This window comes from Ornithinibacillus californiensis (assembly GCF_001038485.1).
GTDB lineage: Bacteria > Bacillota > Bacilli > Bacillales > Amphibacillaceae > Ornithinibacillus > Ornithinibacillus californiensis.
Window position 1 is genome coordinate 1 of the sequence record NZ_LDUE01000020.1, and the last position, 57,671, is coordinate 57,671.

Below are 57,671 nucleotides of genomic sequence, written 5' to 3' on the forward strand. Positions count from 1 at the left end.
AGGAAAGTTCTTAGCAAAGAAGCTGCTAGCTTCTGTATTTCATAATTCAAGAAAAAACAGGGTATGTTTCTTCTTGGCATTCGATCAACAAATGCTCTCGCATTAGTTGACTGCATAAGAATAACTAAGACTTCGTCAAGTTATTCTAAACATACTGGTTGTTTTGTTCAGTTTTCAAGGAGCAAAAATGATTGTCGTCTTTTAGCGACAACTTTTATATCATATCACTTCATATAAATTATGTCAACTACTTTTTTTCAACAGATTTGAATGTTTTTTTTAGCAGCTAACATCTTAGCGACAAGTAATACTATATCAAACACACTAGATTATGTCAACTAGGTAATATGAAATTGTACTGTTAAAAATCAAATTTGATTCAATATCGATCAATAACAATAGAATACATATTACACTCCTTTGGAATACTAGTCAATGGTAAAAGCTAAAGTTGTATATCCCATTTTTTCCCATACCTCACGACACTCAATTATAGTATTCAGCCTACCGTAGAAAAGTTCCATTGTATTGCACATTCTGATAATCACACACTATAAAATACTACAACATGAAACTGAGGAGATACCATGAAAAAGATAGCTTGTTCAGCTTATATAATACTATTACTAATACTGGATAATTATTCTATCACAGCAGAAGAAACTGATGTTAATTCTGAACTAGAAGTAATACAAACTTATGAGGAAGATGTAACGGGAAATGGACTAAAGGAGATTATTGAATTGAAGGGGGTATTATTCTCTCCTGAATCGAACTACTATCGAGATATTATCGCAGTGATTACTTCTTCAGAGAATCAGGTTTGGGAAATTCCATACATGGGTGGCTACAACCCCACATTAAAATTTCTCGATTTGAATCATGATAAAGTGAATGATATTTTCTTCCAAAGTGCTACTGGTGGTAGTGGAGGTTTATACCAATATCACCTTCATACATTAATACAAAACAAACTTTCTGAAATACCATTGCCTGAACAGCCCTTTGTAAAAGGAAAGTTTTTAGATGATTTTCAAGTTGAAGTTACAATCTCACCAAATATGGAACCTTCTATTATAAATGTTCAAGATCGCAGGAGTGACTATATACGTTTAGGTATTTACAGTGAAGATGGTAAGTTAACGAAGAATATTTCAGCAATGGTTGATCCAATAGCTTTCCTCGAGCCTAAGTTTATCAGCAAAACTAAAGGCTATGGATTGAAAAGTTTCCAACAAGTAAGTGGTGCCTATCATGCAGATCAATTGGGTACGGTTGAGTCTCTTTGGTATTTCGATCGAGATAAATGGATTCTCCTCCAAACAAAGTGGATGCCTAGTAAATAATAATAAACAAGAGAAGGCTCCTGATATGGTAAAACTATCAGGAGCCTTCTTATGTTAATTTGCTACTATATTAACTAACTTCCCAGGTACTACAACAACTTTTCTAACCGTCTTACCTTCTATCCACTCTTGAATACCTTCGTCAGCAAGAGCTATCTTTTCAAGCTCATCTTTAGAGATATCCTTAGCGACATTTAGTTTAGCTCGTACTTTACCCATAACTTGGATGACGATTTCTACTTCGTCTTCAACTAGTTTGGATTCATCATACGTTGGCCAAGCTTCGTAACTAATTGTTCCTGTATGACCTAGTCGGCTCCAAAGTTCTTCAGAAAGGTGTGGAGCGACTGGTGATAGTAGTTTTACAAAGCCTTCAACATATTCCTTAGGAAGCTTTTCAGACTTGTATCCTTCATTAATGAATACCATCATTTGAGAGATACCGGTATTGAAATGTAGATTTTCAAAGTCCTCAGAAACTTTCTTCACTGTTTCATGATACACCTTTTCCAATTCTGGACCGGTTCCATCAACAATTTTATTCGATAGTGATCCATCTTCATTTATGAATAGACGCCATATTCTATCTAGGAAACGTCTTGCTCCATCCAGTCCATTCGTTGACCAAGCAACAGATGAATCAAGTGGCCCCATAAACATTTCATATAGACGAAGTGTATCCGCTCCGTGTGATGCAATGATATCGTCAGGGTTAACAACATTCCCCTTCGATTTACTCATCTTCTCATTTCCTTCACCCAGTATCATGCCTTGGTTGAATAGTTTCATAAATGGTTCTTTTGTTGGAACTACGCCAATATCATATAGGAATTTATGCCAGAAACGAGCATAAAGCAAGTGAAGTACTGCATGCTCGGCACCTCCAATATAAATATCAATCGGAAGCCATTTTTCCAGCAACTTAGGATCAGCTAGTTTTTCGCTATTATCTGGATCAATATAACGCAAGAAATACCAACAGCTACCTGCCCATTGCGGCATTGTATTTGTTTCACGGCGACCTTTTTTACCTGTAATTGGGTCTACTACATGTACCCATTCACTATTTGCAAGAGGTGATTCCCCCGTACCAGATGGTTTTATATCGGTCATTACTGGAAGTTCCAGTGGCAAATCCTCTTCTGGAACAGTTGTCATCGTACCATCTTCCCAATGAATAACTGGAATTGGCTCACCCCAGTAACGTTGTCTTGAGAATAGCCAATCACGAAGACGGTATGTTACTTTCTTCGTACCTACACTATTCTCCTCTAGCCAAGCGATCATTTTTGAAATTGCTTCTTCTTTACCCAAACCATTTAGGAAATCAGAGTTAATATGTTCCCCATCACCAGTATAGGCTTGCTTAGAAACATCTCCACCAGCAACTACTTCTACAATTGGTAGATCAAACTTCGTAGCAAATTCATAATCTCGTTCATCATGTGCTGGAACAGCCATGATTGCTCCAGTACCATAAGTCATGAGTACATAATCTGCAATCCAAATTGGCATTTTTGCTTTTGTTACCGGATTAATGGCATATGCACCACTAAATACCCCAGTCTTATCTTTTGCCAGATCTGTTCTTTCTAGGTCAGATTTAGTCTGTACCGCATCCAAATACTTAGTAACAGCTTCCTTTTGCTCCGGTGTAGTAATCTTTTGGACAAATGGATGTTCCGGCGCAAGTACGGCGTATGTTGCTCCAAACAATGTATCAGGACGAGTTGTGAATACCGTAAACGTTTCTTCATGTCCATCAATGTTAAAGGTAACCTCTGCACCTTCCGAACGCCCAATCCAGTTACGCTGCATATCTTTAATACTTTCTGGCCAGTCTAGTTCTTCTAAATCATCAAGAAGTCTATCGGCATAAGCAGTAATCTTAAGCATCCATTGTTTCATCGGTTTTCGAACAACTGGATGTCCCCCACGCTCACTTTTACCATCGATTACTTCTTCATTCGCAAGAACCGTACCTAGTGCTGGACACCAGTTAACAGCAACTTCATCCACGTAAGCAAGACCTTTTTCATATAGCTTTGTAAAGATCCATTGTGTCCACTTGTAATAGTTAGGATCCGTTGTATTAACTTCACGATCCCAATCATAAGAAAATCCTAGTTCCTGAATTTGTCGTTTAAATGTATTGATATTTTTCTGTGTAAATTCTGCTGGGCTGTTACCTGTGTCTAGCGCATATTGTTCTGCTGGTAGTCCAAAAGCATCCCACCCCATCGGATGAAGCACTTCAAAACCTTGCATGCGTTTCATTCTAGAAAGAATATCTGTAGCTGTATAACCTTCAGGGTGACCTACGTGAAGCCCAGCACCTGATGGATATGGAAACATATCTAACGCGTAAAATTTTTCTTTATCAGATGATGTGTCTGTCTTAAAAGTTTTATTTTCAAGCCAATGTTTTTGCCATTTTTTTTCAATTTCTTGATGACTAAAGCTCATGTTATTTCCTCCTTTTTATATAAAAATAAAAAAAGCCTCTCATCCCAATAAAGGGACGAGAAGCTGTATTTCCCGCGGTACCACCCAAATTAACGAATTAATCGTTCACTTGTATCCTTAACGCGGATTAACGGCAGAAACTACTAACGTTCACCTCTGCAGCATAAAAGGCGAGTTCATAATTACTCGGGGACAATTTCCACCAACCATTGTCTCTCTTAACCTCGAGTTGAATTACTACTATTCCTTCTCAACGCTTTTCATTATTAAATTGAATTGTAATGAATACTACTAGCTTTGTCAAGATATTCCTTTTTTATAATAGTACTTTATGAAATCCTTACAAGAATGTACATGACATTTGATTTTATTAAAATGTTTTTACATGATATTCTAATATCAGACTGAATTTTGAGGGGTACTAAGATGAAAAGTATTTTAAATTTTTCCCATCACTTATTGGAGGAAATTATTACTCCTGGTGAGACGGTTATAGATGCTACGAGTGGTAATGGAAATGATACATTATTCTTAAGTAAATTAGTAGGTGAAACTGGAGAAGTAATTGCATTTGATATTCAAGAACAAGCAATTGATAATACGGATCAATTATTAATGGAAAATAACTGTTCTAACGTTTCATTAATATTAGACAGTCATGAGAATATTGGTGATTATTTATTTGAGGATATAGAGATTGGTGGAGCTATCTTCAATCTAGGGTATTTGCCGAAAAGTGATAAATCAATTATTACTAAAGGAAAATCTACTATTAAAGCTATTGATACGTTACTAGAACATCTAAAGAAAAATGGAAGAATTATTCTTGTCGTTTATTATGGTCATGAAGGTGGCGAAGAAGAGAAAAATAGTATTCTCAAACATGTAATGTCACTCGACCAGAAAAAATATAGTGCATTGCAATATGGATTCATAAACCAGAAGAACAACCCACCATTTATTATAGCGATTCAGAAAAAGTAGATGAGGAGGAGTTACTATGATTCATCATTACAAAGGTATATCACCTACCATTCATCCATCGGTTTTCGTTTCTAAGGATGCAGTAATAGTTGGGGATGTTACGATAGATGAAGATTCTAGTATTTGGTTTAAAACCGTTATTAGAGGTGATGTTGCACCTACTAGAATCGGGAAAAGAGTTAGCATTCAGGACTTATCTATGCTTCATCAAAGTCCAAACAATACTCTTATTATTGAAGACGATGTTACTGTTGGACACCAAGTCACTTTACACTCTGCCATCGTAAGGAAAAATGCGTTAATAGGTATGGGATCAATCATTTTAGATGGTGCAGAAATTGGAGAAAGCGCCTTTGTAGGTGCGGGAAGTTTAGTCCCACCTGGCAAAAAAATACCGCCCCATACGCTAGTAATGGGACGTCCAGCGAAAGTAGTACGTGAACTGACCGAAGCTGATTATAAAGAAATGGAACGAGTACGTAACTCGTACGTTGAAAAGGGTCAATATTATAAGCAACAAACAGAATTAGGATTAGAATTTTAAGTTATCAAAAAAGCTTAGAGCATCACGTCAAGTTACGGGTGTTCTAAGCTTTCTTTCATTATTTGCAATTATTTAGTTTGTTCTCTTAATGCTTCTACTTTATCAGTCTTCTCCCATGGAAACTCCACATCAGTTCTACCAAAGTGGCCATAGGCAGCAGTTTGCTTATAAATTGGTTGTTGTAAATTTAACATGCGAATGATACCTGCTGGACGTAGATCAAAAATGTTACGTACCGCGTTTACAAGTTCTTCCTCACTAACGACACCAGTACCGAATGTGTTTATTGCAATCGAGACAGGTTCCGCTACTCCAATTGCATAGGCTAGTTGAACTTCACAGGAATCAGCTAGTTTAGCTGCAACAATATTTTTGGCTACATAACGTGCCGCATAAGCAGCTGAACGGTCCACTTTCGTTGAATCCTTGCCACTGAATGCTCCACCGCCATGACGAGCATAGCCACCGTACGTATCAACAATAATTTTTCTTCCAGTTAACCCTGCATCACCTTGTGGTCCACCAATTACAAATCGCCCAGTCGGGTTAATGAAGTATTTCGTTTGTTCATCTAATAATTCAGATGGAACAACAGGTTTAATAACATGTTCAAGCAAATCTTTCTCAATTTGTTCCAATGTTGCACTTTGAGAGTGTTGTGTAGAAATGACAATCGTATCTACTCGTACTGGTTGATCATTTTCATCATACTCAATTGTAACTTGTGTTTTTCCATCTGGACGAAGGTATGGTAATGTTTGATCTTTACGTACATCACTTAGACGTTTAGATAGCTTATGAGCAAGAGAAATTGGTAAAGGCATTAATTCTTCTGTTTCGTTACATGCATAACCAAACATCAAACCTTGATCTCCAGCTCCGATTGCATCGATTTCACTCTCTGTCATTTTCCCTTGGCGAGCTTCTAAAGCTTTGTTTACTCCCCCCGCAATATCAGGTGATTGCTCATCAATTGCAGTAAGCACTGCGCATGTATCAGCATCAAATCCGTATTTTGCACGGGTATAGCCAATATCTTTAATTGTTTGTCTTACGACTGCAGGAATATCAACATACGTTGACGTAGTAATTTCACCTGCAACTAGAACTAGGCCCGTTGTAACGGTTGTTTCACATGCAACCCTAGCTACAGGGTCCTTTTTTAATATTTCATCTAAAATAGCGTCAGAAATTTGATCACAAATTTTATCTGGATGTCCTTCTGTTACTGACTCAGAAGTAAATAATCGACGATTTTTAGCCATTAGGCTAAATCCTCCCTCTATATTCTTGGTACGGAACTCACATAGTTATCAGATAGTATATCCTTAATCAATAAAAAAAGCCCTTCCTTCTTACATGAGGAAAGGGATTACTGGCCTTTCGCTCTTATTGTTCAAGGAATTTTTCCTTGCCTCAGGTTAGCACCTTTTCACCGCAGTGATGGTTGCCGGGTTTCATCGGGTCTGTCCCTCCACCAACTCTGAATAAGAGAGTATCCGCTCATTTTAAGATTAACTGAATCAATTGTCCTATGTCAACCGTATAATCCAGTGTCACTAAATTTTAATAAAATAATACAATAAAAAATAATAAATAGTATGGACTATTAGTTTGAATGTGTTATACTAATAATTAATTTCAGGAAATATATGTATTGGATGATTAATCTTCAATTAAACTCTCAAAATAAAGGTAGGTAATTTTAATGAATACAGTAATGAAAACCTCATTATTGGAAGAACTTCTCACACAGAAAAATGTTAGGCAAAATTTATCTGTTGCAAGTTTAGTTGAAAAGGTGCTTTCACGAAATGAAGGGATATTATCAAATACAGGTGCTGTACTTGCTACTACCGGTAAATATACTGGACGTTCCCCAGAGGATAAATTCATTGTAAAGGATTCCATATCAGAAAGTAAAGTAGATTGGGGTAAAGTTAACCAACCAATTGAAGAAGAAATTTTTGAAAAACTATACGCAAAAGTGATTGGACACCTTAAGGAAAAAGATGAGGTTTTTGTTTTTGACGGATTTGCTGGAGCAGATCAGAACTACCAATTACCAATTCAAGTAATCAATGAATTTGCTTGGCATAACTTATTTGCAAAACAATTATTCATTCGTCCTACTGAAGAACAATACGCTTCTCACGATCCATCTTTCACAGTTATTTCTGCCCCAACTTTCAAAGCAGATCCTAGTGTTGATGGTACTAATTCAGAGGCATTTATTCTAGTTTCCTTTAAACATAAAGTGATTCTAATCGGTGGTACGGAATATGCTGGAGAAATTAAAAAATCAATCTTCTCTATCATGAATTTCTTACTACCTGAACAAAATATTTTATCAATGCACTGTTCTGCTAACGTTGGCAACGAAGGTGATGTAGCATTATTCTTCGGATTATCTGGTACAGGGAAAACGACATTATCTGCAGACCCCTACCGTAAGCTAATCGGTGATGATGAGCATGCGTGGAGTTCAAGTGGTGTCTTCAATATTGAAGGTGGTTGCTATGCAAAATGCATTAACCTTTCAGAAGAAAAAGAACCACAAATCTTTAATGCAATCCGTTTTGGTTCCGTATTAGAAAACGTAGTACTTGAAGAAGACTCTCGCACACCAGATTATGATAATACAACATTAACGGAGAATACGAGAGCTGCTTACCCATTAGAGCATATTGAAAATATCGTTGATCCAAGTATTGCAGGACATCCAAATACAATTATATTCTTAACAGCTGACGCTTCTGGTACATTACCACCAATTAGTAAATTAACGAAAGAACAAGCGATGTACCATTTCCTTAGTGGGTACACAAGTAAACTAGCTGGAACAGAACGTGGAGTAACGGAACCACAAGCAACTTTCTCTGCTTGTTTTGGTGCCCCATTCCTTCCACTTCCACCTGCTACTTATGCAAAGATGTTAGGAGAAAAGATAGATCAATATAATACAAATGTCTTTTTAATTAACACCGGATGGACAGGTGGTTCTTATGGTGTTGGAAACCGCATTAAGCTCTCTTATACTAGAGCAATGGTTCATGCAGCACTAGAAGGTGAGCTAAATAAAGTGGAAACAATAAAAGACGAGATTTTCGGACTTGAAATACCTGCACATGTTGCTGGTGTACCTGATGAAGTATTAACACCAAAAAACACATGGGCAGATAAAGAAGCTTATGAATCTGCTGCAAAAGAACTTGCTAGTAAGTTCCATGAAAACTTTACGAAGTTCTCTCATGTCAGCCCAGAAATCGCTTCAGCAGGTCCTAGCTACAAATAATGTGAGCTTGTCCTCATCCCAAGAGGGTTTATATATGAAAAGCGTAACTTATGTTACATTCCTTACCGACCTTTACCAAGGTCGGTTTTTTCTTTTACTATGATTAGATTGCACTAATCCTTATCATCATATCGTCACTGTAACAATGATGAAATGATTTTAAGAACCTCTATTAACTTTACTTTACTTCCAATTAGAAGTCGAAATGATGTTTAGAACCCTCCTTAGCTTTACTTCAGTCCATATGCATGTCCGAATTGATGTTAAGAGCCCCTATTAACATCACTACATCATTAATACAATACTGAAATGATGTTAACAAAATTCTTAGATACTGCACCAAGAACCCCCTCATCACTATAATTTTCCAAAAATTATATAGGCATTCACACATTTTTTTCACCAAGCATACACTGTGGTTAGAAAACTTGGTGTTCTCATGTAGCCTGAGAATCCTGTTCTTGATCACTTTACACAAAAGGAAAGTAAGTACTTTCCATTTTGCATAAAAATTCTCGATGTTGAAAGGGTCGAATGAAATGAGAAAAATTAAATTGTTGGCGTTCGTATCTATAATTTTACTTTTATTCCTTTCCGCATGTGGTTCCAGTAGTGAAAATGCAACCATTAAGCTTGGAGAGGTTACACGCTCTTTATTCTATGCGCCTCAATATGTGGCAATAGAAAAAGGATTTTTCGAAGAGGAAGGTTTAGATGTAGAACTGCAAACTACCTGGGGTGGGGACAAAACAATGACAGCCCTATTATCAGACGGCATTGATGTTGCCCTAGTTGGTTCAGAAACATCTATTTACGTTTATGCACAGGATTCTAAAGATTTTGCCGTTAACTTTGCACAACTAACACAAACTGATGGTACATTTCTAGTGGCAAAAGAGGAACACCCAGATTTTGAATGGGAAGATTTAAATGACTCTAACTTTCTTGGCCAACGTAAAGGCGGAATGCCTCAAATGGTTGGAGAATTTGTTTTAAAGCAGCACGGTATTGATCCACATAATGATTTGAATCTATCGCAAAATATAGAGTTTGCAAATATTCCTGGTGCATTCCTATCCGGAGATTATGAATATGTTCAATTATTCGAGCCAACAGCAAGTGTCTTTGAAAAAGAAGGAAATGGTCATGTAATAGCTTCCTTCGGTGAAGAATCAGGTCATGTGCCATACACTGTATTTATGTCAAAACAAAGTTATATCAGAGACAATAAAGAAAATGTTGAGAAATTTACTAGAGCCATCTATAAGGCTCAACAGTGGGTACAAGAAACGGATTCTGCTGAGATAGCAGAGACCATTCAAGGTTATTTTGAAGATGTTGATTTAGATATATTAACTTCTTCCATTGAACGTTATAAGAGCCAAGGTTCTTTTGCTACAGATCCGATTTTAGATGAAGAGGAATGGAACAACTTAAAAAACATTATGGAAGAAGCAGGGGAATTACCTGATGGCGAGATTTCTTACGAAGAGTTAGTAAATACAGAAATAGCAGAGGACGTCATCAAGAACTAAGGAGGGAAACCATGTCCTTTCTAACCTTAGAAAATGTAACGCATCATTACTTTACAAAGAATGATTATACCAAAGCATTGGATGACATCTCTTTCTCTGTTAAAGAGGGAGAGTTTGTTTCCTTACTAGGTCCCAGTGGATGCGGTAAATCAACGATACTATCGATAGTATCAGGTATTATGAAGCAAACATCAGGGAAAGTACTATTGGATAATAAATCAATTGATGAATCAGAACTTGCAATTGGCTATATGTTGCAGCAAGATTACCTTTTCCCTTGGAAAACAATATTAGATAATGTTTTACTTGGGCCAACCATCCAAAATAATGTGAATGAGGAATTAAAAGAAAAAGCGAGGGAGTTACTTCGAGAGGTTGGACTAAAGAATGTAGAAAATCAATATCCTTCCTCATTATCAGGTGGTATGCGTCAACGTGTTGCACTAGTTAGAACCTTGATTACAGACCCTAAAGTACTGTTATTAGATGAACCTTTTTCCGCTCTTGATTTCCAGACAAAGTTGAAACTTGAAGATCTAGTTTTTAAATTGCTACATGCGTATCACAAAACAGCTATTTTAGTAACGCACGATATAGGTGAAGCAATAGCTATGAGTGATCGAATTATTGTCATGAGTGCAAACCCTGGCAGTATATCTAAAACATTTGAAGTTCCGATTGAACTAAGGAATGAACTACCCTTCCTTGTTCGTAGACACCCTAAATACCAATCAATTTTTGATAAAGTTTGGGAGGAGTTAAACAAAAATGAAGCACAAACTGTTTAACCCCTCTCAAGAAAGGGGATGTCGTCATGTCTAATAACGAAGACCGCCTTTTATTTGAAAAGCATAAGCAAAGTTTAAAACAGGAGAAAAGAATTGTATTCATATGGCAAGCATTGATATTGGTGTGTTTCTTTGGACTATGGGAACTTGCTAGTAGATTGAATTGGATTGATCCATTACTCTTTAGCTCACCTAGTAAAGTTATTAATCTATTGATTAGTAAGTTTTCAGATGGATCCATGATAACCCATACGTATGTGACGCTATTTGAAACACTTCTTGGTTTCGTAATCGGTACCTTACTAGGAATTTTACTCGCTTCACTACTATGGTCATCCACTAGATTTTCCAAAATAGCAGATCCTTATCTTGTCATCCTGAATGCAATGCCGAAAGTTGCTTTGGGGCCGATTATCATTGTAGCTTTAGGTCCAGGATATGTTTCCATTGTTGCAATGGGAGCTATTATTTCCATCATTATCACGACAATTGTTGTCTATACCGGCTATCGTGAAGTTGACCCTAATTATGAAAAAGTATTGAGAAGCTTTGGTGCTACTCGCTGGCAATGTTTTAAATCAGCAGTTTTCCCTGCCAATCTACCCGTTATGATTTCAACCTTGAAGGTGAATGTAGGTTTGTCTTGGGTTGGTGTTATTGTTGGAGAATTCCTTGTATCGAAAGAAGGTTTAGGATACTTGATTGTGTACGGATTCCAAGTATTTGATTTCTCACTTGTCATGGCTGCGTTAATTCTAATTGCCATCTTTGCTGCGATTATGTATAAGGTCGTAGAAAGAATTGAAGGTTGGTTGATTAAGCATACAACTTAAATATATAAAATGGCGTAGTTCTACTGAGACTACGCCTTTATTTGTTATTCACTAACTCACTCATAATAACTACTAACAATTTGCAGCAATCTACCTTGATTTTCGGATGGGACAATTTCAGCAAGTCTAGCACCTGCTATTATTGGTGCCCATTCAAAAATATCCTCTCTCGATACGCCACTTTTTTCACAATAAAGATTAAGATAGAGTTCAGCTAACTCTAATGAATGCTGGGAATACAACAGATAGGTCCGATACACATCTGCTCGAATATCACCTACACTTGAATCCACCCAATCAATAATAACTATTTGTTTATCCTCTGTTAAAATTAAATTATATAAATGAAAATCCCCATGACAAAGCCTTGGTTCAAATTTCATTTGATCTAGTTTCTTTAACAAGTAAGCTTTTTGTTGTTCATTTAACCTATCTACATATTGAATTTGGCGAATTAGTTTTTTAGAAATTGGTTCTAAAGAATCTGTCGTAATTTCGTGAATCTTTCTTTGTATGTCAATTGAGATTTCTAAGTAGTAAGCTGCATTGTTCTTTTCTAACATCAGTAAATCTCCCAATGTTTTCCCCTTTATGTATTCCATGATTAAGGCTGGTTTACCATCTATTTTAGTTACATCGATAACCTTGGGTACGGGAAGCCCACTGGAATAGGCAATGTTCTGTTTTGAAGCTTCGTAAGCTGCCTCAGATTCATGAAAATTATCGCGGAATACTTTTAGGATTTGATTTTCATGAAGGTATATTTTAGCCGTATTCCCTGTAGCGATTGGCATATCTAAATTGAGTTGCTTAGCCACTTAAACACCTACCTTTTAATCTTTTCACTATAAATAATAACCTTCTTGCCTAGATTGTAAAAACTAACATAAATAGATCACCAATTTTTAATATTATAAAAATTATATCAGTAAAACACTTGGACTGGAAATTATTCTCATTTAAATAAAAACACCTCAAGCCTTGAGGTGTTTTTATTTATTTAACTTCTCTAAACAATAGGTTAAAACATCATCCTTCATAATAAAACTAAATTTATTATTGTATTTTACGTTATTAGGAATCGTTTCAAGAAGAACGGGGCCTTCCGTTTCATAGTAGGTATCTTGTACTTCTAAGGACTCTACTTCTGCATAATATACATTTTTAATAACATGTCCTGCTTTCCCTGCCACATGATACTGCCCTAAGTAATTAATTTCTTTAATCGTACCGCCAGTTTCTTCCATTACTTCTCGATGTGCTGCATCTTCAGGACTCTCACCTTCTTCCACTTTTCCACCGGGAAACTCTAGACCACGGTCCTTGTGCTTTGTTAACAACCATTTCTCTTCAAATCGGCATATTACCCAGACATGCTTTGGATTATTCGAAAATGGACGGTCACTAAAAGAAAATCGAATCTCATTTTGATAAAAATCTCTAAATGTAAACATAATTCAGCTACCTTCAACGTTATCATTGATGTGTTATATTTGTAATCTTCCATTCCTGGTCTGCAAATGTGAACTCAATTTCTAAACTGTAATCTCCGTACAGTTCAGATTGATTTTTTTGCTGAACCAAGACTTTATTATTCTCTAATTGTATCACATCATATTCATTCTGTTTATCAAACCATGGTGGTGTTTCTGTAGGAATTATATATAATGCCCCATTTTTTTCATGAAAATAATAATCAACATATGGTTTTACGACTTCTTCGCTAATAACACTCTTAAATACCTCTATTAATGATGCTTTATTGTGATGATCCTTAACTTGGTAATTTTCATCTGTTTTTTGGACCAGAATGTCCATAAAGTTATCAGTTAACTGTACAATTTGATCATGGGTAATAGCATATTGGGTATCGTTCTGTTCTTCTCCATTTCCTGGTTTAGCTGATGATGGAAGGACAATGGCAATACATAAGCTAATCACAATAAGTATTATACTTAATCTCATCAATCTACTTCCCCCTATAACTTGCTACTTCTACTATTCCCTCTAATCTACTAATATTAAACAAAGTAAAAAGGAATAAGATGTTTTATCCTATTCCCAGGTTCTCTTAAATATGATTTTCTCCTAATATTCCTATACTTTCGATATGACTTTTTGCAGTATCATCGCCTAGCTCATACAACATTTGATAGACTTCTACCATCTCCGAATCATAGTCATCATTCGCCCTATCATTGTGATATGGAACGATTGGAACGTGCGCCCTCCAAAAGCTTTGCTGCGAAGAGTCATGCATGTTGGTTAATTTTGCCCTTAGAATAGCCACTTCATCAGCCGTTGCATGAATGGTGAAGCTATCATTATTTTGGTATTTTTCTTGTGAAATCTCACCACTACCGATTTCTACATAGTATTTCTTTTTCTCCATATAACACACCTCCTAGTTTTAATTTGGCTTAAAACAGGAAAAGAATGTATGAAGTGAATGAACTCTTAACGAAGTAAGTCTAATAATTTATTTCGTAGCAGCTTGTTGGATGCATTTCTAGGTAAACTATTTATAATGTGAATCTCTTTAGGAAGCTTATACTTTGCTAACTTTTGCTGAGCAAAATTGAGTATTTCCTCCTTTGAAATAGTATTATTGTTAGGTACAATAAACGCAATTGGCACTTGGCCCCAATGATCATCTGGTTTACCAGTAACACCAACTTCTTTTATACCGTCAAATGCCAATAATACACTTTCTATTTCAGATGGATAAATATTCTCACCACCTGAAATGATTAAATCCTTTCTACGGTCCACTACAAACAAGAATCCTTCATCATCTACGTACCCTAAATCCCCAGTTGAAAGCCAACCATCATTGAAACTATTTTGATTAGCTTCTTGGTTATTATAATAACCTTTTGTAACCATTGGACCTTTAACAAGAATCTCACCAATCTCTTCTGGCTCACAATCCTTAATTTGAATTTGCGCTGGAAATAGAGCCTTTCCAGCAGAACCTATTTTTTCTAAAGCGTCACGAGGACTAAGTGTGACAACTTGAGAAGAAGTTTCCGTCATGCCGAAAGATTGAAACACTGGGATACTTTTTTCTTTTGCTTTTTCTAATAAAGGAACAGGGGCTGGACCGCCTCCCAAGAGCATGCAACGAAAATGACTAGGGAATTGGTTATCTTTTAATAATTCTAGTATGCGTTGGACCATCACTGTTACCACTGAAGCTATCGTTACACCTCGATTTTGAATGGCGTTTAGCACGACTTGTTCATCAAATCTCTCCAATAAATATACCGGCATACCATAGATAACACTCTTAAGAAAAATCGACAGTCCCCCAACATGGAAAAATGGTAACACAGCAAGCCATTTATCAGATTCCGTTAGTCCGAGGTTTAATGCAGACCCTACAGCACTCCACCAATGGTTCCCATACGAATGGATGACACCTTTTGGAAACCCAGTAGTTCCAGATGTATAAATGATAGTAAATGGATCATCCAGATTTATTTCTGTCAGAAGCTCTATTTCTAGTTGTGGTTTGCTTTCTACTTGAGAAAAGCTGTTAACCAGATCTACTTTTAGCTCTTTCGCTTGATCTATTAGATTGTCTTGTGTAATAACTGTATGTACATCGGCATCCTTAACCTGATAATTTAACTCTTCAGCCGTTAATCTTGTATTTAATAACACTGCCACCGCACCTAGATAACTTAGGGCATGCACAGCAACAATCATAGTTGGATGGTTATTTGATAATATTCCTATATGGCTTCCCTTATTAACCCCAAGGGAAGCTAATTGTTTTGCGAAGCTTTGACTTTTATTCATTAACTCGGAAAATGAAATTGTAGTACCGTCTACTAGCTCCATTGCAGGCTGATTGGGAGAAAGAAATGCTTGCTTTGTCAGCCAGTGTGGTATTACTTCTGCCATATATATCACCTCAATTTAAAAGAAAGAGGATGGGACAAACACAAGTATTTTAACTAAAGAAAATGCTATCTTGTCGCTCCAACCCCGCTCCGGAAATATACTCCGCTTTCCGCGGGCGGCTGGTGAGCCAGGCTGCTACATGAATTGACTTCTTTGCAGCCTTGCACCGAGGAAGCATTCTGCGTAGCGATACTTGCAGACGCAGGTGCATTCTCGGGGTCTCACCGATGCCTTTCCTCCCGCAGGAGTCTGCGTATATTTCCGGAGCTAAATTGTGCAAGGTTCATCTTTAGATAAAAACTTATGAGTATTGTCCCAGCCTCTTTTACGTTGGCATATTTAAGATTGATTAATCAATACCCATGAATCAAGGGAAACGTGGGAATTGACCAAAGTCTGGCTTTCTTTTCTCCTTGAATGCATCTCTACCTTCTTTTGCTTCATCGGTTGTGTAGTAAAGAAGCGTTGCATCTCCGCCCATTTGTTGCAGACCTGCTAAGCCATCAGTAGCTGCATTAAAGGATGCTTTTAAGAATCGTAGTGCAGTTGGTGATTTTTCTAAGATCTCTTCACACCATTGTAACGTTTCTTCTTCTAATTTCTCTAATGGTACTACTTTGTTTACCATGCCCATTTCATATGCTTCTTCCGCATTATATTGACGGCATAAATACCAAATTTCACGTGCACGTTTTTGACCAACCATTTCTGCTAGTAGTCCTGCACCATAACCTGCATCGAAGCTACCAACTTTTGGTCCAGTTTGTCCAAATTTTGCATTGTCTGCAGCGATTGTTAAATCACATACGACGTGAAGGACATGGCCACCACCAATTGCATAACCTGCTACCATTGCAATAACTGGTTTAGGGATGGTACGAATTAAGCGTTGTAAGTCTAATACATTAAGACGCGGAATCTGGTCTGTTCCAACATATCCTCCGTGACCTCGAACGGATTGGTCTCCCCCAGAACAAAATGCTAGATCACCTGCACCTGTAAGGATAATCACTCCTACAGATGAATCATCACGAGCATCTGCAAAAGCATCAATCATCTCATTTACAGTTCTTGGTGTGAAAGCATTGCGCTTTTCAGGTCGATTAATGGTTACTTTTGCAACACCATTATATTTTTCATAAATTATTTCTTCATAATCACGAACTTTTTCCCATTGTACAGTCATGGAAATCCTCCTTAAATTGCTATGTATTTAGCTTTCGCTATGTTTCTCTTATGCAATCTGGAAAGAATTTTACACTTTCCTATTTGCTAAAATAAACTCCTCTACTATTTTACCAAAAAATGCTGGTCTTTCCACATGAATTGCATGTCCTGCATTTTCTACTACCTTCAATTTACTGTTAGAAAGGGATTCATGCATCTTTTTATTTAATTGAATAAATTTATTATCCTTCTCCCCAACAAGTAATAAAACTGGTTTTGTTACACTTGACAGTTTCCCCCACCAATTAGGTTGACTCCCGGTACCCATACCTCGTAGTGATAAGGCTAGTCCTTCTTTTGTCTGGGAAAGCCGTTCATTTCGCACTTCAGCAACAACATCCTCCGGTAGACTTTTCTGCGTTTCAAACAGTGGAATCTTTTCCCAAAAATCAATGAAAGCTTTAACGCCATTTGCTTCAAGTTTAATTGCTAGATTTTCATCATTGGCCATTCTACCAATACGTTCCTCTTCTGTTGCAAGGCCAGGAGAGGAACTTTCTAGTATAAGCGACTTCAACTGTTCCTGAAAATACATCGCGTAGGTGAGGGCTGTTCTACCTCCCATCGAGTACCCAACTAAATGAAAACTGTTTACTCCAGCATCTGTTAAGATAGCATGAAGATCGTAACAACATTGCTCCATGGAGATAGGTGAAGGTGTGATCGTTCGTCCATGGCCTGGTAAATCGATTACTATTATTTTGAATTCTGATTGGTACTTCTCGACAAAATACTTCCACGTCTTCGTACTTCCAGTAAAACCATGTAGCAAGACTACTGCTTCACCATTACCATAGACTTCATACCAATATTGGCAATCTCTAATTACTTTTCTCACTGGAACACCGACTTTAGTATTTCTTCCTCAATACCTTTCCAAAGGTCACGATGCCAGTGAAGATTCTCCGTTCGATCCGTTTTTACTTCTACAACAGACAACCCTTTTTCACCATAACTCTTTAATAACGCTTCTTTTAATTCGTTAGGGCTCTTCGGATTATGATAAGACCCCCCATACATTTCAATCGCCTGTTTGAATTCTATATCCAACGGTGTACCAAACAATGCTTCAAAGTGTTTTTCACTTGATACTTGTGGTAAAAATGAAAAGATTCCCCCTCCATTATTATTGACAACTAATATTGTAATGTCGAGGTTATATTGTTTAGCAGCAAGCAAACCGTTCATATCATGGTAAAAGGATAAATCACCTAATAACAATGTAACAGGTTGGCCAGAAGCCGAAGCCCCAATACCACTAGAAACCATACCATCAATACCATTCGCTCCACGATTAGCAAGTAAGGTTAGTTTCTTCTCACCTGTCTGTAAAAACGTATCCACATCGCGAATAGCCATACTGTTACCAACATATAGACTGCTATTATCCGGTACGACATCAACTAACTGTCTTACCGCTTCTCCTTCTGTAAGCGAACCATCGGAAGAAGTTGCTAAATGAGATTTCACTATCTTATTCATTTCTTTCCACGTATTTAACCATTCCGTCTCATCTGCATGTACTGAGGAACCTGCTTCTAATAGGTCTGAACAAAAGGAGATTGGGTCAGCAATAATAAATTCTGTTGGATTACCAACTGGTTCCCGATACCCTTCATGCTCCTCGATGACGTACTGATTTACATCAGGATTATCCTTCAAGTAAAAAAGATAAGCCTTCGACACAGGCATTGCTCCGAAACGCAGTATGTAATCTGGCTTTAGCGCTTTCCTTATCTTTTCATTCCGTAGAAATGCATCATAGCCTTCAATAATATTAGTTGTTGAGTGTGTACCAGTTCTTAGCTGCGAAAGTGGATCTGCTAACACAGGAACGCCCAAGCTCTCAGCTAGAATGGAGACTGCTTCTGCAACATCTTCATCCACTTGTGGACCACACACGATAACGCCTTTCTTATTGGCGTATAATTTATTAGCAAAGTGCTTCAGAAATCCTTCAGAAAGCTTCTTATTTCCTTCATGCCATATCGTAAATGGTTCTCGTAGAGGCTCTCCCCACACATTTTCTAGAGAGAAATCGGGAACTAGCGGCTCTCGAAAAGGAAAATTCAAGTGAACGGGACCAGGATTCCCGGTTGAAGCTTCATTGACAGCACGGGCTGCTCTTGTTCTAGCATAACGTAACATACCTTCACTTGATTCAGGCAAAGCCATCTCATGGAAGTTCTTCACATAGTCTCCATAAAGCCTTATTTGATCGATAGCTTGAGGAGCACCAATGTCTCGTAGTTCATGTGGTCTGTCAGCTGTTAAAGCAATTAGGGGAACTCTACTCTGGTGTGCCTCTACTATCGCAGGAAAATAATTTGCCGCTGCTGTACCTGATGAACAAACTAGTGCAACAGGTCGCTTTGTTTGTTTAGCTAATCCTAAGCCAAAAAAAGCAGCCGAACGTTCATCAAGCACAATCCATTCTTTAATATCTGGATGCTCAGCAATAGTCATCGCTAATGGTGTTGAGCGTGACCCAGGAGAAATAACAACATCGGTTAATCCGCTTTTAGATAGTTCATCGACAAAGTTGGCTATGTATCTAGTTAAGTCTTCAATATGGTTCATTATCTGTTATCCCCCTAGGACGTTTAACATCGGTAAAAATTTAATTCTCGTTTCTTCAAATTCCGCTTCAGGATCTGAATCCTTCACTACACCGCAACCAGCAAACAAAGACGCTTTATCCCCTTGAAGTAATGCCGAACGAATTGCAACAGCGAACTCACCATGCTGATTACTATCAATCCATCCAATTGGGGCTCCATACCAGCCTCTATCTAATAACTCTTGTTCACGAATAAAGGTTAACGCTTCTTCTCGTGGCTCTCCCCCTAAGGCGGGAGTAGGGTGTAGTTTTTGAACGACATCAAAGATGGACTGTTCTTCTTTAAATACCCCTCGCACAGGTGTATATAAATGCTGTAGATTTCTTAATTTATAAAGTACTGGATGTTCGGGCACATTTATTTCCTTGCAAAATTCTTCTAAAGATTGTTTAATCATTTGCACAACAAATTCATGTTCTTTACGATTTTTTACATCATGGAGTAACTTGTGCCCAAGCTCGTTATCCTCGGCTTCGTTCGTACCTCTTGGAGCCGTTCCAGCCAGACAAGTAGACAACAGTTCATTTCTTTCTACTTTCACTAACCGTTCTGGTGTCGCACCAACGAAACAGTCCTTTCCTTGTTCATAAGCAAAAATATAACTAGTCGGTTGTGATTCTAATAATTGGCGAAGAACACCTGATACTTGTACTTCTTCTGTGAATTTCAATCTTAGCTCACGAGCTAATACTACCTTTTTAGCTTGTCCCGAAGATATATGCTCGGTTGCTTTTCGAACAGTCTTCTTCCAGTTCTCCGGTTCTACTTCTTCTTTTTCCACGATAGTTGGGTTGTTGCTGACCAATTTATTATCTTTGAAGAGGTATTCCTCATTTTTTGTGAGCTCCTCACTAATCGCAACTGGGTCATCATTACTAGTAACATTAACGGTTACTGTTAAATATGCTCGTTCCTCATTCACCATTAACATAAATTGCGGGACTCGCAATTCATTGGAAGAAAAGTTTTGCCAAAGTCTAGTCTTCGATTTTAAAGGGTCAAAATCCATCCCACCTATAGAAACAATACCTGTACCTGATAATTGGTAAGGATTATTAATCACAGCCTGATTTAGTAAAGCATTCCACTTATCTTTCAAAAGATAAGGATTTTCCTCTCGAATAGAAAAAGCATTGCCTATTCCTACTAGAGTAAAGTTATCTATCGTACTTTTCCAATAAGAACGATTCATATGTAAATGGTAACCTGCTTCAAAAAACTGAAGAGGATCAACTTTATCTACTCTTTTTGTGAAACTAACTAGTCTTGATTTAGAGGGTTGTAAGCCTTGAATCACTTTTCTTAAAGTGGATTCAAGCGTTTCCTCTTTAACCTCTATCATTTAATTGCCCTCCGTTAGTACATAATAGTCCAACTTTATTCTATTCTTTTTTCCATAGTTTCTCAAGAAAACTACTATCTACTCATCAGCTTTATTGATTAATCTTCCAAAATAAGTATTATTATGACCCAAAATCGCTTCTTCATTTCAAAATTTATCTCTATTGTTGCTACTTCGTTGACACTCCCATTAATTTTGCCTAAACTTATAATGATATTGAAAGATAAGGGGATTACAATCATGGCAACAGATAAAGATCATATCAAAAAAGCCTTAAATGAACGTGATGGCTTTCAGGTATGGTGGCGATTACTCAGGCCACATACATTAACAGCATCATTTGTACCTGTATTTGTTGGTACGATGGTCGCATTAAACACAGATGGAATTAATATACTAGTATTTCTAGCAATGCTTATCGCTTCCATGCTCATTCAATCAGCTACCAATATGTTTAACGAATACTATGATTATGTTCGTGGACTCGATTCCGAGGAATCTGTTGGTATTGGAGGAACAATAGTACGCGATGGTATTCCCCCAAAAACTGTACTTCGACTAGCACTAATTTTTTATGGGATTGCACTTCTGCTAGGAATATATATTTGTATCGAATCTAGTTGGTGGATTGCTGTTATCGGACTAGTTTGTATGTTATTTGGTTACCTATATACAGGTGGTCCACTTCCAATAGCTACCACACCATTTGGTGAAGTATTCTCAGGATTTTTCATGGGTACGGTTATTATTGGAATTAGTTATTATATCCAAACAGGGACACTTAACAGTATCGTTATCTTTATTTCTATACCAGTAGCTGTTCTAATTGGCTGTATTATGTTCTCTAATAATCTTCGTGATTTAGATGGAGACGAAAAAGGTGGCCGTAAAACACTTGCAATATTATTAGGAAGAAAGAATGCGGTACGTTTTCTAGGAGTACTATTCTTTATTGCATTCTACTTTACGGCTTATTTAATTATCGTAGGATTTTTACCACTATATTCTCTTATTACGTTTATAGCAGTTATACCTGCCATCAAAGTTGTAAAAGGATTTAAAGGAAAAACAGAACCTTTAGAAATGATGCCTGCAATGGTTCTAACTGGAAAGACCAATTCAATTTATGGCTTTTTATTAGGAATTTCATTATTGATTAACTATTTCATCTAAGAACGAACACAAAATCATTTTAAATTAGGGGGAGTTCTGATGGAATTAAACAATACACTTATGGAATCACTTGGTATCGAATCTGTTTCTTTAGAAAAGGATTTAGTTGTCATGACTATGCCAGTAGATAAGCGGACTCACCAGCCACTAGGCTACCTTCACGGTGGAGCTAGTGTAGCACTTGCAGAATCAGCTGCAAGTATGGGAGCTTGCTTACATGTTGAACTAGAAAAGTATCATGTATTTGGGATTGAAATCAATGCCAACCATGTGAAAAGCAAACGCGACGGTGTCGTAACCGCTAAAGCTAAACCAGCTCATGTCGGTAAATCCTTTATGGTTTGGGAAGTAAATATTGTTGATGAAGAGGATAACCTAATCTGTATTTCAAGATGTACAGTTGGTGTTGTTCCGAAGAAAAAGTAATTTAAATTATGTATAAGACGCTTGGGGGCTGATCACTTCCAAGCGTTTCTTTATTGTTTCCGCGGCTTTTCCTGCCATAAAAGTGCTTGCTTCTCCATTTCCTTAACAAAGTCTCTCTTTGCAGGACTATAATCACTCGTATTTTCAAAACGTCGGGCCAGCGATTTCTTAAATTCACTATACTTTGCGACTGCCTCTGGATGACTCTTGAGGTAGTCTCGAAAAATTAAATGTCTATTTATTTCTGAGTGATTCAATGGGTAAAAGTGTATATGATGAGTTCTGTTTTCCCCACCCTTTCGAAATAATCTCCTTCCTTTAATCCCCCATTCTCCAGCAATATCATATCCTAGTGATGCCATGAGGTTATTAAATGAATCAACCTTATCAATGTCTTGAACGATACACATCATGTCGATAACAGGTTTTGCCTTCATTCCAGGCACGGAAGTACTACCAAAATGTTCACATCTAAGAATCTCCGCACCGAATATCTCTTTAAGAACATTTACCTCAGTATGAAACATTTCTGCCCAATCTTCATTATAATCTGAAAGGCGTATTTTCATTTCGCCATACCTCCTTTAATCATATAGTGTGTTAGATCTGCGTAAAAAAGACTACTATATTGTATGAAACAAAATAGTAGTCTTCTAAAGTAAGATTTAATTATACAAATTTAGCTTGTTGCTGCTCAATCCAACGACGCATTTTTATAAAGATAGGTACAAATAAAGCACCTACTATAATCCCTTTAATAATATTAAACGGCAAGATACCTATAACAACTGTTCCCAACTTAGCTGCGTGAGTCATATCTCCCCAACCCATCATTACTGAGTAAACTGGTAAGAGAATGAAATAGTTAAACACACCCATACCAACTGCCATAATGATCGTTCCAGTAACAAGGCCAGATACAATACTCTTTACATTTTTAAACTTATGATAAAGAATACCAATCGGTAATACGAGCAGGGCACCTGCTAAGAAGTTAGCTGTTACACCAACAATATCTCCCCCACCTATTGCTAAGTAAAGGACGTTTTTTACCGCAACTACAATTACACCAGCTAATGGTGAAAAAATAAGAGAAGCCATAATGGCAGGTACATCACTAAAGTCTACCTTCAAGTAGCTTGGTAATAAAGGGAGTGGGAAATTAATAAAGAATAATAATAACGAAACAGCTCCCAGTAAAGATAAAATAATAAGTCTTGCTAAATTAGATGATTTTTGCATCATCCATTCCTCCTTCATCTAGTTATCGATTCCAATCTCGTGATGAAGGATAGCCTTTTCCTACATAAGAAGAACCCTAAAGCCAGACCTAATCGGGGCTTTAGGGTTCGTTAAATTCATAGGAAATATAGGCACATATAATCATGTACCAATGCTCGGCTCGACATCTTCTCCCATCCAGACTTTAACTGTCGGTCCTGGATTTACACCAGGTCAACTGATTGATGAAGTTCAATCAGCTCACGGACTTAGAACGAATGTTCATTACCGTCGGTCGGGAATTGCACCCTGCCCCGAAGATGGAATCGATATTTTATTGTCAATTACTATTATACACACCATGCAATATTTTGAAAAGGGGTTTGTTTGAATTCGAGATATTTTTTTTGGAACCAATAAATACAAATAAAAAAGGTACCAGGGGGAATTCCCTGTCACCTTTACCTAAAACCATTAATCTAACGGGTTCAAGCTCTCCTCCCCGGTTAATTCACTTATCATTTCCACTAGTAGCTTTATTTCTTGATCAATGTCCTCAAGACTTGCTGTTTCTACTGGTGAGTGCATATAACGTAATGGTAATGATACTAGAGAAACTGGAACACCTCGGCCAGTATAACGCATTTTATCTGCATCTGTTCCTGTATGACGTGGTGTAAGTTCATACTGGACATCCATTTGAAGCTTCTTCGCAGTTTTTTCTAACAGCTCATTAATTTTTCGATTAATAGGAGCACCCTTAGCTAGTACTGGACCTTTCTCAAGTCGGACATCACCATGCTTATTTTTGTTTACACCTGGATAATCTGTTGCGAATGTAACATCACATGCAATTGCCATTGTGGGTTCAATTCCCGCTGCAGCAAAATACGCTCCACCCATGTTAGTCTCTTCGTTCACCGTACTCGCTGCATATACTCCTACCTGGCAACCTTTCTTCTTCAATTGTCTAAGGACCTCAGCAACAATAAATGCACCAGTACGGTTATCTAAGCCTCTACCTGAAACATAGCGATCCATTAGAATTTCTGGCTCTGTCTTATAAACAACCAGGTCTCCAATTTGCACAAACTGCTCTGCTTCCCCCTTTGTCCGGAATCCACAATCAATAAATAAATCCTCTAGATCAAACTCATTTTTCAAACCACCATGATGTTGGGCATTGACACCGATAACTCCAGTGACCGTTTTCACATAGCCAAGTACAGTCGTCTTCATTCCAACGGCCGCTTTTGGATTGATGCCACCCATTTTATCAAAATGTAAATAACCATTTTCATCAATACGATTAACAACAAGTGCAATTTCGTCGCAATGTCCAGCTAATAATACTTTAAATGGAGCATCCGGATTAAGAACACCAATCACATTCCCAGCGTTATCTGTCAACACCTCATCCGCAAATTCCTTATAATAATCTCGCATTTTTCTTTGTATCGCTACCTCATCACTAGATGGGGATGGAGTTTGTAGAAGATCTAGTAAAAAATCTCTATTTATTTTTTCCATATTTTAACAACCCTTCTTATATGTATCAATTAGTTTTATCATACCAAATTATAGAGTAAACGAGCACTTTTATTTACGTAAGATAGAATTATTATTAGAATTTAAGTAACAATTATTAGGAGGGCTCCACATGACTTTAAATGACTGGTTTGAAAAAGCTATGACTCATCAAGAATACATAGAAGAAATGGAAACACATAAAGAAAACCTACTCCATATCTATAATTCCTTTACTGCCCCTGAGGATACCGATTTCTTTAACAACCTTAAGGATAAGAAGTTACGAGTAATCGTATTAACAGAGGATTGGTGTGGAGATGCCATGATGAATACACCGATTCTACTTCACTTAGCCGAAAAAACAAATATGGAAGTACGTATGTTATTGCGCGATCAAAATCTAGAGTTAATGGATCAATACCTAACAAAAGGTAAATCACGCTCCATACCAATTTTCATTTTTATTGATACAGATGGAAACGAAGTAGCAAAGTGGGGACCTCGTGCTGAATACGTACAACAATTTGTTGATGAAATTCGAGCAGACTTACCAGATAAAGAAGCCGAAAACTATAAAGAAAAATTCAATGAAATGATTCAAACAATGACAGAAAGCTTTAGACAAGAAGAAAAGCTCTGGAACGAAGTCTATACTAGTCTTAAAAACACATTAATGAATATTTAAATTATAGAACCTATACCATACTGGTGTAGGTTCTTTTCTATAGTTCTAGGAAAAATGTACATACTAAATAAACACAGCTAATTAATTAGGTGAGAAAATGACACTCGAGATTTTTAAACATATTTACTTTCGGCTTCCAATTTTAATTCGGTTATTTTTAACCATACTGGTCGTCATGGTACTCTTTGGTACAATTATACATTTTATTGAACCAGAGCAGTTTCCGACTATTTTTGATGGAGTTTGGTGGGCAGTAGTGACAGGTGCGACCGTCGGCTATGGTGATTATGTCCCATTAACCACAGTAGGACGATTAATTGGGATTGTATTAATTCTAACTGGAGGGGGATTACTCACCTTTTATATTACACAATTTGCAGCCTCAACTGTACAACATGAAAACGATTTATCCCAAGGTAAAGTTGCTTATAAAGGAGAAAACCACATTATCTTAATCGGCTGGAATGAACGTACCCGGATACTGATGGATACCATTTTAAAAAAAGATCCTAAAGCTGAAATTGTACTCATTGATCAAACCCTTTCACAAATGTCTTATCGGCATTTTCCGATCCATTTTATTCATGGCGACCCAACTGATGATTATTTTCTCCAAAAGGCCAATATTCAAAAGGCAACTAAAGTTGTCATAAGTGGGGATAACCATAAGAATGAAAAGCAATCTGACAATCAGTCCATCCTAACAGTAGTTGCTGTTAGAGGGAACAATGAATTCATTCCGATTATCGTAGAAATCATGACGATGAATCAAGTGGATAACGCTGTTCGGGCGGGTGCCAGTACGATACTTCGCCCCAATGATTTTATGAGTGCCCTCCTTTATCAGGAAGTGTTTAAAAGCAGAGAGAAACCATTTGAAACGGTTATCCACCTGTTAAAAAAGCAGCAATTTCAGCACTTTAAAACACCAGCCAAATTTATTAACCAACCTTTTATAGAGGTTCTATATGAAATGAAACAGAAGAATCACCTCTTGCTTGGAATTTTGCGTGAAGAAGAATGGATTTTTAATCCAAGTCACGATTTCGTTATCAATGAGGATGACATATTAATTACATCCATACCATGGCAAACATAATATTTTTGCCCTAAACCAAAATGTATGGTAAAATTATTTATTGTGTGAAAAGAAACGAAGGTATAGGAGATGTTCAGCATGACAGATAAAATTGAAGTAGGACAGATTATTAACGGTAAAGTAACTGGAATTCAACCATATGGTGCATTTGTTGCACTTAATGATGAAGTTCAAGGATTAGTTCATATTTCTGAAGTAACTCACGGATTCGTGAAAGATCTTAATGAACACCTTTCAGTTGGTGATGAAGTGAAAGTTAAAGTATTAAATATTGATGAAGAAAAAAATAAAGTTTCTTTATCTATCCGTGCAACTGAGGAAGCACCTAAGAAACAAGCACCAAAGCCTCAAGCTAAGCAACCAGTTAGAACTGAAGACAACACTGCAGGTTTTAACACGCTTAAAGAAAAACTTGAAGAGTGGATCGAACAGTCAGAATTTAAGAACTAAAACTTTAGGAAAGAGAGGCTTCTCCCATCAACATTACCTTCACTGATAATATTGATAGGAGAAGCCTCTTCTTCTATGTATTTTTATAAATCTTAAACGGAAACTAATCTATAATGGCTATTAAAGGAGGACAATATGTCACATATACAATTTTCCTATCAGCATGCATTAGATTTTATTAATAAAGAAGAAATTGATAATTTATCTGAGTTTGTTACTGTTGCTCACCAAGCAATACATAATAAAACTGGCCCTGGAAATGATTTTTTAGGATGGGTTGATCTCCCAAAAAATTATGACAAGGAAGAATATACTCGAATCAAAACAAGTGCAGAAAAGATTCAGAAAGACTCTGATATCCTACTTGTAATTGGTATTGGGGGCTCTTATTTAGGGGCTAAAGCAGCACTGGAAATGTTAAATCATTCTTTCCAAAACATGCTTTCCAAAGAGCAACGAAAAGTTCCACAAATTATCTTTGTTGGCCATCATATGAGCTCTACTTACATGAAGGAGCTATTTGATGTTCTGGAAGGTAAAGACTTTTCAATCAATATTATTTCAAAAAGTGGTACAACTACAGAACCTGCTATAGCTTTCCGTATCTTTAAAAAGTACTTAGAAGACAAATATGGAATGGAAGAAGCAAAAACACGAATTTTTGCAACAACGGATAAAGCAAAAGGTGCTCTTAAAGGTGTTGCAGATGAAGCTGGATATGAGACCTTTGTCATCCCAGATGATGTTGGTGGCCGTTTCTCTGTCTTAACAGCAGTAGGATTATTGCCAATTGCTGTTAGTGGTATTAATATTGATGAAATGATGCAAGGTGCAGCAGATGCATTGGTTGATTTCAGTGAACCTTCTATGGAAAAAAATATTGCTTACCAATACGCAGCAGTTAGAAACGTTTTATACAACAAAGGAAAAACCATTGAAATGCTTGTGAACTACGAGCCGGCTTTACAGTACTTCTCCGAATGGTGGAAACAACTTTATGGCGAAAGTGAAGGAAAGGACCAAAAAGGTATCTATCCGACATCTGCTAATTTTTCAACAGATCTACATTCATTAGGTCAGTATATTCAAGATGGACGACGTGACTTGTTTGAAACTGTACTTCATGTGAACCAGTCTAAATTAGACTTGACGCTTGAAGAAGAAGAAAATAATTCGGATGGACTGAATTATCTTGCTGGTAAAACGATTCATGAAATTAACGATAAAGCCTACCAGGGTACATTGCTTGCTCATACGGATGGTGGCGTGCCTAACCTTATCATTAACGTACCGGCACTTGATGCCTATACATTCGGATATTTAGTTTACTTCTTTGAAAAAGCCTGTGCGTTAAGTGGATATTTATTAGGAGTAAATCCATTTGATCAACCTGGTGTAGAAGCATATAAGAAAAATATGTTTGCCTTGCTTGGCAAGCCAGGTTTTGAAGTAGAGAAGGAAGAACTAGAAAAACGGTTGAAATAATAAAAGAACGGGCTGGGACATAACGAATATATCTAATTAAAAGTCCGAATAATCCACTATACTAGCACCGGAAATATACGGAGACTCCTGCGGGGGGAAAGGCATCGGTGAGACCCCGCAAGAGCGTTAGCTCTGAGGAGGCTCACCAGCCGCCCGCGGAAAGCGGAGTATATTTCCGGTGCGGGTTATATGCACTATACAAGAATTATTCGGATAGTGTTTATTAGGAAACTTTTGTCCCAACCCCTTTTTTACTGTATTATTTTCCAAACACCAGCTTCTTTTACTAATTCTACAGAGATAATAATTTCTCGTTCCCAATTAACGAAGGATACCACTGCTGAATTATCAGACGTAAAGTCCGTCAACGCAATACCACCAACATTTCTAATCTCAAACCAATCATCAAATAGCTCTTCTTTTGGGCTTCTTGTTGAAAGCAAAGACGTAGAAGTATTGTTATCTTCTTTTTCATAGGAATATGCGTATAATGAAACGATTTCTAGAGGCTTAAGGTTAGTCAACAAATTAGAATCTAAACTACTACTGTAATCCCGATATGTTGCACCGGTATTACTTGTATAAGGCCAAGTACTAATCCTAATAATATCTTCATATTTCACGTTTTGGAATCTTTCATCGAAAAGAAATCTAAGATTGTCAGTAAAGATATAATCCCCATGTCTTCTCCACTCATTTTCTTCCCATTCAATTATAATGCTGTTTATAAATCCCCAATAAACGGAGTCAGGATGATTTTTAAGGAATTGCTGATATTCTTCTTTTTCCTGTTCAGTTACTGTCTCCAATCCATCCCAAGTCCTTAAATACTGATCAAGATAATTATCCATATACATGAATAATTCTCTTAATAAACCTTCATCATATTCCTCATAATGATTATCAATAAGTGATTCTAACTCTAATAAATAGTCATCCATTTCATGCCATTCCGACCAGTTTATGTTATTTTGCTTAGCGAAAAAATCCACAACACTAAGGTGAGCCTCACTAAATCCTTTTGATTTGAGCTTATGCATAAGTTCTTCATAGTCTGCTTTCACAGTAATATAGCCATACTCAGGTTCGCTAGCCAAATAATAACCTTGTTTATTTAGAATTTCTAAAAACTTCTTTAGTTCATCTGGACCATCATATTGTTCGGTATTGTCTAGCATTTCAACAAGTTTATCATACTCATTAGTAGGGATACCGCTAATGGTTCGTATTAGATAATCTTGGAATTCACCTTCATACATAGAATAGACGTGTAATAACGATATAAATGATTGAGCACTGATATCTTCAGGTTGGTCCAATTTTTCAATTGCAGACGACGGAAGAGTTAACATCGTATCAATATACCTCTTCGTTTCATCAAAATCAGTTACCTATATAAGAATCAGGATGTCGGCTTAACTCATTAATGGTTGATTCTACATTTGTAACAACCGGAAAACTACTAACATCCCCCAAGCCAATATCCGTTGCAAACACTTCAATGGCATGTTCTAAATATTCTTCTATTTCCTGGTCTAATTTATCATTAGTATCTTCAGGTTCTGTATTTACCTCTTTATCTACAACTGCTTCTTTCGCAGTTTGTTCTTGCTCCTGTGCCGCCTGATGTTTCAACTGCTTTTGTTCTTCTATATAATTGATAGAGAAAAGACTAAATAGAAATAATCCTATACCCCCTGCAATTGTAGGCAAAAGCTTCTTCCATCGTTGCGTTTTATCACCAACTTTAATGCTTATCATAATGTCTTGAGCGCTGATAAATTCTGGTAATCTATCGTATTCATATTTCAATTCTTGTAAGATATCAGACATAGATTTATCCAGATTGGGATTAAGAGCCTTCCTATACTTCTCATCAAGTTCCTTTTCCCCACGCTGTATCAGCTTGTTAATATTACCTTTAAGAATATTAGAAATCTCTTCCTTTGTCTCTCCATGTAAATGATGTAGGATAAGGGGAAATTTAACCTTCCAATCCATTTCACCTAATAGGTTCTGTATAGTGATATGTGTTTGTTTTTCTAGATAATAGCCATACTGGGTATCGGCATTAAGTACTTCACCTGTTCTTCTAGCTTTTTCTATCCTTTTGTCATAGGCCCTTAAAGACTGAACGGTAGTTTGATAGATAAATGTTTTTATCTCTTTATTCTCAAACTGCTGGATTTTCTGATAGGCATTTATAAAAGTTTGACGTACAACTTCTGGAATATCACTTGGAACGACCCCATATTGGAATACAAATGCTTCCACTAATGGCTTATACATGGTTACTATTTCCTTAATGTCATCCTGTTCTTTTTTATCTCTTTGCATTGATTCCCCCCCTTTGTATCGGTTGCTAGTTCTGAATAATTTTCCAAATCCCATTTTCTTTTTGTAAATGTATACTAGTTACGTTTATCAACTCCCAATTCGTTAAATGAACAATGGCTGTAGAATCGGATAGATATTCTGTTAAAGCGAAATTAGGAGCACTCTCCACTAAATCTAAATTATCTGCAAGAAATTCATTAGATAGTAAAGATAAATAGACATCCTCATCTTTCGAATAAGAATAATCATATAAAGAGACAATTTCAAATGGACTTAGTTCTTCTAATAAACTAGCATCTAAATTCTCTTTATATTTATCATATATCGGTATGGATCTAGTCTCTAATGGGTATGTATTAATCTCTTCAATATCTTCTGGCTTAACATACCCAATACGTTCATCAAAAAGAATTCTCACCATAATAGGATCGACAGCATTGACACTTTGCATCCATTCGCTAGCTTCCCAATGCTTAACCGCTTCGTTTACCATATCCCAATAGACTGAATCTGCATGCTCCTCTAGAAAGGTGTAGTAGACTTCTTGATCTTGTTCTTTTAGTGGTCTTGCAACTTCTGGACCTGCTAAAAATGCATAAAGCGCTTGATAAACATTGTATATTAACGAATCATAAAATGTCTCATCATATACATCTTTATAGTTTGTCAGTAATGACTCCAATTTTAAAAGAATGTCTATAGATTCTCTCCAACTATCACTTTCTAATCGACTATTTAGATAATAGCTGTTAATCTTTGGCGCTATTTCTACATATTCTATATACCCGTCATGATATCCTATTTGTGTGAGGTAATTTTTTAAGCGCTCATAGGAAAACTCAACTCTTAACCGGCTACTATCAGGATCTACCCATAACCCATAACCTTGTTGATTTAGAAGCACAATAAATTCCATTATTTCTTCTGGACCATCATAGTTTCCCGGATTGCCTTGCGACAACACAATAGCATCGTAATCATCCATTGGAATCTGATACTCCGTAAGAAGATCAAGTAAGTATTCTTGAAAGTCATATTCGTACATAGAGACAACATTAAGATATTCAGAAAAGGACTGTTCTGTATCCACATTATCTGGATGTAGTCTTTTCTCTATAACAGATGGTGGGGTTAACATCATATCGATATAATATTTGGAATCATCGTTTATGTAGTTAGAAGGACTATGTGTTTTGATATCTTCTAGTACTTGCTCCACTCTTTTCACCATTGGGAAATCATCTACATTTTCGACCCCAAAATCCATGGCAAGTCTTTCTTTTGCTTCTTCTAAATAATTCAGAATTTCCGGTTCTAAATCGCCAACTATTCCAACCTCTATAGATTCATCTGTTTCATTTTCTTGAGACTTAACTTGTTCTTCTATAGCGATGCGCTCTTTCTCTCCCTGTATGTAGGAAATTGAAAAAAAGGAAAATACAGCAAGTCCAATAATGCCACCAATAATAGGAAATGTTTTTCTCCATTTATGCTTTTGACCTAAAGTCTCCACATAACTCATAATTTCCTGTACATTACTAAATTCAGGTAATCGATCATATTCATATCTCATTTCACCCAATAAAATAGCCATATCTTTGTCATTAAATGACAGTGGGAAAGTAGTATCTACTTTTTTACATTTTTCATATAGAGTATCGGTACCCTGCTCTATTCTCATTTGTAAAGTTTCTGACTTCACGTTAAGTATTAATGAAATGTCTTCTACTGTACAAGCATGAAAGTAATAGTAAATAATTGGGAGTTTGTATTTATTAGATAACTCTCTTAAATAACCCTGGATAATCATATGTTCATGTTTTTCAAAGTAATAACTATAACGTTTGTATGATTCATTTTCACTTATTATATTTTTTTGTTTCCTCTGAAAATCCCTAATAGCTTTCTGTGTTTGTTGAAGAACAAGGAAAGTAAGTTGGCTAGGAACAAATTGGTCCATACTTCGGAGCAGATTATGAAAGGTCACCTTTACTATCTCTGGAATCCCCTCTCGTGCTATTCCAAATTGAAAAGCGAATTGTTCTACCATTGGCTTATATTTCGTTATGAATTGTCTTAATCCCTCTGCTTGATTTTGCCTAAATAATTGAATCATTTGCTCCTCATGCATTGCCATCCCCCTCGTTTCTCCTCTATATATGTAAACGTTTGTTTAGATAAAAAGTTTCATGATATCAAAAAAATTTAAGAAAATATGTTTAACTTTATGAAATCGGGGTAAACTTATAACGTAAGACTTTCTCGTATTCCCCCTGTAGGCAAGGCGTATTAAACGCTTTGCTCTTTTTTTTGCCCTTTTTGCGTTATAATAATAGTAATAACAAAATGGAGGTATTGATGGTGGAATATTTTGAGACGGTACATAATCGTAAAAACACCCGTTCTGTCAAATGGGATATGGTGAAAGACTTATTTCATTCTGAAGACGTACTACCAATGTGGGTTGCTGACATGGACTTTAAAGCGCCTGACGCTGTTAATAAGGCTTTGATTGAACGAGCAGAGCATGGAATTTACGGATATACGATAATTGATGAAAGTGTAAAAGGATCTATTGTTAATTGGTTATCCAAACGTCATGATTGGAATATCCACTCGGAATGGTTATCCTTTAGTCCAGGCGTTGTAACCACGCTTCATATGGCTGTTCAGGCTTTAACTAATCCCGGTGATAAAATAGTAATACAAACCCCGGTTTATACACCGTTCTATAATGTTATTGAAGCACATAATCGAAATATTGTAAAAAATACTCTTCATTATAATGGAAATAGTTATGAAATAGATTTTCTAGATTTGGAAGAAAAACTTAAGCAGGGTGTTAAAGCAATCATTCTTTGTAATCCACATAATCCGGTTGGAAGAGTCTGGACACGAGATGAACTAGAAAAAATTGCTAAGCTTAGTCTTCACTACGATGTGCTTATTTTATCAGATGAGATTCATGGTGATTTGACATTCCCTAACAAACAGCATATTCCCATTGCTTCCTTATCAGAGGAAATAGCTAATCGAACAATCACAATGATGGCGCCATCCAAGACATTTAACTTAGCTGGACTACAAGCATCCTATGCTGTAACTTCTAATAACGAAATACGGAAGAAGTTAGATGAACAGTTTACGATTCAAGGATTTCACGGATTAAATACAATGGGGAATACTGCTTTAGAGGCAGCCTATAACAATGGAGAAGAATGGCTTGATGGATTAAGAGAAATTCTCTATAGTCATTACCAATATGTAAAAAAAGAATTAGAAACACATACAGACCTTGTGGTAGCACATGCTGAAGGAACTTATTTAGTATGGATTGATTGTAGTTCCTTAAATATGAACGCAAAAGAAATACAGAAGTTCTTTAACGAACAAGCAAAAGTTGGTCTGAATGCTGGTGCGGGCTACGGTGAAGAAGGCGAGAAATTTATGCGTATGAATATTGCTTGCCCACGTGAAACATTAGAAGACGGTGTAAACAGAATAATTTCAGCTATTAATACGAAATAAAGGAAGCGCCCTATGCGCTTCCTTTATTCTTGTTTCTCATTAAATTCTGTCGGGTCAGTTGGTGATTCTGTAGCCTCTTGCTCTTTTCCAGATTTAATCTCACCACAGATAAGTCTAGCACCTGCATTACCACTAGGCTGTGATACACCATCATCCTGTAATTCCATGACAATTAATGATGTCCCTTCTCCTCTTAATAGAGACATTTTCCCGTCTTTCAACGTTGCTGCTGGAAGTAAAAGTTCTTCATCAACTAGTCCCCCTGCATCCGCTTCAATATTAGGTAAATCACCTAAATGAGGTCCCTTAGGATGCATTAAGCCATGCTCTTTCCCCTCTGGGTCTAAGTGGTTACCTGCGCTTTTGAAATCTGGAGCCTCGCACTTTGCATATTCATGGACTGCGAGACCATGAAATCCGGGAGTAAGACCTTCTAACTTTAATTTGACTTGAACACCATCTGGAGACTCCAATAACTGTGCCGTTCCAACCATATCACCTGATGTATTATACATTTCAACTGTCTTTGAGGTTTCAACTTTACTTTGACAAGCAGTTAATAACGAGGTAGATAAAAGGAATATAAGTATAAATCGCATATCCACTACTCCTTTTTTTGCATGATAACGTTAGTATTTGCAAAAAGAGTGAGTGTAAACATGGAATGAAAGGAAAGAAGAAATTGAGATTTAAATTTTGTTTTCCACATAAAAAAGGACAGATATCTCTGCCCCACTATTTCTGTTTATTTTGATTATCTAATTGTGTTTCAATTTGGTTTTTATATTCCATGTTAAACTGTTTCTCTTGCTTCTGGGAATGCTTATAAAAAAAGTATAATGCTACTGCAGCAGCAATAATAAAGACTACTAACGTAATAATCGCTGGAATATATTCTGATTTATCTTCAGGGAAGTATAAAAATGGCATCATCTTGTCATCACGTCCTTCTGCTCTTCAGTATACCAAATTGGAGAGAATCAAACAAAGCACCAAACCAATTATTCGCTAATTTGTTGAAAATTTGGCACAATGTATACTAGATATTAGGGTAATGACTTTGAGTAGGAGTGATTTCGTGAGTAACCATGATATAGGTGATAGAGTACAAGTACCGAACAAGTCAGGTATATACATAGGAGAAATAGTGGAGGATCGACAGGACAAATATTTAGTTAAAATTCTTGCCGTAGTAAAACACCCGATGCAAGGAGACCTACATCATCCAAAACAAGTAGAAAATGTCATTTTTCATGAACGTAAAGCCTTAGCACAGTTTGAAAAGGTGAATATTCTTAAGGGAGTTGTAACACCATACGTTGACGATGTAATGGATTACGGGAAATCTTTAAAAATAGCTGTAGAGAACTATCGCAACCAGTTAGAAATAAAAGATACCGCTTATAATGTCGAAGCTCTCAAAGCTTTAGCATCGATTGAAGAAAGTTATTATATAGGTAAAATTTATTAAAAAAAGGCTGTTTAATAGGTATCATTCAACCTATGGACAGCCTGTTTCATTATTCACCTAAGTTTTCTTTAATTACTTCAGCGATGCCTTGTATTGCTTCATCCTCATCATTACCACTTGCAGAAACGATGATTTCTGCACCCTTTGGAATACCAAGAGACATGACACCCATAATGGATTTTAAGTTAACTTTTTTCTCATTATAAGTTAATTCAACCTCTGATTGGTATTGACCAGCTTTATTAACTAATAGAGTAGCAGGACGAGCATGTACACCAGTATCAGCAGTGATTGTAAATTTTTGTTCTTTCATTTCATTCATCCTTCCGAGTAAGATTGCTTGTACAAATTTTATGTACTTTTACCTCAATTATACTAACATACCTTCGTGAATAATTGAACTTACTTTAATTATATACAATATATAATCTCAAGGGAACTAAAAAGTATGGTAATTAATTGTTTTTACGGTTTGGATATGATAACTTTGTTTTTAGGCCAATAGGAAAGAATAAACTATTCCCCTATTGCGAATGAAATACGACATATTTCAAAGAACGAATGTAAGTTTTTTACAAGCATGATTAGGAGGAAATAACATGAGTGTACATATTGGAGCTAAACCAGGTGAAATTGCTGATAAAATTCTACTTCCAGGAGACCCTTTAAGAGCAAAATATATTGCGGAAACCTTCTTAGAAGACGTTACTCAATATAATCAAGTTCGCGGCATGTATGGATATACAGGTACATATAAAGGTGAAAAAGTCTCCGTTCAAGGTACTGGAATGGGTGTTCCATCCATTTCAATTTATGTTAATGAACTGATTTCAAGCTATGATGTTAAAAAGTTAATCCGTGTTGGTACTTGTGGTGCTATCCAAAAGGATGTAAAAGTAAGAGATGTTATCTTAGCTCAAGGGTCTACTACCGATTCTCGAATGAACCAGTTAATCTTCAACGGCATTGACTATGCACCTTTAGCAGATTTTGATTTACTGCGCCATGCTTATGAGGTTGGAACCGCTAAAGGCATGAATATTCGTGTTGGTAATGTATTTACAAGCGATACGTTCTATCGAGATAATGCAAAGGAAGTTAACGCTTTACTCGCGAAATATAAGGTTCTAGCTATTGAAATGGAAACAACGGCACTATATACACTAGCAGCTAAGTTCGATCGTCAAGCACTATCTGTGTTAACTGTTTCAGACCATATTATTACAGGTGAAGAAACAACTGCAGAAGAGCGCCAAACAACCTTCAATGAGATGATGGAAATTGCTTTAGAAGCAGCGATAAAATAAAAAGATATTTAGCTCGGTAAGCTTAGCACCTCAAATGGGAACTTCCCTTCTTGGGGTGTTTTTTACTTTCCATTGTTAACCTAATTATTTTTAGGTTGACATTATTGCAACTTCTTATTATTCTAATTTATGAGAGGAGTTAAAGAGATGAAAAATATAAAACCAATCGAAATTACAGTCGGAGCATTGTTTGTTTGTTTAATGGCTATTGGAGCCAACATAGCTATTTGGTTTCCGTTTTTGGCAGTACCGATAGGAGGAACAACCGTACCACTATCTTTACAAACGTTCTTCTCCATACTTGCAGGTCTCATGTTAGGTAAGAGGCTAGGCAGTCTCGCAATGATTACATATGTATTAATTGGCGTTGTCGGTGTCCCTGTTTTTGCAGGAATGGAAGCTGGTCCCGTACAATTAATTACTCCTACTGGTGGATTCATTCTATCGTTTATATTAGTTGCTTTTATTACAGGATGGATTGCCGAGCAAAAGGCAACGGCCTCACTACAAAGGTTTGTAATTGCATCCTTAGCGGGATTAACTATTAATTATCTATTAGGTGTAACATTCATGTATTTATCGATGAATTTTTACATGAACCTAGACATTAATTACGGAGTTGCCTGGATCAGTATGATTCCATTTTTAATAAAAGACGTCGCCATGTCCTGCTTGGCTGCAGTATTCACAGTGAGGGTAGCTAATAGAATCCCAATGGTTTGGAAAACTGCAAAAGTATAGTATTCCTAAGAGATTGATTTTCAATCTCTTTTTTTATTCCTAATTAACGATAACACTTCATACATGGTCTATGGTAAAATAGCAACAATAAGTATGATACCAATTCTGAAAGGACGACACCATGGACTTATTTTCTAATTACCCCATAACGGCTGCCCTAGCTGCTATTATCATCGCCCAAGTTATCAAGATACCTATTCACTTCATTGCAACTAAAGAATTTGCCCCTGGACTTGCTTTTAGTACGGGTGGTATGCCTAGCAGTCACTCAGCAGCAGTTACGGCTTTATCCACTGCAATTGGCTATGTAGAAGGATTTGGTTCAACCCTATTTGCTGTCGCAGCAGTATTCAGTACGATAACGATGTATGATGCTTCAGGAGTACGTAGACATGCAGGTAAGCATGCAACTATACTCAACCAACTAGTAAAGGATTTTCAATTACTGGTTGAAGGTGCAAAGAACTGGGAAAATAAAGGTGCATATGAGAAACGGGAAGACTTAAAGGAATTACTTGGCCATAAACCAATTGAAGTATTTTTTGGAGCAATAACCGGTATTGTAGTAGGAATTATATTTTATCATTTTTATTAAAAGCTAAAGGAGAGGGTCCCCCCTCTCCTTTTTTAACTCTTATTAATTTGTTCACGAAACACTTGCAGCGCTTCATTCTCATTTAAGTTTTGTAGTACTTCTTCAGAAAGTTCTCCGGTACCTTTTTCAATAATATATACATCAACCTCGCGTTTTCCCCATTGAGAATACACATCTTCAACAGAATGGAAATAGAGATCAATCTTATTACCATTAATGGCACCGCCCTTATCCGCAACTACGCCAAATCCATAATCTGGTATCCACATAATTGTACCAATTGGGTAAACATTTAAATCTGCTGCAATTGTAGAATATAAGTCCCGCTTTACTTTTACACCAGAATAGGTAATACCATATTGTGGATGATCTGGAGTCTTACCTGTCGATTCAACACCAGCAGTATAACCAGTCGCTACTACGGTTGCTTTCGGGTAATTATCAATATTTATTGCCTCTTCAACCGTTTTAGGTCGTTCGATTTGTTCACTAGATATATATCGCTCTTGCTTTTTAATCACCTTAAATTCTTTCTCTTGCAAAGCTATCTTTCTATGTTCCGCTTCTCTAACCTCATAAACATTAGCGGCAACCGCATGATCTTGCTTTAGCATTATTGCTATATCTGCATAAGTCACATTGGAGATACTGGATAAAGTGGCCCAAAATGCTAGCAGAAACAGGCTCGTCATGCCAATTCTTCTTACAATTGTACTGATTTTCAATAATAACACCTCTCTGGGTGTCATCATTTCCAATCTAGTACGATTTTATGCATTTTGAATAGAAAACTAAAGTTTAGAAATGTATCATTAGAACATTTGATAGCCGTTTTTACGCAAGAACTTAATCACAAAACCAGAGACAATCGTACCAATAAAACCTGATGATAGAATCACAATATCCCAGGCATTAATGGATAGCAACTCGGAAAATGCCTTTGAAAAAGACTGTCCAGGAGCAGTAAAATAATCACCAATCGAAATTTCATCGACAATGAATAGTACGATAAATGGATATATAAAGGCCATTAACCATGTTCGTCTTAATAGCATATTTAAAATAAATGATATTCCAAAAAAAATAACGAAAAATAAAATAACGGAAACAATTAATTGTATCAATTTATGTAATCCCCTTTTCCTATCACTCACATACAAATTAATTCTATAAGGAAATCATGAAAAAAGCAAAGACGAGATAACGCCTTTGCTTTCTGAATTTAATTACCTGAATTAATAGAAGAAGTTAAATTTACCTTTTTTCAATAATAGGCCAATTCCACCTAATTTTAATAGGTAACGGTTGTCACTCATTTTCTTCATGAAAGTAGCTTTCCAACCAAATAATTTCTTATCACCGAATACTACTCCCATTGCATCATTATGACCAAGAGATGCTAACGTACCTAGTGGCTTATATTCGAACCCTTCAAGCTCGCTATGCCCCTTCACAAGTGATACAACATTGTGAGCTACAGTAGCAGATTGTTGGATTGCAATTTGAGCAGTTGGTGGGAATGGTCTTCCACTTTCTTCGTTCATGATTAGTGCACAATCTCCTATAACAAACACATTGTCATATTCTGGAGAACGCATATCCGGACGAACTTGGATTTTACCACGGTTTGTTTCGAAACCTGATTTTTCTACGATTGTATTTGCTTTTACCCCTGCTGCCCATACAGTTGTAAGGGTAGGAATTTCATTAAGCTTACCGTCTTTTTCGTATACTACGCTATCTGGTTTGCTTTCTTTTAATAAAGCACCAGTAACGAATTCAACACCACGTGCTTCAAGTGAATTCATTGCATACTCTACTAATTCCGGATCGAATCCAGGTAATACAGTAGGAGCACCTTCTACATTAATAATACGGACTTGAGATTTGTCAATATCGTATTCTTTACATAATTCTGGTACTTTGTTTGCTAGTTCACCAACAAACTCAATACCTGTAAATCCACCACCACCAACAACAATGTTTAGGCGAGCAGGATTTCGATCTTTATGAAACTCTGCAAAATTAAACTCTAAATGTTCACGAATTAAACGTGAAGAGTTAATGTCATTAATCATTAATGCATTTTCTTCTAATCCTGGAATACCAAAAGTTGCTGATTCAAATCCTAAGCCAATTACTAGATAATCGTAGTCTAACTCACTATTTTCTAGTTTAACTTTATTTTCTTTTGGTTTAATTTCTACAACGGAGTCTTGTACAAAGTTGACTTTATGTTGATTAATAACGTCTTTAATAGCAATTCTAGCCTGATCCTGATGAACGGTACCAGCTGATACCTCATGTAACCAAGTTGTTTGGTAATGATAGTCATTCTTGTTTACTAATGTAATGCTTGCCTCACTAGAACCAAGTAACTTCTGTAATTTTACAGTAGTCATGATTCCGCCATACCCAGCACCTAAAACGACGATGTTAGGAGTTTTCATTCATCATCACATCCAATTTTAAATTATTTATCTATTACTACCTGTATGTGACAATTTTCACGAAATAAAATAAAAAAAGATATAAAACCATAATTTAAATGTGAATGTCACATAATCGTAATATACTGTCCAAACTATATGATATCCCTTTTATTAATAATTTTCAACCCTAAAAATCTTTTCTTTCTTATCTATTCATTTAAGGCTGTTCAATTACAAGCAACTAGTTTTTGTGTTACTATATTAATGGTATTTTGGAATAAGGGAGGTCATAGATCATGACGGACAAAGTTTACGACGTCACTATTATAGGTGCAGGTCCTGCAGGGCTTTTCACTGCATTTTATGGGGGTATGCGTCAAGCTAGTGTAAAAATAATTGAAAGTTTACCACATACTGGCGGGCAATTAACTGCCCTATATCCAGAAAAATATATATATGATATTGCAGGCTTTCCTAAAGTTCGCGCTCAGGAACTAGTGGATAATTTAGAAAAGCAAGCGAACATGTTCGACCCTACCATTGTGTTGGGCCAATCTATCGAAACCGTTGAACGTTTAGAAGATGAATCCTTTAAGTTAACTTCGAATACTGGTGAAATACACTATACGAAAACGATGATTATTACAGCTGGAAATGGAGCGTTCCAACCACGACGCTTAAAGATAGATAACTCGGAGGATTTTGAAGGAATAAACCTTCATTATTATGTGAAAGATATGAATCGTTTCAAGGATAAAAAGGTAGCTATTCTTGGTGGCGGTGATTCAGCAGTTGACTGGGCACTAATGCTTGAACCTATTGCAGAAAAAGTATCCTTAATCCATCGTCGAAATGAATTTAGAGCACATGAACATAGTGTAGAACAACTATTGAACTCAAATGTCGATGTTTTAACACCATTTGCTCCAAGTGATATTGTAACTACTGATAAAATCGAGAAGCTTGTGTTAGATGAGGTTAAAGGAGAGAGAACGATCGAGCTTGATGTTGATGATGTGATTTGTAACTATGGATTTATTTCTTCCTTAGGTCCTATTAAAGACTGGGGATTAGAAATTGAGAAAAATAGTATTGTTGTCAATACAAAGATGGAAACTAACATCCCTGGTATTTATGCTGCAGGTGATATTTGTACATATCCTGGTAAAATTAAACTAATTGCAACAGGATTTGGAGAAGGACCAACTGCCATTAATAATGCAAAACAGTATATTGATCCAAAAGCAAGAGTTCAACCTAAGCATTCTACTAGTATGTTCGAATAATTTTATGAATTTAAGAAAAGCAAGAGACTGGGACAAAAGTAATTCTATCAATAGTAAATCCGAACATTATTATTAGTGCACATAATCCGCCCCGGAAATATACTGCGCTTTCCGTGGGCGGATGGTGAGCCTCCTCAGAGCTATCGCTCTTGCGGGGTCTCACCTATGCCTATCCTCCCACTGGAGTCTCCGTATATTTCCGGGGCTAATGTGGTGATTGTTCGAATTTACATTCCTGTGATTTAGTTATGTCCCAGTCTCTTTTTTTTGCATTTATTCGACTGCTGGCATCCGTGAACAGCTACAAAATTTTATAGATTGCTTACCCAACAACAATAAAAGCTAGAACACATAAGTATTCTAGCTTTTCATTAGCATTTTTCTGGTGCGCCTACTGTCTCTTTTGTACGGAATGAAGAACCGCAGCCACAAGAGATAATTGCATTAGGATTATCGATACTGAATCCGCCGCCCATTAAGTTTTGCTTGTAATCTATTGTAGTTCCTTCAATAATTGGAATATCTTGTTTCGATAAAACAATCGGAATTCCGTTAATTTCCTCTACTTGTTCTAGCTCGTCATTAACTTCTTCCACAAAACCGAGTGAATAAGATAATCCGCTGCAGCCACCGCCCATTACACCAAATCGAAGTCGGGCATTACTTGATTCGCTCTTCATCATTTCTTTAATTTGGAGACTTGCATTATCTGTTAGCGTAATTGCCATCTTAATTCCTCCTATTCGAATTGCTTATTATAAGTATACATATAGTATTTGACCTTCTCAAATGTTAAGATTTTCCCAATCCATAAATTAGGCGTACTGATAAACGCCTTTAGCAATAATATCAGCTCCGCCAGTCATCCAAACATTGCCTTCATTATCCCACTTAATAAATAAATCTCCACCTGATAAATGAACAGTGATAGTTTCATTCTTAGTAGTTCGGTTATTAAGTATTGCTGCAACCACCGCTGCACAAGCACCCGTACCACATGCTTGAGTTACTCCTGAGCCACGTTCCCAAACGCGGAAGTTTAACTCCTTGTTATTAACAACTTCTACAAACTCAACATTCACTCTTTCTGGAAAACGAGCATCTTTTTCAATAGTTTCCCCTAATTCATATAGTGGAGCCTTTTCAATATCCTCTACAAAAAATACGGCATGTGGATTCCCCATTGATAAAGCTGTAACACGTAACTCCTTCCCGTCGACCTTAAAAATCTCATTCACTACTTGGTGTTGCTCATCACCTAACATCGGGATGGATGAACGGTTCAAGCTAGGCTTACCCATATTTATTGTAATTTCTTCTACTACATCGTTCGATAGTTGCACATCTGCGTCAACATTACCTGCTTTTGTCTCTATGAAAAACCTCTGTTCTTTTACTAATCCAGCTTCAAAGGCATATTTAGCGGTACATCGAAGCCCGTTACCACAGCTCATGCCTTCAGAACCATCCTTATTAAAAATCCGCATTCCAACATGTGCAGTTTCACTAGGATGGATAAGAATTAAGCCATCTGAACCAATTCCCGTGTTCACATTAGAAACTTTACGAGCAAGATCAGGAAGAATTTCCTCTTCTAATTGAAAGTTACATAAATCAAGGTAAATATAATTATTACCGAGCCCATGCATCTTAATAAATGGTATTTCCATACGATATCCTCATTTCGTTTCTTCTAGAAGTTTGACATCATTGTTATTTAATGCTTCATAAATAGTCTTTAATCTAGGAATCCCCTCAGCAACCATATCATTATTTACAAAGACGATTGGGTAAAATAAATCCTCCTCAAAAATACGTTCAACAAATTCTTGGTGTTTCTCATCTTGCTGCGGTTTATTTATATCTACATATTCATAACGAATGTGATCTGCTTCATATTTTCTTCCGATTGCTGCCTGTAACCATTCATATGTGTCAATTGAACCAGGGGCACCTACACAGCTAGCACAAATCTGTTCTGCACCATATACGGTTATCACGATTTCTTTTGTCATTACTTCTCTCCTCCCCAAAGTGCTTCGGTTTCTTTTATTTTACAAAATCTTTATATAAAGATAAAATAATATTAACTATATATGTGATTTGATTAAAAATAGACAATAGATTTTTTACGTAAACACCTTTATAATGATGATAGGAAAGGAGAAGATGGATAATGCGTGAACAAGTACAAGAAGTGTTAAATAAATTACGCCCATTTTTACTTCGTGACGGTGGAGATGTGGAGTTAGTAGATGTTGATGATGAGGGCATTGTACTTCTTCGTCTCATGGGCGCTTGCGGTAATTGCCCTAGCTCGACAATTACATTAAAAGCTGGTATCGAACGTGCGTTAATGGCTGAAGTACCAGGTGTTAAGGAAATAGAACAGGTATTTTAAATATATCATGAAAGCAGACAACATTCACTGTTGCCTGCTTTTTTATTTTCAGCCTAACCATTTAATTATCGGTAAATCATATCTCTTGTAATCCACATCCATTACTTCGAATAAAGTGCCTAGCCGTTTTTCATATAATTCTTGTTTCCTAACAAATTGTTTTAACTCTAAATATTTTCTTTGAAAATCATCGACATGGAATCCAGCTTCTATAAAATCAAAAAAATGAATCGGGTAGACCAATCGGGCATATAATAATCTCCAGCTAAAAACGGATAATGGTCTACTTTCTTGATAATCTTTCAGAAAAGAAGATACTTCCGTCATATCTAATTGATCTTCTAAAAATTTATAACGAATAAATTCTGCTATGTCTCTTGTGGGGTGATCGTATGCTAAATCATCGGTCCAAATCACTGGTTCTAAAAGATGTTGTTTATATCTACGAAAGGCAAATACACCTTGGTCTCCCTGATGGAATCGTTTATCCGTTTCGCTTTCTTGTAAATACTGAATAGCATTCTCACTAAGTCCAATTAAATAAGGAAACACATCTGCTAATAGCCGATAATATTTTGTTTGATTGGAATCTGCTTCTTGTTCTATTTTCCGCTCAAAAGCGGTTAATTTATTAATCCATAAGTTCTTCCACTGCCCATAGCTAGATATTTCTTTCGGTTCATAACTATAAGCAGCCGTTTTATTATGAAACTCTGCTAGTTTATTACCATGAGTCACTTCCTTATCACATTGTATATCGGCAACCCTCAGTACAAAATAATGATTATTATCCTTTTCAACAAACCAACTATTCCCCAAAGTTGGGATAGGAATAGCAGTTTGATTGTATCCTATTTCGGCAAGATAATAAGCAAGTGCTGCTTGCTCTAGATGAATCATTTCCTTGTTCGTAGCAGAAATGATAAAATAAGTATAATCACGATCACGGAAACCTTCTCTTTCATTTATACGAACCTGTTCAGTCACATGGATATTGTAATTTACTAATAACAATTCTTTCATCATAAATCCCTCCCCACACCATTACTATAAATGTATGAGAAAATCACCTAATTTTAACCTAAAAAAGGAGAATCAGTGATAAACATGGATAAAAAAATTAAACATGATGTACTGGAGCAAAAAGCAAGAGAGTTACTACAAGAAAGAGGCGTAACATTACAAGATATCGCAGAGCTAGTTTACTACTTACAATCAAAATACCATGAGGATTTAAGTATGGACGATTGTCTGTATAATGTTGACCGTGTATTGGAAAAAAGAGAAGTACAAAATGCAATTCTTACTGGCATTCAATTAGATAAGCTTGCAGAGAAGAAAATGTTAGAAGAACCATTACAAACAACCATTGCTATTGATGAAGGATTATATGGTGTAGATGAAATTATAGCTTTCTCCATTGTTAATGTTTACGGCTCTATAGGATTTACAAATTATGGGTACATCGATAAACAAAAACCTGGTATCTTGCAAAAACTTAACGATAAATCAACTGGAGAATGTCATACATTCTTAGATGATATTGTAGGAGCAATTGCTGCAGCGGCATCAAGTAGATTGGCACATGCTGCTGAAGATGCAAAATAGTGTAGAGGGGTCGCCTCCTCTCTACACTATTTTTTAAACCATTCGCTTAAGTTTTGAATAAAATGACTTGGTTTAATTGGTAAAGTATCATACTCCTCAAAAGGAGTTACACCAGTAAATACCATTAATGTATCAATTCCTGAATTAATTCCGGCTTTTATGTCCGTATTATAATTATCCCCAACTAATATGGTGTCTTCTGGTTTTGTACCAAGTACTTGTAAGGCCTCTTTAACAATAATAGGTTCCGGCTTCCCAATAAACTGGGGATTAACTCCAGTACTTACTGAAACGACGGATGTAAATGCGCCGTTTCCAGGGAGCATACCACGTTCTGTCGGCAGTGCATTATCGCTGTTTGTTGATATAAAATGAGCTCCATTACGAACTGCCAAAGAGGCTTTCGCTAGTTTCTCATATGTAACATGATGATCAATCCCCATCACGACGACATCACATTCAATATCTTCTGTCAAAGTCATGCCTTCGTGCTTTAGGGCATCCAATAACCCAACTTCTCCTATACAATGGCAGCGAGCACCAGGGTATTGTTGCTTAATATATTTTGCAGTAGCCATACTTGACGTGAAAACGTCCTCAGGTTTAGTTTTAATACCGAGCTCGTTTAACTTTTGAGATACTTGCTCTTTTGTTTTTGAAGAATTATTCGTTAAGAATAAATAAGATAAGTTTCTCTTTTTAAGCTCCATTATAAATTGAGGAGCCTCTTCGATAACTTCATTACCTCGGTACATCGTTCCGTCTAAATCAATTAAATATCCTTGATAACTTTTCAAAACGAAATAGTCTCCTTACTCTTTTGTAAAAGCATTTGCTACACCAAGTTCATTTTTTAAGTATTCACGAATTCGTGTAGTGAACTGGTCTAAAATAGGTTTATTCGCTGACAGCACTTGACTTAAGTCCTCATGCTTCACATTAACATAATCTTTTACAAGCCCTTTACGGAGTTCAATTACTGCTTTATATGCAGGGGATTCAGTGCTTGGAATAACCTTCTCATCTTCCAAAATATCTATAATATCTTCGTAACTACCAGGATCTCGCATGATAAATCCATCAATCATCATATTTCCAACATCAATAATCGATTCAATTAGTAATTGTACTAATCTTTCTAATGCAAGTTTTTCTGAATAGGAATCAGTGGGTAAAGTTTTATATTCATCTAATAACTTTTCAATAAATTGTAACGTTGCCTCAACCTTTTTTCTGTCTACGAAGTACATAATTATAACCTCCATCTTTCTTATACGTTCTTATCATAGCATAAATACAGAATTGTATTAAGCTAACCGTATTTATAGAAAGCCAACAAATGGAATACTTATATTTTCACATAATGTAAATGATAAATAGTAAAGAAGGGGCTGAGGAAAATGGACAAAAGTAAAGATAAGAAACGATTTTCTGACTTTTCTAACGTACGTGATCAGAAAAACTATCTAATCCCTGAGGAATTTCCGGAAGGGCCATTCGGCTCTAGTATACAAAAAGAGGAACCTGTCTCTAGTAAGTCAACACCTTGGGAAGAGGGACAACGCAGACAAAGTGCTTTCGTCTATCCCTATAAGCAATTACATGAAGATTTACCACGACAAATCGAGGGAGCTCACCCGATTCACGATCATCCCGACGATGTGAATCCAGAGCAGGAAAATTAAATTAATAACAATTATTAAAGGGGACAGACCCCTCTCATACAGATGAGGGGCCTGTCCCTAAACAATCGCTAATCTTTCTTTTGTAAAACAAAATAAGCACAACCAAAATTACAGTATTCATATAAGTAATCATCTAAAGTGCCAATTTTTGAGTCCTCGGAAGCCTTGGAATTGCGATCATGATAAAATCCCTTTAACCTCAACTGCTCGTATCCCCAATCCCCGACAATGAAATCGTATTTTTTCAAAATATCTGAGTAGCGATCTTCTAGCGCTTTTTGCTGGAAACCATCTTTTACATTTTCAATTAACTCGTAATTTTTTCCAAATAATTCAATCAACGAAATTCACCTCTCATGCATTGTCTATAGTTTACCATACTTTTATGAATATCAGCTATTCTGTTTTTTCATTGCATGATTTCTCACGTTTACAACAAACTACTAGTAATGCAACTTGTAACTATAGGAGGATTAAGAAATGATAAGAATAGTAAGCATCCTTGCTCTAGGAATTGTCTTAACTGCTTGTGCGCAAACAGATAGCTCCACTGGTGAGCGAGAACAAATGTTAGATGAATTAGACCCTAATCGAGAGAACAATACACAGAATACATCTAATACTGATGATAAACTGGGATATGTAAATTATTCAAAAGAACAAATTGACATGGATAAAGAAGAGCATCATATAGCAAAAATTAATCGTGTACAGATGGCCGATACCATAGCCAGAATGATCCTTAGAACTGATGGGTTTGACAGAGTTTCCACATTAGTTACAGATGAGGAAGTACTTATTGCCTATGAGCGGGATGAAGGATTGGACCAAAATGTAGCAGCAGATATTGCCAGCAAGACTGCTGAATCAATTATGCCAGGATTTTACCATATCTACGTGTCCGACAACGCAACATTAATTCAGGATATTCAGAGCTTGCATAATTCATCAAGTCTAGACCCGGAATACGACAATACATTAGATCAAATTATCACTGAAATGAAAAAGTCACCACAAGGGGTTAAAAATAGCGAGGAAATGGCGGACTAACAACGTGGTTAGTCCGATTCCCTTTTCGAAAATGAGGTGAGATAATGACGTATAAAAGTTTCCCCCTCTTCCTATTTTCATTCAGTTTAATATGTCTATTTCCAACTTTTACTTCTGCTAATGACAATGACGAAAATATCTATGACAAGCGAATGGCTCTTTACAAAAAGACGGAAGCTTTAACCGAAATTCCATGGTATTTTATAGCTGCTGTTGACCAATATGAAAGACAAATTTATAAAGATATAGAAGATGACCAAGTAATTTCCATACGGATTCCACCTGAACTTTGGTTTGGACCAGGAAATGACTCCATGGATGAAAATGCGATTAAATTACTCGGGGGTATTGGAAAAGATGGCAATGGCGATAAAAAAGCCGACCCTGATAATGGGGAAGATGTATTATTTACGATGGCATTGTACATTACGAGTTACGGATATTCGGCAGAGGATTTCAAAATTGCTTTATGGAATTATTATAAACGTGATTTAACCGTTCAAACAATTAAAAATACAGCCCGTGTTTTTAAGAAATTTAATGGTATAAATTTAACAGATCGTGATTTTCCCGTTGCAATCAACTATAACTATAGCTACAGAAATACTTGGGGAGATAGACGTGGATTTGGCGGTAATCGAATTCATGAAGGAACCGATATATTTGCAGGCTATGGAACTCCAGTTCACTCAACAACGTATGGAGTTGTTGAATTGAAAGGATGGAATCTATATGGTGGATGGCGAATTGGAATCCGTGATATTTATAATATTTATCACTATTATGCCCATTTAAGTGGGTTCCAAGATGGACTTAAAGTTGGACAAATTGTAAAACCAGGTGATGTTATTGGAAGTGTTGGATCAACTGGTTATGGTCCACCAGGCACATCTGGAAAGTTCCCCCCTCATTTACATTATGGAATGTATAAAGATAATGGTTATAGTGAATGGTCATTTGATCCCTATCCATACTTGAGAAAATGGGAACGAATGACAAAAAATAAAGATTAAAAAAGAAGACTGTCTAAGATTTGTCTAAGACAGTCTTCTTGCTATTATTAATTCGCTTCTTTTGCTTTTTTAACAGCCCACCAAATACTTGCTGCTAAACCTCCCCAAACAATTACAATAGATAGAATCATAAAGGAAATCCATACCATCTTATTGTGCCTCCTTCTTATAAGACTCTTCTTCTTCTACTGAAGGCTTTTTCCATTTTGTTATTGCCAAAATTATACCTACTACTAAAGCTCCAATTGCTACTGCCCATCCACCCCATAGGATGAATGCATTAGAGTAACCTTCATAATTTCCTGTAGCAGTATCAAATTCTCTTAGCAAGTTCTGTTTGAATAGTCCAACCATCATATAACCTAGAACGAATGGCGTAATCACTGATAAACTCACTGTCCACCAAGCACCTAGCTTGATATCAGATATTTCATTAGCATGGTCTTTAAGATTTTTAACTTCTCTTAGCATCCATGCAATTAGAACTACTTCTACTAAACCAAGAAGAGCCACACCAAATTGGTTAATAAAGTAATCAGCTGCATCTAGGAAATACAATCCGCCACGCGTAGCAAATAGCAGTGAAATTAATGCTGCTACCCCACCACCATAGGCAACCGCTTTCCCTCGAGAAATCTTAAATTTATCCATTAAACCAGCTACATATGTTTCCGTGATTGACATTAGTGATGTCAAACCTGCTAAAACTAATGAAGCAAAGAATAAGAATCCAAATAAAGCATTTAATCCAGGGAATTGGTTAATAATTTCTGGGAATACAACAAACGCTAAGCCCACACCAGCATCTACAACTTCACTTACTGGTTCACCTACTTGCCCAGCCATATATCCTAAAATTCCAAAAACCCCAATACCAGCTAATAGTTCAAAACTTGAGTTACCAAAACCAGTAATAAACGCATTATTGGTAATATCAGACTTCTTAGGTAAATAACTTGAATACGTTATCATGATCGCAAATGCAATCGATAAACTAAAGAATATTTGTCCGTAAGCAGCAACCCAAACGTCAGGACTAAAGATCTTACTGAAGTCAGGAGTAAAGAATGCTTCCAGTCCATCCATTGCACCAGGTAAAGTAATTGCTCGAATAACAATAATTAAGAAAAGAATTACCAATGCCGGAATAAAGATTCGGTTTGCAATTTCAATACCCTTTTTAACACCTTTAAATAAAATACCTAGAACAATAACCCAAACTAAGATAAGCGGAATGAGTACCCCTGGTACAAATCCTCCAATTTCACCAGGAGTATCTGCCAGTTGTAGGTATTCGCCAAATAGGAAACCTCCTGTATCCTCTCCCCAGTTTAAATTAAATGAAAACACAGAATAAGACATTGCCCAGGCAATAATAACTGAATAATAGGTAGAAATGACAAAAGCGACTAATACTGCCCACCATCCAATAAATTCTGTCTTCTTATTCATCCTCTTAAAGGATAACGGTGCAGAACCTCGGTACTTATGACCCATTGTGAATTCCATTATAAGAATCGGAATCCCTGCAGTCAGTAAAGCAAATAAATAAGGGATTAAGAAGGCACCCCCACCATTTTCATAGGCTACAGCTGGAAAGCGCCAAATGTTACCTAAACCAACAGCTGACCCAACTGCAGCCAAAATAAACCCTGCTCTTGTTCCCCACTGAGAACGTGTTTCCATATAAAGACCTCCTCATTCTATTTTTTCTTATTACTTATGTAAAAGTAGTAATAAGCTAGGAATATGTATCTACCTTCCGTAATTTCAGTAATATTTGGTAATATTGCAGTTTTCTGAAATTACTGAACTTGTCTGTATTATAACGGTACTTTATTCTTATGTCAAAGGTATTTTTTATAATCTTGCACATATTTAGAAATTTAAAAAAGAACATAAAAAAGGACCTAACTCGACTCTAAAACACCAGATTTAGTAGTTAGATACAACCACTTATTTGATGCTAAAAGAACGATTGATGTTAGATCCTTTAATTATTTTTAATTATTTATTTTTGTTTATAGTATTTAGCAGAAATGCAGTTAAAGCAATTAAAACAAGCGTAATTATTAGTCCGAAGAAAAGGTTATTGGTTAATCCTATAATAAGGTAACCAACAACAGATGCAACCGCAACAATCAACGCATAAGGCAACTGTGTTAATACGTGATCGATATGATTTGCCCCTGCACCAGTTGAAGAAAGAACGGTCGTATCAGAAATAGGTGACACATGGTCTCCAAACACCGCACCCGCTAATACTGCAGCAAGTGATGGGATGATTAACGATGGATCGGCAATAGCCATTACTTCTGCTGCAATTGGTAGCATAATTCCAAATGTACCCCAAGATGTTCCTGTTGCCAGTGCCATAAATCCAGAAATAACAAAGAATATTACTGGTAATATACCCGAACTAATATTAGCATTTTCAGCAACTGTAGCTAAATATTCACCAGTTTGTAGCGTAGAAATAATCGAACCAATCATCCATGCTAATAAGAGAATATAAATAGCAGGAAGCATTGCCTTAACTCCCTCAACAAGGACTAGGCCAGTTTTTGCATGTTGATTTTGCTGTAATAAATATAATATAAAAGCTACTAGAACTGCAGCAACTCCACCAACAAATAAGGAAAAGTTAACATTTGTATTTTCAAATATAGAAATCAGTGTGACAGTATCCCCGCTTGCATTAGCACCTGTAATAACCATGGAACTAATTGTAGTTACTAACAATATAATAATCGGTAATATTAAATGAATAACTCTTCCCTTTTTACTTGGATCAAATGCATGTGTTAAATCTCCCGGCACGGTAGTCCCCTTGGGAATCACTTCGCCAGTAGATTGAGCTAGACTTTCATGTTTCTTCATAGGGCCTACATTTAAATTTAGAATAGCAGTTAAGAAAACAAGTAGTAACGCTCCGATTGCATATAGATTATAAGGAATCATCTTTACAAATGCCTCTAAAGGTTGTAAACCTGTAAAAGCAACTAACCCGCCGATTACACCAATTAAGTAAGCTCCCCAGCTTGATATCGGAGAAATTACAGTAACCGGAGCTGATGTCGAATCAATAAAGTAAGCTAGCTTTGCACGTGAAATATTATGTCTATCTGTTAAAGGTCTTGCAATTTGTCCAACAGCTAAAGCATTGAAATAATCATCAATAAAAATAATGATACCAAGAATTGGAGACATAAGTTGTGCGCCTATTCGTGTTTTGATTTTTGCTATCATCCAATCTCCAAACGCCTGACTGCCACCAGATGCTTGAAGAAAAGCAGTCATAATTCCTAATAATAGTAAAAATCCAATTAGTTGTAGGTCACCTGTATTAAGTGCTCCATCGGAAATAAAGATGCCATAAAACACATTCCAAACCTCCGTAATACTACCTATTAAATTAAAATCATGAATAAATAATGCCCCTACGATAATTCCTACCCCTAAAGAGAGTAGTACTTTTCTTGTTAGTAAAACTAAGACTAGCATAATAATTGCTGGAATAAGTGAAAAAATTGTTCCTTCCATGTCCATACCTCCATTGTTGTAATTAGTTTGCGCTGTCCGTCCATGGAGATACGTGAATAGAAAAAATCTATTTTTCCACACAAAAAAGCAACGATAGAAAATAACCTATCATTGCTTCTGCATTATATACGTTATCCTCCATTTCGATCTGTAGTCCTCCATGCGACGTGCAGCATGACAGTTTGCCTTTTATTCAAAGACACCCCAGCAATAATAAGTTTGACCCTTATTACGCTTCGGCAAATAAGCCTTTCACCAATAATCATAGTTGTCATCCTCCTATTGGTTACTCTTCTTATCCGCACCTCTACCTCACCGATCTGATAAGGTTTCTATTAAGTTATAAGAATACTATACAAGATTCTTATTCATCTTGCAAGTCTTCTTTTGGAATTGCTATGGAAGGGTCACCACCATTGCCACTATAAAATTCTGGTACAACACCCATTACAAGGTTTTTGTCTATTAATATTTTTGTATCAACTGTAGTAACTTTGGATGTAAAAGGAACGACTACTTGAACGTCTGCTTCTACGTGTACATATACAGACACAAACACATTATTTATCGGCAACTGCTCTATTTCCTCAATTAATTGTGTTCGAACAGCACCTACTAGTTCTAAGTTTACAGGGATTCTAGGTCCTAAATTTGCTAAAATGGAATTTCCAGTCGCTTGACCAATTGGAATTTCAATTACGGTTGGATCACGATCAACTAATTCATCTACTGTATCACCATAAACATCGGGCTCTCCAAGTGGATCACTGTATTGGGGAGGCGTTCCTCGATTCATACTATGAAAAAACTCTTCCACTCTATCAGTGGCAGCTCGATTAATTTTATTTACTACGGATGCATCCCAGCCTACTCCCGATATATTACCTTCTTCTGTCTTTTCTAAATATGCTACATCATCGAATGTATACTCTTCTGCAAACTTAACGGCAGAATTAATCCCTCTAGTAGCAAATTCGTCTACTTTTACCTCAGCAATTTCAACAATGGTTGGAGTAATCTTTTCATCAATAAATTCCAGGCTGAAATATGTTATAAGAATAAATAGAACAAAAGATATCATTAATATATATCTTGTTGGAGGTGACGTTCTCCTTCCTACAAACCCCATCCGATGCCTTTTCATAAAAAAACCTCCTCAGTACAATCTATGCTTGTTCCAAGGAGGGTAGAATTAAATTTAGACTAAATCACAGCTTGTTATCGTAACATTTAATTGTTGCGATAAGTCCAATGTATACGGTTCAATATCGCGATCTTCTTCTTTCAAGATTCTGATGATAGGACGATCACATATATGTTTATTTTGTCTTACCACGACACCATGACGCTTATCGTTTAATTCAACGGTTATGCCATTCGGGTAAACGGCTACACTATTCTTAAATGCTTCTATGATTCGAATATCAAATTGATTAACCGCACCAGTATATAGAAGTTCTAGCCCCTCATGAGGAAGCATTGCCTTCCGGTAAACGCGATTACTAGTAACTGCATCAAATACATCTGCTGCCCCAATAATTTGAGCAAATAGATGAATATCATTTCCTTTTAGACCACGTGGATATCCAGATCCATTTAATCGTTCATGATGCTGATACGCGCAATGCGCTACAACTGAGGAATAGGTATGATTTTTTCTTAGAAAATCATATCCAAGCGTTGTGTGAGTTTTCATCGTCGTGAATTCTTCCTCTGTTAGCTTATCAGGTTTCTGTAGAATATCCGGGTCAATAAATACCTTCCCAATGTCATGAAGAATAGCACCTTTACCCAATTCAGATAATTCTTTTGCGTTTAATCTTAACTGTGCTCCAATTGCTAACGCATAAATAGTTACATTTAAGGAATGCTGGTATATGTAATCATCCGTTAAATAAATGTCAGCGAGTAGAGTAATAGATTCGGGATGACTGTTTATCTCTTCCATAATTCGATTAATGATATCAGATAAATTTTTACCTTCCTGATCCAAGGTAAACGGATTATTAGTAAGCTTTGTTTTCTGGATATTCGTAAACAAACGCTTCATTGATGTCGTAGCATCCTGGCGTAGCCTTTCGGAAATTGCTGGTTGTACCACGATATCCTTTGTAGCTTCATCTTCTATGTAGACATAGGTAACCCCTTGTTCTTCTAAACGTCCAATAAGCCTTTCAGTCAATGCTACACCATTATGTAGTAAAATCGTGCCATTATCACGATATATACTTTGTCCTAAAATATCTCCTAGTTGAATTGCTGCGGTTGCGACTAATTTCATTATGTACTCCTAACCAGCCATCTATAATACGGCAATTTTCGACAATACATTATAATAATAGTATCAAATATATTTTGAAAAAGCTATTGGAAAATCGACATATAAAAATGCCTCCCACCGGAGACATTTTTAAGATATTCGTTTTAATGCTTCCTTTCCAATCATCCCAACTTCCCAACCATAATGTTCTTTGGAAGCATCTGTAATTTTCTCCAGCGGAGCTTCTAGTAGATCGTCTATCGTACGTACCCCTACTGCCCTTGCAGCAATCACTTGTCGCACTTTTAATTTTTCACTTAATAAATCTACATCAAGAGCCCCACACATGATATAACCAATCTCATTCGTAATCATCAACAGGTTCGTTTTTGGTAACTCAACTTTAATCGCAGTAAACACCACACCGTCAACTTCTAGGGGATTTATTGTAATCATAAACTGCCTCCTTTGTCATGTACACTATATATCTATGCAAATAGGAGGTCATTTGTCACGATTACGAGCGACAACTAAAAGTGGGCCTTCAGTGTTTCCTTCAAAAAATCGCGAATAAAATGTGGGAGTATATAAGTTTTTTTTCTCAGATTTAGCAACCTCAGGTAATAACCTTCCAAATGTAAAGGCATCTGGTGTAACGAGAGAATAGGTATGCTCTGTATCAATTGGAGATCCTTGAAACTTAACTTTATCCACATATTCTTGCCCATTCCGAAGTATTCCTGTTTCTACTTCAATGCCTGAGAAAACCATTTTACCTAATACTTCCCCACGAAAACCAAAGCCTTTTAACGGATACTCCATAAATTCTTTCGTTAAGGAGGCTCGAACGACTTCGATTAATTCAGCCCCGCTAAGTTCAACAATGCAAGGATTTATTGGATGCGGGCATACGCGATGAATGTCTCCTAATGTTATCGTTCCCTCAGAAAACCCATCTAGTAATAGCCCGGTATTAAACATTGCACAATCTGCCTCGGTATATTCTCTTATAGTATCTGTCAGAAGTTGCATTATTTGATTGTGTCTATACCAATTAACATCTATTGGTTCAGCAATCGTTACAATCACATCTTCCAATGCCTTTTCAGATTTTTCTAGTAAGGAATTTATTTGGTAGGTTGTTTCAATATCCTCATTAATTTCTGAGATATTGGTTGCATAGGCTTCCTTTTTTATTAATCTATTTTCCCGATGATCCCAAGTTAAAATTACCTCTCCAACATAGTGGCAGTGTTTCCCTGCAGCAGTAATAATTGTTTGGTTAATCTCTTCAGCCGTTTGAATTAAATGATGCGTGTGTCCACCAATTATCACATCAATATCAGTAAACCTCCTAGCAATTTCCTGGTCCTCATTTATACCTAAGTGCGATAATAGAACAATTACATCCGTTGTTTTTTTCAACTCTAACACTAGCTTTTCTAACACGGCATA

61 protein-coding genes, 3 riboswitches and 1 other annotated feature (1 of these 65 running past the window's edge) are annotated in these 57,671 nt (G+C 36.4%); of the genes, 24 read left to right on the plus strand and 37 right to left on the minus strand.

The features are described from left to right. Nucleotides 1-587: 587 nt before the first annotated feature. Nucleotides 588-1,346 (plus strand): hypothetical protein, encoded by a 759-nt coding sequence (locus TE34_RS04500; RefSeq protein ID WP_047983637.1) that lies wholly within the window; start codon nucleotides 588-590, stop codon nucleotides 1,344-1,346. Nucleotides 1,347-1,400: 54 nt separating this feature from the next. Here the strand turns inward: TE34_RS04500 and leuS are convergent, their stop codons facing one another. Further along, complete coding sequence (gene leuS / locus TE34_RS04505) at nucleotides 1,401-3,812, minus strand: leucine--tRNA ligase (protein ID WP_047983638.1); 2,412 nt, start codon at nucleotides 3,810-3,812, stop codon at nucleotides 1,401-1,403. Between the two features lie 48 nt (nucleotides 3,813-3,860). Continuing rightward, nucleotides 3,861-4,075, minus strand: a binding site (T-box leader). Nucleotides 4,076-4,238: 163 nt separating this feature from the next. On the opposite strand from leuS, the gene TE34_RS04510 reads away from it, so the two are divergent. Together TE34_RS04510 and TE34_RS04515 are read left to right on the plus strand one after the other, a co-directional pair. Then, entirely contained in the window at nucleotides 4,239-4,796 is a 558-nt protein-coding gene (locus TE34_RS04510; RefSeq protein WP_047983639.1) for a tRNA (mnm(5)s(2)U34)-methyltransferase, read from the plus strand. A gap of 16 nt (nucleotides 4,797-4,812) precedes the next feature. Beyond that, nucleotides 4,813-5,340 carry a gamma carbonic anhydrase gene (locus TE34_RS04515; RefSeq protein ID WP_047983640.1) on the plus strand — a complete coding sequence of 176 codons (528 nt, stop codon included), beginning with the start codon at nucleotides 4,813-4,815 and terminating at the stop codon, nucleotides 5,338-5,340. Nucleotides 5,341-5,408: 68 nt separating this feature from the next. On the opposite strand, the gene metK is transcribed toward TE34_RS04515, so the two are convergent. Beyond that, nucleotides 5,409-6,605, minus strand: a complete 1,197-nt coding sequence (metK, locus tag TE34_RS04520; RefSeq protein WP_047983641.1) for a methionine adenosyltransferase — start codon at nucleotides 6,603-6,605, stop codon at nucleotides 5,409-5,411. Between the two features lie 121 nt (nucleotides 6,606-6,726). Continuing rightward, nucleotides 6,727-6,834: riboswitch (SAM riboswitch) on the minus strand. 214 nt (nucleotides 6,835-7,048) lie between these two features. Between metK and pckA the strand changes: the two genes are divergently transcribed. From pckA to TE34_RS04540, 4 genes are all read left to right on the plus strand, one after another. Next, nucleotides 7,049-8,635, plus strand: coding sequence for a phosphoenolpyruvate carboxykinase (ATP) (pckA, locus tag TE34_RS04525; RefSeq protein WP_047983642.1), 1,587 nt, complete (start codon nucleotides 7,049-7,051; stop codon nucleotides 8,633-8,635). Nucleotides 8,636-9,174: 539 nt separating this feature from the next. Continuing rightward, a complete protein-coding gene (locus tag TE34_RS04530) occupies nucleotides 9,175-10,170 on the plus strand; it encodes an ABC transporter substrate-binding protein (protein ID WP_047983643.1) in 996 nt (331 codons plus the stop codon). Between the two features lie 11 nt (nucleotides 10,171-10,181). Continuing rightward, nucleotides 10,182-10,958, plus strand: a complete 777-nt coding sequence (locus tag TE34_RS04535) for an ABC transporter ATP-binding protein (RefSeq protein ID WP_047983644.1) — start codon at nucleotides 10,182-10,184, stop codon at nucleotides 10,956-10,958. Between the two features lie 26 nt (nucleotides 10,959-10,984). Next, nucleotides 10,985-11,791: an ABC transporter permease gene (locus TE34_RS04540; RefSeq protein ID WP_047983645.1), complete on the plus strand. Its 807-nt coding sequence runs from the start codon at nucleotides 10,985-10,987 to the stop codon at nucleotides 11,789-11,791. A 56-nt stretch (nucleotides 11,792-11,847) separates the two neighbouring features. On the opposite strand, the gene TE34_RS04545 is transcribed toward TE34_RS04540, so the two are convergent. From TE34_RS04545 to TE34_RS04585, 9 genes are all read right to left on the minus strand, one after another. Beyond that, entirely contained in the window at nucleotides 11,848-12,585 is a 738-nt protein-coding gene (locus TE34_RS04545) for a phosphotransferase family protein (protein WP_047983731.1), read from the minus strand. 198 nt (nucleotides 12,586-12,783) lie between these two features. Beyond that, nucleotides 12,784-13,245: an RNA deprotection pyrophosphohydrolase gene (gene ytkD / locus TE34_RS04550; RefSeq protein ID WP_047983646.1), complete on the minus strand. Its 462-nt coding sequence runs from the start codon at nucleotides 13,243-13,245 to the stop codon at nucleotides 12,784-12,786. 22 nt (nucleotides 13,246-13,267) lie between these two features. Further along, a complete protein-coding gene (locus tag TE34_RS04555) occupies nucleotides 13,268-13,756 on the minus strand; it encodes a hypothetical protein (protein WP_053074974.1) in 489 nt (162 codons plus the stop codon). Between the two features lie 106 nt (nucleotides 13,757-13,862). Next, the gene (locus tag TE34_RS04560; protein ID WP_047983647.1) at nucleotides 13,863-14,183 is read right to left on the minus strand and encodes a hypothetical protein; all 321 of its coding nucleotides are present in this window, start codon (nucleotides 14,181-14,183) and stop codon (nucleotides 13,863-13,865) included. 65 nt (nucleotides 14,184-14,248) lie between these two features. Next, entirely contained in the window at nucleotides 14,249-15,700 is a 1,452-nt protein-coding gene (locus tag TE34_RS04565; protein ID WP_047983648.1) for an o-succinylbenzoate--CoA ligase, read from the minus strand. 367 nt (nucleotides 15,701-16,067) lie between these two features. Beyond that, entirely contained in the window at nucleotides 16,068-16,886 is an 819-nt protein-coding gene (gene menB, locus TE34_RS04570; RefSeq protein WP_047983649.1) for a 1,4-dihydroxy-2-naphthoyl-CoA synthase, read from the minus strand. A gap of 69 nt (nucleotides 16,887-16,955) precedes the next feature. Beyond that, entirely contained in the window at nucleotides 16,956-17,765 is an 810-nt protein-coding gene (gene menH, locus TE34_RS04575) for a 2-succinyl-6-hydroxy-2,4-cyclohexadiene-1-carboxylate synthase (protein ID WP_047983650.1), read from the minus strand. Beyond that, nucleotides 17,762-19,507 carry a 2-succinyl-5-enolpyruvyl-6-hydroxy-3-cyclohexene-1-carboxylic-acid synthase gene (gene menD, locus TE34_RS04580; protein WP_047983651.1) on the minus strand — a complete coding sequence of 582 codons (1,746 nt, stop codon included), beginning with the start codon at nucleotides 19,505-19,507 and terminating at the stop codon, nucleotides 17,762-17,764. Before menD ends, menH begins: the two co-directional genes overlap by 4 nt. A 6-nt stretch (nucleotides 19,508-19,513) precedes the next feature. Next, the gene (locus tag TE34_RS04585; RefSeq protein WP_047983652.1) at nucleotides 19,514-20,890 is read right to left on the minus strand and encodes an isochorismate synthase; all 1,377 of its coding nucleotides are present in this window, start codon (nucleotides 20,888-20,890) and stop codon (nucleotides 19,514-19,516) included. A gap of 240 nt (nucleotides 20,891-21,130) precedes the next feature. Between TE34_RS04585 and TE34_RS04590 the strand changes: the two genes are divergently transcribed. Beyond that, a complete protein-coding gene (locus TE34_RS04590) occupies nucleotides 21,131-22,063 on the plus strand; it encodes a 1,4-dihydroxy-2-naphthoate polyprenyltransferase (RefSeq protein WP_157037576.1) in 933 nt (310 codons plus the stop codon). A 39-nt stretch (nucleotides 22,064-22,102) separates the two neighbouring features. After that, entirely contained in the window at nucleotides 22,103-22,489 is a 387-nt protein-coding gene (locus TE34_RS04595) for a PaaI family thioesterase (protein WP_047983653.1), read from the plus strand. Between the two features lie 50 nt (nucleotides 22,490-22,539). On the opposite strand, the gene TE34_RS04600 is transcribed toward TE34_RS04595, so the two are convergent. The 3 genes from TE34_RS04600 to TE34_RS04610 all read right to left on the minus strand — a co-directional run bounded on the left by TE34_RS04600 (nucleotide 22,540) and on the right by TE34_RS04610 (nucleotide 25,240). Then, on the minus strand, nucleotides 22,540-23,058 hold the full coding sequence (locus tag TE34_RS04600; RefSeq protein ID WP_047983654.1) for a GrpB family protein: 519 nt from the start codon (nucleotides 23,056-23,058) through the stop codon (nucleotides 22,540-22,542). A 100-nt stretch (nucleotides 23,059-23,158) separates the two neighbouring features. Next, nucleotides 23,159-23,731 carry an ECF transporter S component gene (locus TE34_RS04605; protein WP_047983655.1) on the minus strand — a complete coding sequence of 191 codons (573 nt, stop codon included), beginning with the start codon at nucleotides 23,729-23,731 and terminating at the stop codon, nucleotides 23,159-23,161. A gap of 161 nt (nucleotides 23,732-23,892) precedes the next feature. Beyond that, nucleotides 23,893-24,036: riboswitch (FMN riboswitch) on the minus strand. A gap of 148 nt (nucleotides 24,037-24,184) precedes the next feature. Next, a complete protein-coding gene (locus tag TE34_RS04610; protein ID WP_047983656.1) occupies nucleotides 24,185-25,240 on the minus strand; it encodes a M20/M25/M40 family metallo-hydrolase in 1,056 nt (351 codons plus the stop codon). Nucleotides 25,241-25,370: 130 nt separating this feature from the next. Between TE34_RS04610 and TE34_RS04615 the strand changes: the two genes are divergently transcribed. The 4 genes from TE34_RS04615 to TE34_RS04630 all read left to right on the plus strand — a co-directional run bounded on the left by TE34_RS04615 (nucleotide 25,371) and on the right by TE34_RS04630 (nucleotide 28,959). Further along, a complete protein-coding gene (locus TE34_RS04615; protein WP_047983657.1) occupies nucleotides 25,371-25,925 on the plus strand; it encodes a thioredoxin family protein in 555 nt (184 codons plus the stop codon). 97 nt (nucleotides 25,926-26,022) lie between these two features. Then, nucleotides 26,023-27,024: a potassium channel family protein gene (locus TE34_RS04620; RefSeq protein WP_047983658.1), complete on the plus strand. Its 1,002-nt coding sequence runs from the start codon at nucleotides 26,023-26,025 to the stop codon at nucleotides 27,022-27,024. A gap of 78 nt (nucleotides 27,025-27,102) precedes the next feature. Then, nucleotides 27,103-27,474, plus strand: a complete 372-nt coding sequence (gene yugI, locus TE34_RS04625) for a S1 domain-containing post-transcriptional regulator GSP13 (RefSeq protein ID WP_047983659.1) — start codon at nucleotides 27,103-27,105, stop codon at nucleotides 27,472-27,474. Nucleotides 27,475-27,609: 135 nt separating this feature from the next. Beyond that, entirely contained in the window at nucleotides 27,610-28,959 is a 1,350-nt protein-coding gene (locus tag TE34_RS04630; RefSeq protein ID WP_047983660.1) for a glucose-6-phosphate isomerase, read from the plus strand. 251 nt (nucleotides 28,960-29,210) lie between these two features. On the opposite strand, the gene TE34_RS04635 is transcribed toward TE34_RS04630, so the two are convergent. The 3 genes from TE34_RS04635 to TE34_RS04645 are packed head-to-tail and all read right to left on the minus strand — an operon-like array spanning nucleotide 29,211 to nucleotide 33,427. After that, on the minus strand, nucleotides 29,211-30,311 hold the full coding sequence (locus tag TE34_RS04635) for a hypothetical protein (RefSeq protein WP_047983661.1): 1,101 nt from the start codon (nucleotides 30,309-30,311) through the stop codon (nucleotides 29,211-29,213). Nucleotides 30,312-30,342: 31 nt separating this feature from the next. Beyond that, nucleotides 30,343-31,296: a sigma-70 family RNA polymerase sigma factor gene (locus TE34_RS04640; protein ID WP_047983662.1), complete on the minus strand. Its 954-nt coding sequence runs from the start codon at nucleotides 31,294-31,296 to the stop codon at nucleotides 30,343-30,345. Between the two features lie 25 nt (nucleotides 31,297-31,321). Continuing rightward, nucleotides 31,322-33,427, minus strand: coding sequence for a sigma-70 RNA polymerase sigma factor region 4 domain-containing protein (locus TE34_RS04645; protein WP_047983663.1), 2,106 nt, complete (start codon nucleotides 33,425-33,427; stop codon nucleotides 31,322-31,324). Between the two features lie 230 nt (nucleotides 33,428-33,657). On the opposite strand from TE34_RS04645, the gene TE34_RS04650 reads away from it, so the two are divergent. Further along, nucleotides 33,658-34,824 carry a MalY/PatB family protein gene (locus TE34_RS04650; RefSeq protein ID WP_157037580.1) on the plus strand — a complete coding sequence of 389 codons (1,167 nt, stop codon included), beginning with the start codon at nucleotides 33,658-33,660 and terminating at the stop codon, nucleotides 34,822-34,824. Nucleotides 34,825-34,847: 23 nt separating this feature from the next. Here TE34_RS04650 and TE34_RS04655 read toward each other — a convergent pair whose 3' ends face one another. Continuing rightward, nucleotides 34,848-35,423, minus strand: coding sequence for a superoxide dismutase family protein (locus tag TE34_RS04655; RefSeq protein ID WP_047983665.1), 576 nt, complete (start codon nucleotides 35,421-35,423; stop codon nucleotides 34,848-34,850). A 136-nt stretch (nucleotides 35,424-35,559) separates the two neighbouring features. Continuing rightward, nucleotides 35,560-35,757: a type II secretion system protein gene (locus TE34_RS04660; RefSeq protein ID WP_047983666.1), complete on the minus strand. Its 198-nt coding sequence runs from the start codon at nucleotides 35,755-35,757 to the stop codon at nucleotides 35,560-35,562. 145 nt (nucleotides 35,758-35,902) lie between these two features. Between TE34_RS04660 and kapB the strand changes: the two genes are divergently transcribed. Beyond that, nucleotides 35,903-36,295 carry a sporulation phosphorelay system protein KapB gene (gene kapB / locus TE34_RS04665; protein WP_047983667.1) on the plus strand — a complete coding sequence of 131 codons (393 nt, stop codon included), beginning with the start codon at nucleotides 35,903-35,905 and terminating at the stop codon, nucleotides 36,293-36,295. 49 nt (nucleotides 36,296-36,344) lie between these two features. On the opposite strand, the gene TE34_RS04670 is transcribed toward kapB, so the two are convergent. Beyond that, nucleotides 36,345-36,608 carry a phosphocarrier protein HPr gene (locus TE34_RS04670; protein ID WP_047983668.1) on the minus strand — a complete coding sequence of 88 codons (264 nt, stop codon included), beginning with the start codon at nucleotides 36,606-36,608 and terminating at the stop codon, nucleotides 36,345-36,347. A 286-nt stretch (nucleotides 36,609-36,894) separates the two neighbouring features. Between TE34_RS04670 and deoD the strand changes: the two genes are divergently transcribed. The 3 genes from deoD (at nucleotide 36,895) to TE34_RS04685 (ending at nucleotide 38,938) form a co-directional block, all read left to right on the plus strand. Continuing rightward, the gene (gene deoD, locus TE34_RS04675) at nucleotides 36,895-37,602 is read left to right on the plus strand and encodes a purine-nucleoside phosphorylase (RefSeq protein WP_047983669.1); all 708 of its coding nucleotides are present in this window, start codon (nucleotides 36,895-36,897) and stop codon (nucleotides 37,600-37,602) included. 147 nt (nucleotides 37,603-37,749) lie between these two features. Continuing rightward, nucleotides 37,750-38,343: a biotin transporter BioY gene (locus TE34_RS04680; protein WP_047983670.1), complete on the plus strand. Its 594-nt coding sequence runs from the start codon at nucleotides 37,750-37,752 to the stop codon at nucleotides 38,341-38,343. 121 nt (nucleotides 38,344-38,464) lie between these two features. Beyond that, nucleotides 38,465-38,938, plus strand: a complete 474-nt coding sequence (locus TE34_RS04685; protein WP_047983671.1) for a divergent PAP2 family protein — start codon at nucleotides 38,465-38,467, stop codon at nucleotides 38,936-38,938. Nucleotides 38,939-38,970: 32 nt separating this feature from the next. Here the strand turns inward: TE34_RS04685 and TE34_RS04690 are convergent, their stop codons facing one another. The 3 genes from TE34_RS04690 to TE34_RS04700 all read right to left on the minus strand — a co-directional run bounded on the left by TE34_RS04690 (nucleotide 38,971) and on the right by TE34_RS04700 (nucleotide 41,388). After that, nucleotides 38,971-39,663: a 3D domain-containing protein gene (locus tag TE34_RS04690; protein ID WP_047983672.1), complete on the minus strand. Its 693-nt coding sequence runs from the start codon at nucleotides 39,661-39,663 to the stop codon at nucleotides 38,971-38,973. Between the two features lie 87 nt (nucleotides 39,664-39,750). Further along, nucleotides 39,751-40,062 carry a YuiB family protein gene (locus TE34_RS04695; protein ID WP_047983673.1) on the minus strand — a complete coding sequence of 104 codons (312 nt, stop codon included), beginning with the start codon at nucleotides 40,060-40,062 and terminating at the stop codon, nucleotides 39,751-39,753. 111 nt (nucleotides 40,063-40,173) lie between these two features. Beyond that, nucleotides 40,174-41,388, minus strand: a complete 1,215-nt coding sequence (locus TE34_RS04700) for an NAD(P)/FAD-dependent oxidoreductase (protein WP_047983674.1) — start codon at nucleotides 41,386-41,388, stop codon at nucleotides 40,174-40,176. 278 nt (nucleotides 41,389-41,666) lie between these two features. Between TE34_RS04700 and TE34_RS04705 the strand changes: the two genes are divergently transcribed. Continuing rightward, nucleotides 41,667-42,656 (plus strand): NAD(P)/FAD-dependent oxidoreductase, encoded by a 990-nt coding sequence (locus tag TE34_RS04705; protein WP_047983675.1) that lies wholly within the window; start codon nucleotides 41,667-41,669, stop codon nucleotides 42,654-42,656. A 371-nt stretch (nucleotides 42,657-43,027) separates the two neighbouring features. Here TE34_RS04705 and TE34_RS04710 read toward each other — a convergent pair whose 3' ends face one another. The 3 genes from TE34_RS04710 to TE34_RS04720 form a co-directional block, all read right to left on the minus strand. Next, a complete protein-coding gene (locus tag TE34_RS04710; protein WP_047983676.1) occupies nucleotides 43,028-43,384 on the minus strand; it encodes a HesB/IscA family protein in 357 nt (118 codons plus the stop codon). An 87-nt stretch (nucleotides 43,385-43,471) separates the two neighbouring features. Further along, nucleotides 43,472-44,326, minus strand: a complete 855-nt coding sequence (gene dapF / locus TE34_RS04715) for a diaminopimelate epimerase (protein ID WP_047983677.1) — start codon at nucleotides 44,324-44,326, stop codon at nucleotides 43,472-43,474. Between the two features lie 9 nt (nucleotides 44,327-44,335). Beyond that, nucleotides 44,336-44,671 (minus strand): YuzD family protein, encoded by a 336-nt coding sequence (locus tag TE34_RS04720; protein ID WP_047983678.1) that lies wholly within the window; start codon nucleotides 44,669-44,671, stop codon nucleotides 44,336-44,338. Nucleotides 44,672-44,832: 161 nt separating this feature from the next. Here TE34_RS04720 and TE34_RS04725 point away from each other — a divergent pair, with 161 nt between their 5' ends. Then, nucleotides 44,833-45,057 carry a NifU family protein gene (locus TE34_RS04725; RefSeq protein ID WP_026907002.1) on the plus strand — a complete coding sequence of 75 codons (225 nt, stop codon included), beginning with the start codon at nucleotides 44,833-44,835 and terminating at the stop codon, nucleotides 45,055-45,057. Between the two features lie 48 nt (nucleotides 45,058-45,105). Here the strand turns inward: TE34_RS04725 and TE34_RS04730 are convergent, their stop codons facing one another. Beyond that, complete coding sequence (locus TE34_RS04730) at nucleotides 45,106-46,080, minus strand: protein kinase family protein (protein ID WP_047983679.1); 975 nt, start codon at nucleotides 46,078-46,080, stop codon at nucleotides 45,106-45,108. An 84-nt stretch (nucleotides 46,081-46,164) separates the two neighbouring features. On the opposite strand from TE34_RS04730, the gene TE34_RS04735 reads away from it, so the two are divergent. Next, a complete protein-coding gene (locus TE34_RS04735) occupies nucleotides 46,165-46,665 on the plus strand; it encodes a phosphatidylglycerophosphatase A family protein (RefSeq protein ID WP_047983680.1) in 501 nt (166 codons plus the stop codon). Nucleotides 46,666-46,691: 26 nt separating this feature from the next. Here TE34_RS04735 and TE34_RS04740 read toward each other — a convergent pair whose 3' ends face one another. After that, entirely contained in the window at nucleotides 46,692-47,462 is a 771-nt protein-coding gene (locus TE34_RS04740; protein ID WP_047983681.1) for a TIGR01457 family HAD-type hydrolase, read from the minus strand. A 15-nt stretch (nucleotides 47,463-47,477) separates the two neighbouring features. Continuing rightward, nucleotides 47,478-47,915, minus strand: a complete 438-nt coding sequence (locus TE34_RS04745; RefSeq protein WP_047983682.1) for a DUF86 domain-containing protein — start codon at nucleotides 47,913-47,915, stop codon at nucleotides 47,478-47,480. Between the two features lie 150 nt (nucleotides 47,916-48,065). Between TE34_RS04745 and TE34_RS04750 the strand changes: the two genes are divergently transcribed. Then, on the plus strand, nucleotides 48,066-48,350 hold the full coding sequence (locus TE34_RS04750) for a hypothetical protein (protein ID WP_047983683.1): 285 nt from the start codon (nucleotides 48,066-48,068) through the stop codon (nucleotides 48,348-48,350). A gap of 68 nt (nucleotides 48,351-48,418) precedes the next feature. On the opposite strand, the gene TE34_RS04755 is transcribed toward TE34_RS04750, so the two are convergent. Next, nucleotides 48,419-48,691, minus strand: a complete 273-nt coding sequence (locus TE34_RS04755; RefSeq protein WP_047983684.1) for a YutD family protein — start codon at nucleotides 48,689-48,691, stop codon at nucleotides 48,419-48,421. A gap of 139 nt (nucleotides 48,692-48,830) precedes the next feature. Between TE34_RS04755 and TE34_RS04760 the strand changes: the two genes are divergently transcribed. Both TE34_RS04760 and TE34_RS04765 read left to right on the plus strand, forming a co-directional pair. Then, on the plus strand, nucleotides 48,831-49,400 hold the full coding sequence (locus TE34_RS04760; protein ID WP_047983685.1) for a YhcN/YlaJ family sporulation lipoprotein: 570 nt from the start codon (nucleotides 48,831-48,833) through the stop codon (nucleotides 49,398-49,400). A gap of 44 nt (nucleotides 49,401-49,444) precedes the next feature. Continuing rightward, on the plus strand, nucleotides 49,445-50,413 hold the full coding sequence (locus TE34_RS04765; protein ID WP_047983686.1) for a M23 family metallopeptidase: 969 nt from the start codon (nucleotides 49,445-49,447) through the stop codon (nucleotides 50,411-50,413). A 47-nt stretch (nucleotides 50,414-50,460) separates the two neighbouring features. Here TE34_RS04765 and TE34_RS20940 read toward each other — a convergent pair whose 3' ends face one another. From TE34_RS20940 to TE34_RS04795, 7 genes are all read right to left on the minus strand, one after another. Beyond that, nucleotides 50,461-50,562 carry a MetS family NSS transporter small subunit gene (locus tag TE34_RS20940; protein ID WP_157037578.1) on the minus strand — a complete coding sequence of 34 codons (102 nt, stop codon included), beginning with the start codon at nucleotides 50,560-50,562 and terminating at the stop codon, nucleotides 50,461-50,463. A gap of 1 nt (nucleotide 50,563) precedes the next feature. Beyond that, nucleotides 50,564-52,099 carry a sodium-dependent transporter gene (locus tag TE34_RS04770; RefSeq protein ID WP_047983687.1) on the minus strand — a complete coding sequence of 512 codons (1,536 nt, stop codon included), beginning with the start codon at nucleotides 52,097-52,099 and terminating at the stop codon, nucleotides 50,564-50,566. A gap of 321 nt (nucleotides 52,100-52,420) precedes the next feature. Beyond that, nucleotides 52,421-53,956 carry a Na+/H+ antiporter NhaC family protein gene (locus TE34_RS04775; protein ID WP_047983688.1) on the minus strand — a complete coding sequence of 512 codons (1,536 nt, stop codon included), beginning with the start codon at nucleotides 53,954-53,956 and terminating at the stop codon, nucleotides 52,421-52,423. A gap of 143 nt (nucleotides 53,957-54,099) precedes the next feature. After that, nucleotides 54,100-54,274, minus strand: a riboswitch (Lysine riboswitch). 46 nt (nucleotides 54,275-54,320) lie between these two features. Continuing rightward, a complete protein-coding gene (yunB, locus tag TE34_RS04780; RefSeq protein ID WP_047983689.1) occupies nucleotides 54,321-55,100 on the minus strand; it encodes a sporulation protein YunB in 780 nt (259 codons plus the stop codon). Between the two features lie 54 nt (nucleotides 55,101-55,154). Further along, nucleotides 55,155-56,237 (minus strand): HD-GYP domain-containing protein, encoded by a 1,083-nt coding sequence (locus TE34_RS04785; protein ID WP_047983690.1) that lies wholly within the window; start codon nucleotides 56,235-56,237, stop codon nucleotides 55,155-55,157. Between the two features lie 129 nt (nucleotides 56,238-56,366). Beyond that, on the minus strand, nucleotides 56,367-56,672 hold the full coding sequence (locus tag TE34_RS04790) for a YunC family protein (protein ID WP_047983691.1): 306 nt from the start codon (nucleotides 56,670-56,672) through the stop codon (nucleotides 56,367-56,369). A 48-nt stretch (nucleotides 56,673-56,720) separates the two neighbouring features. After that, nucleotides 56,721-57,671, minus strand: the 3' portion of a protein-coding gene (locus tag TE34_RS04795) for a bifunctional metallophosphatase/5'-nucleotidase (protein ID WP_236687101.1). Its footprint extends 468 nt past the window's final position; the window shows 951 of its 1,419 coding nt (coding positions 469-1,419); its start codon lies off the right edge, out of view; it ends in the stop codon at nucleotides 56,721-56,723.

Coding starts and splice junctions, on each gene's coding strand:
- TE34_RS04645 (WP_047983663.1), bottom strand. CDS start 33,427: ATGCATGAGGAGCAAATGATTCAATTATTTAGGCAAAATCAAGCAGAG.
- TE34_RS04510 (WP_047983639.1), top strand. CDS start 4,239: ATGAAAAGTATTTTAAATTTTTCCCATCACTTATTGGAGGAAATTATT.
- TE34_RS04640 (WP_047983662.1), bottom strand. CDS start 31,296: ATGCAAAGAGATAAAAAAGAACAGGATGACATTAAGGAAATAGTAACC.
- TE34_RS04670 (WP_047983668.1), bottom strand. CDS start 36,608: ATGAAAGAACAAAAATTTACAATCACTGCTGATACTGGTGTACATGCT.
- TE34_RS04705 (WP_047983675.1), top strand. CDS start 41,667: ATGACGGACAAAGTTTACGACGTCACTATTATAGGTGCAGGTCCTGCA.
- TE34_RS04630 (WP_047983660.1), top strand. CDS start 27,610: ATGTCACATATACAATTTTCCTATCAGCATGCATTAGATTTTATTAAT.
- TE34_RS04555 (WP_053074974.1), bottom strand. CDS start 13,756: ATGAGATTAAGTATAATACTTATTGTGATTAGCTTATGTATTGCCATT.
- TE34_RS04775 (WP_047983688.1), bottom strand. CDS start 53,956: ATGGAAGGAACAATTTTTTCACTTATTCCAGCAATTATTATGCTAGTC.
- TE34_RS20940 (WP_157037578.1), bottom strand. CDS start 50,562: ATGGTATGGATTTCCTTTATGATTCTATCTATTGTAATTGTTTGGGGA.
- metK (WP_047983641.1), bottom strand. CDS start 6,605: ATGGCTAAAAATCGTCGATTATTTACTTCTGAGTCAGTAACAGAAGGA.
- TE34_RS04745 (WP_047983682.1), bottom strand. CDS start 47,915: ATGTACTTCGTAGACAGAAAAAAGGTTGAGGCAACGTTACAATTTATT.
- deoD (WP_047983669.1), top strand. CDS start 36,895: ATGAGTGTACATATTGGAGCTAAACCAGGTGAAATTGCTGATAAAATT.
- TE34_RS04735 (WP_047983680.1), top strand. CDS start 46,165: ATGGATAAAAAAATTAAACATGATGTACTGGAGCAAAAAGCAAGAGAG.
- menB (WP_047983649.1), bottom strand. CDS start 16,886: ATGACTGTACAATGGGAAAAAGTTCGTGATTATGAAGAAATAATTTAT.
- yugI (WP_047983659.1), top strand. CDS start 27,103: ATGACAGATAAAATTGAAGTAGGACAGATTATTAACGGTAAAGTAACT.
- TE34_RS04590 (WP_157037576.1), top strand. CDS start 21,131: ATGGCAACAGATAAAGATCATATCAAAAAAGCCTTAAATGAACGTGAT.
- TE34_RS04635 (WP_047983661.1), bottom strand. CDS start 30,311: ATGTTAACTCTTCCGTCGTCTGCAATTGAAAAATTGGACCAACCTGAA.
- TE34_RS04600 (WP_047983654.1), bottom strand. CDS start 23,058: ATGAAAATACGCCTTTCAGATTATAATGAAGATTGGGCAGAAATGTTT.
- TE34_RS04730 (WP_047983679.1), bottom strand. CDS start 46,080: ATGAAAGAATTGTTATTAGTAAATTACAATATCCATGTGACTGAACAG.
- TE34_RS04610 (WP_047983656.1), bottom strand. CDS start 25,240: ATGGAAAAAATAAATAGAGATTTTTTACTAGATCTTCTACAAACTCCA.
- leuS (WP_047983638.1), bottom strand. CDS start 3,812: ATGAGCTTTAGTCATCAAGAAATTGAAAAAAAATGGCAAAAACATTGG.
- TE34_RS04785 (WP_047983690.1), bottom strand. CDS start 56,237: ATGAAATTAGTCGCAACCGCAGCAATTCAACTAGGAGATATTTTAGGA.
- TE34_RS04605 (WP_047983655.1), bottom strand. CDS start 23,731: ATGCAAAAATCATCTAATTTAGCAAGACTTATTATTTTATCTTTACTG.
- TE34_RS04725 (WP_026907002.1), top strand. CDS start 44,833: ATGCGTGAACAAGTACAAGAAGTGTTAAATAAATTACGCCCATTTTTA.
- TE34_RS04545 (WP_047983731.1), bottom strand. CDS start 12,585: ATGCCAATCGCTACAGGGAATACGGCTAAAATATACCTTCATGAAAAT.
- TE34_RS04565 (WP_047983648.1), bottom strand. CDS start 15,700: ATGGCAGAAGTAATACCACACTGGCTGACAAAGCAAGCATTTCTTTCT.
- TE34_RS04750 (WP_047983683.1), top strand. CDS start 48,066: ATGGACAAAAGTAAAGATAAGAAACGATTTTCTGACTTTTCTAACGTA.
- TE34_RS04765 (WP_047983686.1), top strand. CDS start 49,445: ATGACGTATAAAAGTTTCCCCCTCTTCCTATTTTCATTCAGTTTAATA.
- TE34_RS04540 (WP_047983645.1), top strand. CDS start 10,985: ATGTCTAATAACGAAGACCGCCTTTTATTTGAAAAGCATAAGCAAAGT.
- TE34_RS04680 (WP_047983670.1), top strand. CDS start 37,750: ATGAAAAATATAAAACCAATCGAAATTACAGTCGGAGCATTGTTTGTT.
- TE34_RS04535 (WP_047983644.1), top strand. CDS start 10,182: ATGTCCTTTCTAACCTTAGAAAATGTAACGCATCATTACTTTACAAAG.
- menD (WP_047983651.1), bottom strand. CDS start 19,507: ATGAACCATATTGAAGACTTAACTAGATACATAGCCAACTTTGTCGAT.
- dapF (WP_047983677.1), bottom strand. CDS start 44,326: ATGGAAATACCATTTATTAAGATGCATGGGCTCGGTAATAATTATATT.
- TE34_RS04530 (WP_047983643.1), top strand. CDS start 9,175: ATGAGAAAAATTAAATTGTTGGCGTTCGTATCTATAATTTTACTTTTA.
- TE34_RS04760 (WP_047983685.1), top strand. CDS start 48,831: ATGATAAGAATAGTAAGCATCCTTGCTCTAGGAATTGTCTTAACTGCT.
- TE34_RS04615 (WP_047983657.1), top strand. CDS start 25,371: ATGACTTTAAATGACTGGTTTGAAAAAGCTATGACTCATCAAGAATAC.
- TE34_RS04720 (WP_047983678.1), bottom strand. CDS start 44,671: ATGACAAAAGAAATCGTGATAACCGTATATGGTGCAGAACAGATTTGT.
- pckA (WP_047983642.1), top strand. CDS start 7,049: ATGAATACAGTAATGAAAACCTCATTATTGGAAGAACTTCTCACACAG.
- TE34_RS04660 (WP_047983666.1), bottom strand. CDS start 35,757: ATGATGCCATTTTTATACTTCCCTGAAGATAAATCAGAATATATTCCA.
- TE34_RS04710 (WP_047983676.1), bottom strand. CDS start 43,384: ATGGCAATTACGCTAACAGATAATGCAAGTCTCCAAATTAAAGAAATG.
- TE34_RS04655 (WP_047983665.1), bottom strand. CDS start 35,423: ATGCGATTTATACTTATATTCCTTTTATCTACCTCGTTATTAACTGCT.
- TE34_RS04700 (WP_047983674.1), bottom strand. CDS start 41,388: ATGAAAACTCCTAACATCGTCGTTTTAGGTGCTGGGTATGGCGGAATC.
- TE34_RS04685 (WP_047983671.1), top strand. CDS start 38,465: ATGGACTTATTTTCTAATTACCCCATAACGGCTGCCCTAGCTGCTATT.
- TE34_RS04595 (WP_047983653.1), top strand. CDS start 22,103: ATGGAATTAAACAATACACTTATGGAATCACTTGGTATCGAATCTGTT.
- TE34_RS04515 (WP_047983640.1), top strand. CDS start 4,813: ATGATTCATCATTACAAAGGTATATCACCTACCATTCATCCATCGGTT.
- TE34_RS04770 (WP_047983687.1), bottom strand. CDS start 52,099: ATGGAAACACGTTCTCAGTGGGGAACAAGAGCAGGGTTTATTTTGGCT.
- TE34_RS04585 (WP_047983652.1), bottom strand. CDS start 20,890: ATGATAGAGGTTAAAGAGGAAACGCTTGAATCCACTTTAAGAAAAGTG.
- TE34_RS04620 (WP_047983658.1), top strand. CDS start 26,023: ATGACACTCGAGATTTTTAAACATATTTACTTTCGGCTTCCAATTTTA.
- TE34_RS04560 (WP_047983647.1), bottom strand. CDS start 14,183: ATGGAGAAAAAGAAATACTATGTAGAAATCGGTAGTGGTGAGATTTCA.
- TE34_RS04790 (WP_047983691.1), bottom strand. CDS start 56,672: ATGATTACAATAAATCCCCTAGAAGTTGACGGTGTGGTGTTTACTGCG.
- TE34_RS04500 (WP_047983637.1), top strand. CDS start 588: ATGAAAAAGATAGCTTGTTCAGCTTATATAATACTATTACTAATACTG.
- ytkD (WP_047983646.1), bottom strand. CDS start 13,245: ATGTTTACATTTAGAGATTTTTATCAAAATGAGATTCGATTTTCTTTT.
- yunB (WP_047983689.1), bottom strand. CDS start 55,100: ATGAAAAGGCATCGGATGGGGTTTGTAGGAAGGAGAACGTCACCTCCA.